The 55,604-nt window shown below is 40.9% G+C and carries 71 protein-coding genes and 1 pseudogene (2 of these 72 only partly in view); 9 read left to right on the plus strand and 63 right to left on the minus strand.

Features of this window, described 5'->3' with window-relative positions; translation table 11 throughout:
- The 5 genes and pseudogenes from M1J35_RS19255 to M1J35_RS19275 form a co-directional block, all read right to left on the minus strand.
- Positions 1–6,115, minus strand: the 5' portion of a protein-coding gene (locus M1J35_RS19255) for a carboxypeptidase regulatory-like domain-containing protein (RefSeq protein WP_254651984.1). It extends 1,433 nt beyond the left edge of the window; the window shows 6,115 of its 7,548 coding nt (coding positions 1–6,115); the start codon lies at positions 6,113–6,115; its stop codon lies off the left edge, out of view.
- A 139-nt stretch (positions 6,116–6,254) separates the two neighbouring features.
- The gene (locus M1J35_RS19260) at positions 6,255–6,866 is read right to left on the minus strand and encodes a histidine phosphatase family protein (RefSeq protein ID WP_254651985.1); all 612 of its coding nucleotides are present in this window, start codon (positions 6,864–6,866) and stop codon (positions 6,255–6,257) included.
- Positions 6,867–7,019: 153 nt separating this feature from the next.
- Positions 7,020–7,247, minus strand: a pseudogene (locus tag M1J35_RS22860) (cyclase).
- A gap of 30 nt (positions 7,248–7,277) precedes the next feature.
- Positions 7,278–8,120, minus strand: a complete 843-nt coding sequence (locus M1J35_RS19270) for an alpha/beta fold hydrolase (RefSeq protein WP_224519296.1) — start codon at positions 8,118–8,120, stop codon at positions 7,278–7,280.
- A 293-nt stretch (positions 8,121–8,413) separates the two neighbouring features.
- The gene (locus M1J35_RS19275) at positions 8,414–8,806 is read right to left on the minus strand and encodes a DUF1259 domain-containing protein (RefSeq protein ID WP_224519295.1); all 393 of its coding nucleotides are present in this window, start codon (positions 8,804–8,806) and stop codon (positions 8,414–8,416) included.
- 140 nt (positions 8,807–8,946) lie between these two features.
- Between M1J35_RS19275 and M1J35_RS19280 the strand changes: the two genes are divergently transcribed.
- Both M1J35_RS19280 and M1J35_RS19285 read left to right on the plus strand, forming a co-directional pair.
- Positions 8,947–9,792, plus strand: coding sequence for a helix-turn-helix domain-containing protein (locus M1J35_RS19280; protein ID WP_254651987.1), 846 nt, complete (start codon positions 8,947–8,949; stop codon positions 9,790–9,792).
- Positions 9,793–9,814: 22 nt separating this feature from the next.
- Positions 9,815–10,171 (plus strand): VOC family protein, encoded by a 357-nt coding sequence (locus M1J35_RS19285; RefSeq protein ID WP_224519293.1) that lies wholly within the window; start codon positions 9,815–9,817, stop codon positions 10,169–10,171.
- A gap of 25 nt (positions 10,172–10,196) precedes the next feature.
- Here M1J35_RS19285 and M1J35_RS19290 read toward each other — a convergent pair whose 3' ends face one another.
- Positions 10,197–11,093 (minus strand): LysR family transcriptional regulator, encoded by an 897-nt coding sequence (locus M1J35_RS19290; RefSeq protein ID WP_254651988.1) that lies wholly within the window; start codon positions 11,091–11,093, stop codon positions 10,197–10,199.
- A gap of 115 nt (positions 11,094–11,208) precedes the next feature.
- On the opposite strand from M1J35_RS19290, the gene M1J35_RS19295 reads away from it, so the two are divergent.
- Complete coding sequence (locus tag M1J35_RS19295; protein WP_254651989.1) at positions 11,209–11,844, plus strand: class I SAM-dependent methyltransferase; 636 nt, start codon at positions 11,209–11,211, stop codon at positions 11,842–11,844.
- A gap of 109 nt (positions 11,845–11,953) precedes the next feature.
- On the opposite strand, the gene M1J35_RS19300 is transcribed toward M1J35_RS19295, so the two are convergent.
- The 18 genes from M1J35_RS19300 to M1J35_RS19380 form a co-directional block, all read right to left on the minus strand.
- Positions 11,954–13,864, minus strand: coding sequence for an alpha/beta hydrolase family protein (locus M1J35_RS19300; RefSeq protein WP_254651990.1), 1,911 nt, complete (start codon positions 13,862–13,864; stop codon positions 11,954–11,956).
- A 26-nt stretch (positions 13,865–13,890) separates the two neighbouring features.
- Positions 13,891–15,111, minus strand: coding sequence for a GNAT family N-acetyltransferase (gene eis, locus M1J35_RS19305; RefSeq protein WP_254651991.1), 1,221 nt, complete (start codon positions 15,109–15,111; stop codon positions 13,891–13,893).
- A gap of 40 nt (positions 15,112–15,151) precedes the next feature.
- On the minus strand, positions 15,152–15,622 hold the full coding sequence (locus tag M1J35_RS19310) for a GNAT family N-acetyltransferase (protein WP_254651992.1): 471 nt from the start codon (positions 15,620–15,622) through the stop codon (positions 15,152–15,154).
- Positions 15,623–15,714: 92 nt separating this feature from the next.
- Positions 15,715–15,981: a hypothetical protein gene (locus M1J35_RS19315; protein ID WP_254651993.1), complete on the minus strand. Its 267-nt coding sequence runs from the start codon at positions 15,979–15,981 to the stop codon at positions 15,715–15,717.
- 23 nt (positions 15,982–16,004) lie between these two features.
- Positions 16,005–16,553 carry a hypothetical protein gene (locus M1J35_RS19320; protein ID WP_254651994.1) on the minus strand — a complete coding sequence of 183 codons (549 nt, stop codon included), beginning with the start codon at positions 16,551–16,553 and terminating at the stop codon, positions 16,005–16,007.
- A 51-nt stretch (positions 16,554–16,604) separates the two neighbouring features.
- Positions 16,605–16,904, minus strand: coding sequence for a TIGR04104 family putative zinc finger protein (locus M1J35_RS22865; protein WP_371928687.1), 300 nt, complete (start codon positions 16,902–16,904; stop codon positions 16,605–16,607).
- Positions 16,905–16,988: 84 nt separating this feature from the next.
- Positions 16,989–17,333: a helix-turn-helix domain-containing protein gene (locus M1J35_RS19325; protein WP_254651995.1), complete on the minus strand. Its 345-nt coding sequence runs from the start codon at positions 17,331–17,333 to the stop codon at positions 16,989–16,991.
- Between the two features lie 102 nt (positions 17,334–17,435).
- The gene (locus M1J35_RS19330; RefSeq protein ID WP_254651996.1) at positions 17,436–18,116 is read right to left on the minus strand and encodes a phosphopantothenoylcysteine decarboxylase domain-containing protein; all 681 of its coding nucleotides are present in this window, start codon (positions 18,114–18,116) and stop codon (positions 17,436–17,438) included.
- A gap of 50 nt (positions 18,117–18,166) precedes the next feature.
- Positions 18,167–18,652, minus strand: a complete 486-nt coding sequence (locus M1J35_RS19335; protein WP_371928688.1) for a GNAT family N-acetyltransferase — start codon at positions 18,650–18,652, stop codon at positions 18,167–18,169.
- A gap of 68 nt (positions 18,653–18,720) precedes the next feature.
- Complete coding sequence (locus M1J35_RS19340; protein WP_254651998.1) at positions 18,721–18,996, minus strand: hypothetical protein; 276 nt, start codon at positions 18,994–18,996, stop codon at positions 18,721–18,723.
- Between the two features lie 422 nt (positions 18,997–19,418).
- On the minus strand, positions 19,419–20,249 hold the full coding sequence (locus M1J35_RS19345) for a GNAT family N-acetyltransferase (protein ID WP_254651999.1): 831 nt from the start codon (positions 20,247–20,249) through the stop codon (positions 19,419–19,421).
- 15 nt (positions 20,250–20,264) lie between these two features.
- Positions 20,265–20,807 carry a DinB family protein gene (locus tag M1J35_RS19350; protein WP_224519278.1) on the minus strand — a complete coding sequence of 181 codons (543 nt, stop codon included), beginning with the start codon at positions 20,805–20,807 and terminating at the stop codon, positions 20,265–20,267.
- Positions 20,808–20,824: 17 nt separating this feature from the next.
- Positions 20,825–21,724, minus strand: coding sequence for a GNAT family N-acetyltransferase (locus M1J35_RS19355; RefSeq protein WP_254652000.1), 900 nt, complete (start codon positions 21,722–21,724; stop codon positions 20,825–20,827).
- A 34-nt stretch (positions 21,725–21,758) separates the two neighbouring features.
- The gene (locus tag M1J35_RS19360; protein ID WP_224519276.1) at positions 21,759–22,046 is read right to left on the minus strand and encodes a ribosome small subunit-dependent GTPase A; all 288 of its coding nucleotides are present in this window, start codon (positions 22,044–22,046) and stop codon (positions 21,759–21,761) included.
- Between the two features lie 12 nt (positions 22,047–22,058).
- Positions 22,059–22,913, minus strand: coding sequence for a DUF2785 domain-containing protein (locus M1J35_RS19365; protein ID WP_224519275.1), 855 nt, complete (start codon positions 22,911–22,913; stop codon positions 22,059–22,061).
- Positions 22,914–23,299: 386 nt separating this feature from the next.
- A complete protein-coding gene (locus tag M1J35_RS19370) occupies positions 23,300–23,722 on the minus strand; it encodes an NUDIX hydrolase (protein ID WP_254652001.1) in 423 nt (140 codons plus the stop codon).
- Between the two features lie 116 nt (positions 23,723–23,838).
- On the minus strand, positions 23,839–25,146 hold the full coding sequence (locus M1J35_RS19375; RefSeq protein ID WP_254652002.1) for a hypothetical protein: 1,308 nt from the start codon (positions 25,144–25,146) through the stop codon (positions 23,839–23,841).
- A gap of 115 nt (positions 25,147–25,261) precedes the next feature.
- Positions 25,262–25,873, minus strand: coding sequence for a CGNR zinc finger domain-containing protein (locus M1J35_RS19380; RefSeq protein WP_254652003.1), 612 nt, complete (start codon positions 25,871–25,873; stop codon positions 25,262–25,264).
- Positions 25,874–25,990: 117 nt separating this feature from the next.
- Here M1J35_RS19380 and M1J35_RS19385 point away from each other — a divergent pair, with 117 nt between their 5' ends.
- Together M1J35_RS19385 and M1J35_RS19390 are read left to right on the plus strand one after the other, a co-directional pair.
- Entirely contained in the window at positions 25,991–26,467 is a 477-nt protein-coding gene (locus tag M1J35_RS19385) for a hypothetical protein (protein WP_254652004.1), read from the plus strand.
- 337 nt (positions 26,468–26,804) lie between these two features.
- On the plus strand, positions 26,805–27,227 hold the full coding sequence (locus M1J35_RS19390) for a VOC family protein (RefSeq protein ID WP_224519270.1): 423 nt from the start codon (positions 26,805–26,807) through the stop codon (positions 27,225–27,227).
- 50 nt (positions 27,228–27,277) lie between these two features.
- Here the strand turns inward: M1J35_RS19390 and M1J35_RS19395 are convergent, their stop codons facing one another.
- The 6 genes from M1J35_RS19395 to M1J35_RS19420 form a co-directional block, all read right to left on the minus strand.
- On the minus strand, positions 27,278–27,853 hold the full coding sequence (locus M1J35_RS19395; protein ID WP_254652005.1) for a histidine phosphatase family protein: 576 nt from the start codon (positions 27,851–27,853) through the stop codon (positions 27,278–27,280).
- Positions 27,854–27,874: 21 nt separating this feature from the next.
- On the minus strand, positions 27,875–28,285 hold the full coding sequence (locus M1J35_RS19400) for a MazG nucleotide pyrophosphohydrolase domain-containing protein (protein ID WP_254652006.1): 411 nt from the start codon (positions 28,283–28,285) through the stop codon (positions 27,875–27,877).
- Positions 28,282–28,614 (minus strand): hypothetical protein, encoded by a 333-nt coding sequence (locus M1J35_RS19405; RefSeq protein WP_254652007.1) that lies wholly within the window; start codon positions 28,612–28,614, stop codon positions 28,282–28,284. The genes M1J35_RS19400 and M1J35_RS19405 overlap by 4 nt, the downstream gene beginning before the upstream one ends.
- A gap of 120 nt (positions 28,615–28,734) precedes the next feature.
- On the minus strand, positions 28,735–29,274 hold the full coding sequence (locus M1J35_RS19410) for a GNAT family N-acetyltransferase (protein ID WP_254652008.1): 540 nt from the start codon (positions 29,272–29,274) through the stop codon (positions 28,735–28,737).
- A 35-nt stretch (positions 29,275–29,309) separates the two neighbouring features.
- On the minus strand, positions 29,310–30,041 hold the full coding sequence (locus tag M1J35_RS19415) for a GNAT family N-acetyltransferase (RefSeq protein WP_254652009.1): 732 nt from the start codon (positions 30,039–30,041) through the stop codon (positions 29,310–29,312).
- 240 nt (positions 30,042–30,281) lie between these two features.
- A complete protein-coding gene (locus tag M1J35_RS19420; protein ID WP_254652010.1) occupies positions 30,282–30,878 on the minus strand; it encodes a class I SAM-dependent methyltransferase in 597 nt (198 codons plus the stop codon).
- Between the two features lie 113 nt (positions 30,879–30,991).
- On the opposite strand from M1J35_RS19420, the gene M1J35_RS19425 reads away from it, so the two are divergent.
- Positions 30,992–31,354 carry a hypothetical protein gene (locus tag M1J35_RS19425; protein WP_254652011.1) on the plus strand — a complete coding sequence of 121 codons (363 nt, stop codon included), beginning with the start codon at positions 30,992–30,994 and terminating at the stop codon, positions 31,352–31,354.
- 35 nt (positions 31,355–31,389) lie between these two features.
- On the opposite strand, the gene M1J35_RS19430 is transcribed toward M1J35_RS19425, so the two are convergent.
- From M1J35_RS19430 to M1J35_RS19490, 13 genes are all read right to left on the minus strand, one after another.
- On the minus strand, positions 31,390–32,442 hold the full coding sequence (locus M1J35_RS19430) for a serine hydrolase domain-containing protein (RefSeq protein ID WP_254652012.1): 1,053 nt from the start codon (positions 32,440–32,442) through the stop codon (positions 31,390–31,392).
- A gap of 4 nt (positions 32,443–32,446) precedes the next feature.
- Entirely contained in the window at positions 32,447–32,875 is a 429-nt protein-coding gene (fosM, locus tag M1J35_RS19435) for a FosM family fosfomycin resistance protein (protein WP_254652013.1), read from the minus strand.
- An 80-nt stretch (positions 32,876–32,955) separates the two neighbouring features.
- Positions 32,956–33,687, minus strand: coding sequence for a class I SAM-dependent methyltransferase (locus tag M1J35_RS19440; protein ID WP_254652014.1), 732 nt, complete (start codon positions 33,685–33,687; stop codon positions 32,956–32,958).
- 185 nt (positions 33,688–33,872) lie between these two features.
- Entirely contained in the window at positions 33,873–34,607 is a 735-nt protein-coding gene (locus tag M1J35_RS19445; protein ID WP_254652015.1) for an alpha/beta fold hydrolase, read from the minus strand.
- Between the two features lie 44 nt (positions 34,608–34,651).
- Positions 34,652–35,470, minus strand: coding sequence for an SDR family NAD(P)-dependent oxidoreductase (locus tag M1J35_RS19450; RefSeq protein WP_254652016.1), 819 nt, complete (start codon positions 35,468–35,470; stop codon positions 34,652–34,654).
- Between the two features lie 71 nt (positions 35,471–35,541).
- Complete coding sequence (locus M1J35_RS19455; RefSeq protein WP_254652017.1) at positions 35,542–36,027, minus strand: NUDIX hydrolase; 486 nt, start codon at positions 36,025–36,027, stop codon at positions 35,542–35,544.
- 208 nt (positions 36,028–36,235) lie between these two features.
- Positions 36,236–36,802: a DUF2812 domain-containing protein gene (locus M1J35_RS19460; RefSeq protein ID WP_254652018.1), complete on the minus strand. Its 567-nt coding sequence runs from the start codon at positions 36,800–36,802 to the stop codon at positions 36,236–36,238.
- On the minus strand, positions 36,789–37,106 hold the full coding sequence (locus tag M1J35_RS19465) for a PadR family transcriptional regulator (RefSeq protein ID WP_254652019.1): 318 nt from the start codon (positions 37,104–37,106) through the stop codon (positions 36,789–36,791). The genes M1J35_RS19460 and M1J35_RS19465 overlap by 14 nt, the downstream gene beginning before the upstream one ends.
- A 139-nt stretch (positions 37,107–37,245) precedes the next feature.
- Entirely contained in the window at positions 37,246–37,617 is a 372-nt protein-coding gene (locus M1J35_RS19470; protein ID WP_254653807.1) for a VOC family protein, read from the minus strand.
- Positions 37,618–37,699: 82 nt separating this feature from the next.
- A complete protein-coding gene (locus tag M1J35_RS19475) occupies positions 37,700–37,912 on the minus strand; it encodes a hypothetical protein (RefSeq protein ID WP_254652020.1) in 213 nt (70 codons plus the stop codon).
- A gap of 14 nt (positions 37,913–37,926) precedes the next feature.
- On the minus strand, positions 37,927–38,271 hold the full coding sequence (locus M1J35_RS19480; protein WP_061809436.1) for a hypothetical protein: 345 nt from the start codon (positions 38,269–38,271) through the stop codon (positions 37,927–37,929).
- Positions 38,272–38,324: 53 nt separating this feature from the next.
- Positions 38,325–38,525: a hypothetical protein gene (locus M1J35_RS19485; protein WP_254652021.1), complete on the minus strand. Its 201-nt coding sequence runs from the start codon at positions 38,523–38,525 to the stop codon at positions 38,325–38,327.
- Between the two features lie 13 nt (positions 38,526–38,538).
- Positions 38,539–39,429 (minus strand): hypothetical protein, encoded by an 891-nt coding sequence (locus M1J35_RS19490; RefSeq protein ID WP_254652022.1) that lies wholly within the window; start codon positions 39,427–39,429, stop codon positions 38,539–38,541.
- A 295-nt stretch (positions 39,430–39,724) separates the two neighbouring features.
- On the opposite strand from M1J35_RS19490, the gene M1J35_RS19495 reads away from it, so the two are divergent.
- The gene (locus tag M1J35_RS19495; protein ID WP_254652023.1) at positions 39,725–40,363 is read left to right on the plus strand and encodes a stage II sporulation protein M; all 639 of its coding nucleotides are present in this window, start codon (positions 39,725–39,727) and stop codon (positions 40,361–40,363) included.
- A 102-nt stretch (positions 40,364–40,465) separates the two neighbouring features.
- On the opposite strand, the gene M1J35_RS19500 is transcribed toward M1J35_RS19495, so the two are convergent.
- From M1J35_RS19500 to M1J35_RS19520, 5 genes are all read right to left on the minus strand, one after another.
- Positions 40,466–41,095 (minus strand): DUF3108 domain-containing protein, encoded by a 630-nt coding sequence (locus M1J35_RS19500; protein WP_254652024.1) that lies wholly within the window; start codon positions 41,093–41,095, stop codon positions 40,466–40,468.
- A 39-nt stretch (positions 41,096–41,134) separates the two neighbouring features.
- A complete protein-coding gene (locus tag M1J35_RS19505; RefSeq protein ID WP_254653808.1) occupies positions 41,135–41,572 on the minus strand; it encodes a VOC family protein in 438 nt (145 codons plus the stop codon).
- A gap of 47 nt (positions 41,573–41,619) precedes the next feature.
- Positions 41,620–42,036, minus strand: coding sequence for an NUDIX domain-containing protein (locus tag M1J35_RS19510; RefSeq protein WP_254652025.1), 417 nt, complete (start codon positions 42,034–42,036; stop codon positions 41,620–41,622).
- A gap of 187 nt (positions 42,037–42,223) precedes the next feature.
- Positions 42,224–42,718, minus strand: a complete 495-nt coding sequence (locus M1J35_RS19515; protein ID WP_254652026.1) for an AAA family ATPase — start codon at positions 42,716–42,718, stop codon at positions 42,224–42,226.
- A gap of 62 nt (positions 42,719–42,780) precedes the next feature.
- Positions 42,781–43,158 carry a hypothetical protein gene (locus M1J35_RS19520; protein ID WP_254652027.1) on the minus strand — a complete coding sequence of 126 codons (378 nt, stop codon included), beginning with the start codon at positions 43,156–43,158 and terminating at the stop codon, positions 42,781–42,783.
- 215 nt (positions 43,159–43,373) lie between these two features.
- Here M1J35_RS19520 and M1J35_RS19525 point away from each other — a divergent pair, with 215 nt between their 5' ends.
- Entirely contained in the window at positions 43,374–43,946 is a 573-nt protein-coding gene (locus tag M1J35_RS19525) for a dienelactone hydrolase family protein (RefSeq protein WP_254652028.1), read from the plus strand.
- 102 nt (positions 43,947–44,048) lie between these two features.
- On the opposite strand, the gene M1J35_RS19530 is transcribed toward M1J35_RS19525, so the two are convergent.
- The 13 genes from M1J35_RS19530 to M1J35_RS19590 all read right to left on the minus strand — a co-directional run bounded on the left by M1J35_RS19530 (position 44,049) and on the right by M1J35_RS19590 (position 53,347).
- Positions 44,049–44,333, minus strand: coding sequence for a hypothetical protein (locus M1J35_RS19530; protein ID WP_254652029.1), 285 nt, complete (start codon positions 44,331–44,333; stop codon positions 44,049–44,051).
- A gap of 127 nt (positions 44,334–44,460) precedes the next feature.
- The gene (locus tag M1J35_RS19535; RefSeq protein WP_254652030.1) at positions 44,461–44,928 is read right to left on the minus strand and encodes a GNAT family N-acetyltransferase; all 468 of its coding nucleotides are present in this window, start codon (positions 44,926–44,928) and stop codon (positions 44,461–44,463) included.
- Positions 44,929–45,072: 144 nt separating this feature from the next.
- Positions 45,073–45,867 (minus strand): aminoglycoside adenylyltransferase domain-containing protein, encoded by a 795-nt coding sequence (locus M1J35_RS19540; protein ID WP_254652031.1) that lies wholly within the window; start codon positions 45,865–45,867, stop codon positions 45,073–45,075.
- Positions 45,868–45,912: 45 nt separating this feature from the next.
- The gene (locus M1J35_RS19545; RefSeq protein ID WP_371928765.1) at positions 45,913–46,650 is read right to left on the minus strand and encodes a GNAT family N-acetyltransferase; all 738 of its coding nucleotides are present in this window, start codon (positions 46,648–46,650) and stop codon (positions 45,913–45,915) included.
- Between the two features lie 258 nt (positions 46,651–46,908).
- Positions 46,909–47,676, minus strand: a complete 768-nt coding sequence (locus M1J35_RS19550; protein ID WP_254652033.1) for a hypothetical protein — start codon at positions 47,674–47,676, stop codon at positions 46,909–46,911.
- A complete protein-coding gene (locus M1J35_RS19555) occupies positions 47,666–48,199 on the minus strand; it encodes a sigma-70 family RNA polymerase sigma factor (protein WP_254652034.1) in 534 nt (177 codons plus the stop codon). The genes M1J35_RS19550 and M1J35_RS19555 overlap by 11 nt, the downstream gene beginning before the upstream one ends.
- 214 nt (positions 48,200–48,413) lie before the next feature.
- Entirely contained in the window at positions 48,414–48,935 is a 522-nt protein-coding gene (locus M1J35_RS19560) for a P-loop nucleotide/nucleoside kinase family protein (RefSeq protein WP_254652035.1), read from the minus strand.
- A gap of 164 nt (positions 48,936–49,099) precedes the next feature.
- On the minus strand, positions 49,100–50,089 hold the full coding sequence (locus tag M1J35_RS19565) for a S66 family peptidase (RefSeq protein WP_254652036.1): 990 nt from the start codon (positions 50,087–50,089) through the stop codon (positions 49,100–49,102).
- Between the two features lie 47 nt (positions 50,090–50,136).
- Positions 50,137–50,661, minus strand: a complete 525-nt coding sequence (locus M1J35_RS19570; RefSeq protein WP_254653809.1) for a cysteine hydrolase family protein — start codon at positions 50,659–50,661, stop codon at positions 50,137–50,139.
- 136 nt (positions 50,662–50,797) lie between these two features.
- The gene (locus M1J35_RS19575) at positions 50,798–51,226 is read right to left on the minus strand and encodes a hypothetical protein (RefSeq protein ID WP_254652037.1); all 429 of its coding nucleotides are present in this window, start codon (positions 51,224–51,226) and stop codon (positions 50,798–50,800) included.
- Positions 51,227–51,266: 40 nt separating this feature from the next.
- Positions 51,267–52,025 (minus strand): serine hydrolase, encoded by a 759-nt coding sequence (locus M1J35_RS19580; RefSeq protein WP_254652038.1) that lies wholly within the window; start codon positions 52,023–52,025, stop codon positions 51,267–51,269.
- A gap of 75 nt (positions 52,026–52,100) precedes the next feature.
- Positions 52,101–52,298 carry a DUF3951 domain-containing protein gene (locus tag M1J35_RS19585; protein ID WP_254652039.1) on the minus strand — a complete coding sequence of 66 codons (198 nt, stop codon included), beginning with the start codon at positions 52,296–52,298 and terminating at the stop codon, positions 52,101–52,103.
- A 98-nt stretch (positions 52,299–52,396) separates the two neighbouring features.
- A complete protein-coding gene (locus tag M1J35_RS19590) occupies positions 52,397–53,347 on the minus strand; it encodes an alpha/beta hydrolase (protein WP_254652040.1) in 951 nt (316 codons plus the stop codon).
- A 187-nt stretch (positions 53,348–53,534) separates the two neighbouring features.
- On the opposite strand from M1J35_RS19590, the gene M1J35_RS19595 reads away from it, so the two are divergent.
- Positions 53,535–53,963: a hypothetical protein gene (locus tag M1J35_RS19595; RefSeq protein ID WP_254652041.1), complete on the plus strand. Its 429-nt coding sequence runs from the start codon at positions 53,535–53,537 to the stop codon at positions 53,961–53,963.
- Between the two features lie 227 nt (positions 53,964–54,190).
- On the opposite strand, the gene M1J35_RS19600 is transcribed toward M1J35_RS19595, so the two are convergent.
- The gene (locus M1J35_RS19600; protein ID WP_254652042.1) at positions 54,191–55,135 is read right to left on the minus strand and encodes a beta-propeller fold lactonase family protein; all 945 of its coding nucleotides are present in this window, start codon (positions 55,133–55,135) and stop codon (positions 54,191–54,193) included.
- 217 nt (positions 55,136–55,352) lie between these two features.
- Positions 55,353–55,604, minus strand: the 3' portion of a protein-coding gene (locus tag M1J35_RS19605; RefSeq protein ID WP_254652043.1) for a nucleoside 2-deoxyribosyltransferase. 210 nt of this gene lie beyond the right edge of the window; only the last 252 of its 462 coding nucleotides appear in the window; its start codon lies beyond the right edge, outside the window — the gene reads right to left on this strand; the stop codon is at positions 55,353–55,355.

Consider the following 55,604-nt stretch of genomic DNA (forward strand, 5'->3'; position numbering starts at 1 on the left):
CCCGGTACTCACGGGGATCTAGTCCGGTGATCAGGTACTCCCCTGAGCTATCGGTGAGAACAGAAGCTACCGGCAGTGTGGTCCCTACCCTGAATACTTGAACAAGTGCTGCTTGTATAGGCTGATTGTTTGCTCTGTCCCGAACTGTTCCCCTAAGAACCGCTTGTAGGTTCGAAAGACTGAAGTTAACAATTTCCGTTTCACCTGGTGACAATGTCACAACCGCTATTTGGTCTCCAAACCCATCTGCGCTTGCTACGGCCGTATATTGACCTTCTGCTAACCCGGTAATCACATAGGCTCCATTTTCATCCGTCAGGGTGCTGGTAATAAACACACCGTCTGAGTTAAAGATCCTTACAAGTGCCCCTTGAATTCCAGTCGCAGTTTGTGCATTGAAGACAGTACCTGTCATTCCAGCAGGATTTGGTTCTAAGGCTGCATTGACCGTTTCTGTCCCATTTGGGATAAGGATGACGGGGGTGATTACTGTTCCATAGCCGTCGGCAGAAATGACTACACTGTAGCTGCCGGTTGGCAAGTTACCGATGAAATACGTTCCATCGCTCGATGTCAGGGCGCTTGCAACAACAATATCTGTATTTGGTATCACCACTTTGACAAGTGCTCCGCTGATCGGATTCATAGTAACGGCATCTAGTATCGTCCCTTGAATCGTTGCAGGAAACGGCGTAAGGGCAATATCAAGTACCTCAGCTTGACCAGGTGCTAAGAAGACATTATTTACATTGATGGCGTATCCTTCAAGTTGGGCAATGACATCAAACGCTCCCTGAGGCAAACCTTCTATCAAATAATTACCGTTTTCATCCGTAAGGACCCTCCTCACTAATACACCTGTACCACTTGCATAAACTTCAATGATGACTCCAGTCAAAGGAGAACCTGTAACCGCATCCACTACATTTCCACTGAGGATGGCAGGGTTAGCCAGGAGATTAAAGTCCAGTACGGTGGTGGTGTTGGGTTGGATATTGACCTGCTGGAGCAATGCCTGATAACCCGTATTGATCGCCGCAACGGTATAGCTTCCTTCTGCCAGACCAGGAATGACATACTCCCCGTTCACATCCGTGTGTACGGTGGCGATAACGGTACCCTGACTGTCAATGACCCTGACCAGGGTATCCGATAAAGGTTGTAGGGTTTGCGCATCTCTGACCGTCCCTGTTAATGAACCCGGATTCGGTGTGAGAAGAATTTCAACATTGGTGACTCCTCCACTCATGACTTCGGCCGAAACAGCAGAAGCCCCGTAACTCGGACTGCTTCCCACCAGTACATACACCAAAGGAGAAAGAGTGGTCGTCTGGAAGAATCCATTTGAATCGGTGATGGTGGTGAAAATGATCGGACCGGTACCGGAAAGTTCACGGACGACTACCGTTGCACCGGCTATTGGAGCAAGCGTAACCGAGTCCCTTACGAAACCTTGAACGATTCCCGGGTTTGGACGTAAGGCAAAGCTCAAGAAGCTGGTTTGATCAGATGTGACGATTGCTCCCGCTGTCTCCGGACCAAATTCGGCTGCATTGGCCACGACAGTATATACTCCAGGGGTGACTCCAGCAAACGTGTACTCCCCATTTTGATTGGATAATGTAGTTTGGACGAGTATATTCGTGACATCATAAAGTTGGATGACGGCGTTGGGGATAGGGTTTCCGTTTGCAAGATTGGTAATGAAACCTTGAATCTGTCCAGGATTCGGAGAAAGACTGAGTTCAGCAAAGAGAATGTCTCCAGGTCCCCCGATAACAGACTTCGTATCTGTCCCAAATGTGGCTGCATCCGCTGTAATATTCAGTGTACCTGCCGGCAATGAGGTGAAGATGACATTTCCGTTCGCATCCGTAATACCGGTGGCAATCGTGATGTTGTTGGAATGCCGAATGGTGACGGTCGATCCTTCTATAGGAGTAGAGGTATTCTGAATCAATACCTGCACTGAAAGGGTCACAGGATTTGCGGCTAACACGTTGGTAATGGTGGTGGTTTGATTGGATTGAATGATCGCCGATACGGTGGACGACGAGTAATTCGGGGCTGTAGCTGTAACGAAATACGTCCCTGGTGCAAGTGAAGGCACTGAATATGTCCCATCAGAGTTCGCAAAGAAGCTGACAACGAGCACATTATTTTCGTTAAACACAGAGATTTGAATGTTATTGCCTGTAATTGGATTTCCGTTTGTATCTTCCACATTTCCTGTAAGCGTACCAGGATTCTCATTTAAAGCCAGATTCGCTATCGTCGATGAGTCACTTTGGACGATGGCTCCAATTTGCTCTGTCGTAAAATCCACTTTCGAGGCCGAGACGATATAGGATCCGGGAGCCAGCCCACTGACAGAATAGTTTCCGAAAACGGATGTCGTTGTCGTTGCTACAGGGATTTGGGAGATCCCGTCGATAATGACTACCGTTGCACCGGGAATGGCATCGCCAGTCGTCAGATTGGTGATCTGGCCATTGATACTTCCGGGATTCGGAATCAATGAAATATTGACGCCGGTTAAATCTTCCCCCACTCCCAGACTGATTCCGGTGATCACCTGACCAAACCCAGGTGCATCCGCCACCACAGTGAAAGACCCGCTCGGAAGATTTCCTATGACATAGTGACCAGATGCGTCAGTAAAACCAGTACCAATCAGGATATTATTTTGATCAAACACTTGAACGACAGCATTCCCGATTGGAGTTCCTACATTATCTGTCACGAGTCCGGATATAGAACCAGGATTTGGTGTGAGTGCTAAAGCGACGGTAGATGTTTGGTTTGCCAAAACCGATACCCCTGCCTGAGCTATGGAGTAGTTTGGCGCTGATGCTGACACTGTGTATGTGCCTGGTGTCAAGTTATTGAACGAGAACGTCCCATCTTGATTAACGACGACAGAATCGATCAGGACGTTGTTTACATCTCTTAATTGAATAACGGTATCTGGTACGAGAGGAGTAACCGTTCCGGTAATGGAACCCGGGTTTGGAAGCAACGACACAGAAACAGGGGTAGTTTGACCTGAAGAAACGAGTGCGCCGACTGTACCGTTCTGATAATTGGCAGCAAATACGTTCACTGTATAGTTATCCGGTGCGAGCCCTTCTACCATGAAAACCCCATTTGAATCTGTCAGTACGGTCGTAATCAAATTTCCAGAGCTGTTGATAATATTCACGCTTGCTCCTGCAATAGGGTTGCCTCCCGGACTGTCCACAACGGTTCCTGTAATCCTTCCGGGATCAGGCTCCAGGGCAACACTACCATCAGCGGTTTGGTTGGACGATACCTGCACAGATGCAGCGTTGGTCTGGAAGTTCATTGCGGATACAACCACTGTATATATTCCAGGTGCCAGCCCATTCACCACATATTGACCGTTATTGTCGGTTAGGACCGTTGCGATAATCGCCCCACTGGAATCCACCACCCGCACCTGTACGTTGGCACCGATGATCGGTGTTCCGGTTTGGGCATTGGTTACATTCCCTGCAATAGAACCGGGGTCGGATGCTAGATTAAAGTTGACAATGCTAGTGGCATTGGATGAAATCGTGACGCCCTGAGCGGCTGTTTGATAATTGGTTGCTGCCGCTACTACTGTATAATTCCCAGGGGCAAGGTTCGGAACCGTATAAGAGCCATCAGGTGCGGTCACAGTGGTGGCAACGATGATGCCTGTTCCTGTACTGATCTCCACAGTGACACTTCCACCTGCAATCGGATTATTATTGGAATCTCTTACAAATCCGGTCAATGTACCGGGATCTACATTTAAGGTAACATTCACTGTAGTGGTCTGACCATTTTCAATCATCGCCGCAACCGTTTCCGTCGTATAATTCGGTGCACTTACGACAAGGGTGTAACTTCCAGGAGGGAGTCCGGACACCATATACTGCCCATTTGCATCTGTTACCACCGAACTTATCGGGATATTGTTCTGGAAGACTGTTACTGTTGCCCCGGGAATTGCTACAGCATTAGGATCCTGAACGGTACCAGTTAACGCACCAGCGAGCCTTGATAATGCAGCATCTACAATGGTGACAGTGCTTGATATGACGACAGCACCGAGTGTTTGAGTCGCATAGCCACTTGCTATAAATAAGAGAGAATACGAACCGGGAGTGAGACTCGTGAAGGAATATTGCCCACTTCCATTCGTTGTGGTACTCGCTACAACCACATTTTGACTATTGATAGCCTGAACGGATGCGCCAGAAATAGCCGTCATGGTGTCAGCGTCAATGACCGTCCCTTGTATGGATCCTGGATTGGGGTCGAGGAAGAGGTTCGTAATGGTGGTATTTCCGGCGGTTACAATCGAAGAGACCGTCGTGGAACTATAGTTAGCAGCAAAGGACCTGACCTGATACGTTCCAGGTGCTAAATTATTGAAGGTATATTGACCACTTCCGTCAGCCGTGGTGGAAGCAATGAGCACCCCATTGGAGTCCAGGAGCTCTAAATTGGCAAATGGGATTGCATTAGTAGTGGAGGCATCACGGACTGTACCGGATATTGCACCGGGATTCGCAACAAGCGTGAAATTGACTACAGACGCCTGATTCGGTTCTGTCATCACCGCTTTTGTCTGAGATTGAAACCCTGCGGCCACAACAGAAACGTTATAGAGTCCAGGTGTCACATTAGTGAAGGAATAATTACCGGCTATGTTGGTGGTCGTGGTATCCACCACCGTACCGGAATTATTCAGAAGCTGAACGGTCGCATTATTAATGGCACCACCATTCGAAACGTTTCCTGTTATGGTACTTGGCTGAGGTACGAGGGCAATATTGCCCGTTGTCGAAGCCCCTGCCGCTGCCGTCACATTCACGCTTCCCGTCACGTAATTCGTTAATGAAGCCTGAACCGTATAGTTTCCAGGCACGACATTTGTAAACGAATAAAAACCGCTTGTATTCGTTTGTGTGGTGGCAATGACGCTCATTCCCTGCAGAAGGGAAACGGTAGCGTTCGGAAGTACCAACCCGGTTGTTTGATCCGTGATGGTCCCATTAACCGTAGCACTTTGTTGTACGGTGATCGTCACCACGGAAGTGTTGGATTGAATGGGTTTACCCGTCGATGAATCCACACCTGATGCCTGTACCCTATCTAAGTTTCTCGATCCGCTGGTTGTATAGGCACCGCTCAGAGAGAATGTTAGAGTAGCGGTGGCACCTGGATTCAGGTTTCCGACGTTCCAGGTCAGTAATTTAGTAGCTGAGTTATACGTAGTGAGCCCTTGTGATGTGGAATTCACGACAAATCCGGTAACCTGATCCGGACCGATGATGTCATCGAGAAAGATCGTGGTGGCCTGTGAAAGGCCCGTATTCGTCACAGTTACGGTACCTGTCCATGTTGCCTGCTGACCAAGGAGAACTGACTGTGGTCCGGAATTCCTTACCTTGTTGGTCGAAAGCCTCGCCCTGATGTCGGCCTGACTTGGCGTGACGGGGTCACTTAAGGCATTCGCAAACGAAAATTCTTCGTCTTCCCGTAGTGAATCCTTGTTATAATTATTTGCATTGGCAGAAGTGAAGTAAATGGCTCGCAAAGGAGATGCTTCATTTATACCTAGAAAAGAAAAAACAGTGTTTGCCGGCAAGAACCAATCAAGGAAATAATCCTGATTGCCTCCAATACTCGAATCTGCCAGCGTAACCCTTGCATAGTCAAAGTTGGTGATTGCTTGGGAAAAGTTTGGGTTCCCTCCGCCCGTCCCCTCAGCAGGGTCATTCCACGAATTGACCAGTTTCACCGTGTTTTGAATCAGACTCACTCGGTTATTCAATCCATCCACGTTAAAAAGCCAATCGTATGTCCCGGCGACACCGGTTGTATTAATCAAAACCCCCCATGCGAAATTCCTGAAACCTGTTAATTGATTATTCCGGGGATCCCCGTTCAGTCTTAATCGGAAATATACATTCGTTCCGTCGTACGCAAAGAAACCTGCAGGAAAAGTTGAATTCCCCACAATGTCTGTTGAAACCGGACTTTCATCTCCTAAGACATCAAATACGGGCGTCCCTCCCACTAAAACAGGGGTATACTGTGAATTACTGGGAAATGCCACAGAAAAAACCTCCTTTAAATGATATGATCTTTATCATCATATTAAGAAGGGGGAGAAGTTGTCTGTTCAAACGTCTACTAAAGTAAATTTAATAGTCCTTTTAACCTAAAAATGAACCTTTCTCCATTGACAATCCTGTTCACTTCATGTGGATCGTATCCCCTAACATCACCTTCTCAAAATGGTTACCGTCAAAGCGAACGATGGACAGACTTGTACCGTGAATAATGGGCGGATCCCACATTTTCTCAGGAGGGATATTCCAGAAGAATGCCATGAGCGCACGGATGACAACACCATGTGTCACAATCAGTATACGTCCTTCTGGATTTTCTGAAAGAATTCGTCCCATGGCGACTGCTACCCGTTGTTTAAAAGCCGCCAATGACTCTCCGTTGTGGTGCAGATGATTATATTTGTGTGGCCGGTTCCAGAAGTTATCGTATTCCTCCTTTCCTTTCAACTCTATTTCTTCCCTGGTTTTTCCTTCCCAGTCTCCAAATGATATTTCATTCAAATCGTCTATAATCGTGAATGAGGATTCATCGGATACTATCAATTTTGTTGTCTCTAACGCCCGCTTACTTGGGCTTACGTATATTCCGGTGAATTCAATGTCTGACAGACGCCTTCCCAAAGCGGCCGCGCTTCTGACTCCCCTTTCAGTTAAGTCGGAATTAAGAGAGCCCTGCAGACGATTTTCTACATTCCATTCCGTTGCACCGTGACGGGTTAAATAAATTTCCAGCATACAATTCCCCTCTTTCACAGAGATGATAAACAATCTTTCCTTGCTTATACAGATATATCATTCTAAGTTAATGACATTCTACTTAAATACCATGTTACCCTTTATTTAAAATAGGAAAGGTGCATTTCCGGTAAGAAATGCACCTCTTCTAATTTATCCCATTCTCTTTTTAACCATCCGTTTATGCCTCTCTTGGATGATCTTCTTATTTAGTATTCTTACTTCTCCCAATATCAGTTATCTCATATCTTCCCCGATGTACTTGGCCAGTTCTTGATCAGAGATGTCATCCCCGTCAATATCAAGACGGAACTCCTGTCCTTGAATACCACCGCCATTGGTAAAATCGATTTCAAAGTCAAATTGAACCCGCTTATCCATTTGAAACCTCTTGTGTGCTCATATGGAGAACTACACCAAACAGCTGAAATCCTTCACCATGTCATTGAATTTCTCTTGTTCCTCGACATGAGGAGAATGATTGCTATTTTCGAAAATATAAAAGGTTGAATTTGGTACTAAATGAAAGATTTCTTCAGAAAACACAAACGGGCATTGCGCATCGTGCCTCCCGCAGAATATGATTGTCGGAGTGGTAATTTCCGAAATGGTTTCTCGAATATCATACTCAGGAAGTTCCGTCTTAGAATAATAGTCCAGGCGTTTTTTAACCACTTTTCCACTGCTTGGCTTGCCGAAGTATTCATCGTATCTTTCCGGATCATACAAGGACATTTCCGTCCACGCCTTTCCTGCCTGCCGGCGCTCTTCTTTCGTTGCCTCTTCAGAATAAAAGACGGAAACGATTTCCTTCAAACGGTCATTTTCCGGATTCTTGTCGCAGTATATACTGTCCTGATGCTCCATATATTCATTTGTTGCGGAAGCTCCACCTACAACCAATCGTTTGACAGACTCCGGATGATGAGCGGCATAGTGCAGCCCGAGCATCCCACCGGTTGAATGTCCGGCAAAGTTCCAGTGTTCATATCCGAGAACTTGGCGGATCGCTTCTAAATCTTTGCTTGTCTCACTCATGCTCAGCTCGTCTTCATGTGTCACTTCAGTGGAATTCCCTGTTTCTTTCAGATTCACCAAGTACACTTTAAAGTCCTCGACAAATCGATCAGCGAAATGATACCCGCTCTCGTTAAATTCACTATAAAGGTGCGTCACGCATAACGGTTCCCCGTTACCTGCTTCAAAGATTTCAAAAATCCCCCGGTTTGTTTGGATCAGCTTTTGTTCCCACATTCCTATTTCCCCCAGTCTGATTTGTCTGTATCGTTAATTTGGGTATTTTATCTTATACACTATTCATTAGACGGATGCCGAATCAGAATAGTTTCAATTATTCTGTTAACTTTCCTTTTATTTTCATAGAATCCATTTATGGCAGATCGTCATCTACTCCAGACCCTATGCCACACCGTTGTGAGCCGGCTCATCAAACGGTTGTTCTAGTCATTTATACGTCTTAAGAACAAAAAAAGTTTCGAAATATTAGGAGTAAATTGGAATGGAAGAGAAATGGCGGGGAGAACGCTTCAATTTTCCAGAACGGAAAGTGCCTCGGCCGCTTTATGGGCAAACTGTAGAGGAGGCTCAACGGATTGAAAATGGATGTACATAATATCAGGATGGGTGAAGAGCCAATGATTATGTAGAGCGCTGACGAGCAATCCTCTTTTGATCAGCACTTTCGAGAATGACTGAATCTCTTCTTCCAACAGGACAACCTCCCCAAGATTTAATGCACGGCCTTCTTGATCCAGTGACTCGAATGAGAACCCCGCCTTTAGCTCCCCTCTGCTTAGCCGTCCTTGAATCGTCACATACAGATTTCTATCGATGGATACGGAACATACACCATTCTTCAGCTTTGCTTTCCCATTCAGAATCTTACCGAATTCCGTGCACAACTCGTGAACATTGTTCATAAACCAGACCACCCTTTTTGTTTCCACTTTATTCTTAACGGGGTGGAAAGATGCCATGATGTGTGAAAGATATGGCAGGAGAATGGAGCGTTTACTTGAATGTACTCTAGTAGACGAATGGAAAGGAAGAAGGGAAAGCGATGACACGTTTTGATTTTTTTCGGCCAACGATTATGCCGAGCCCCTATACGAAATATAAGGAATTCCAACCGGCACCGTTTCTCCGCCCCTACATTTGCTGCTACTGGCTAGCTTCCCCCTATAAGATGCAGGTCCCCCGGTATTCGTACGACATCATTCCAGATGGCTGTACCGATATCCTATTTGAATACGATCGTCTGAGCCAAACCAGTTCGGTAACGTACTACGGAATGTTTGATGAATATTTTCACGCGACTGAACAACATCATCCTCATAAAATCACTTTTGGCATCCGTTTTTATCCGGGGAGCTCTGCTTACTTTATAAGGGAGAAGGCGAAGGATACCGCTCGTTCGATGACTGATTTGAATCACTTAAACCAATCTTTGATGGGGAAACTTAAAGACCAATTGCTACAGACAAATCATGTAACCGAGATGATTGCATGTTGTGATGTCATATTCTCTGAAGCGTTGAAAGATTCTTTGTCATTCAGACAGGATGCCTCGCTTCCTGCTATTCTTTCTACTATTGTATCAGGATGTGGGACATTGACCGTCGAGGAAATCGCACGAAAAGAAGTGATCAGTACCAGAACGATGAATCGCCTGTTTGAAGAACGCATCGGGTTGAGCCCCAAGAAGTTCAGTCAAATCATTCGATTTCAATCCATCTTGAAAGAGTGGGTGCGCCATCCTAACAGCACGAATCTTGCTGATGGATACTTTGATCAATCCCATTCCATAAAGGATTTCAAGAAGCGGACAGGAAAAAGTCCTTCTCAGCTTCAAGTGTCCGATTTTTACAATACGGTCTTTCATCACTCCGATACCATTAAGATGTAATCACAAAAAAGGAGGAAAAAGAATGAAGAACTATACAGGAGTCACCTTTCAAGTTCGAGTTACAGATTACGAAGAAGGGCTTGGTTGGTACAAAACACTTTTCAACCGCGACCCTGACTTTATCCCACATGAAAATTTTGCCGAGTGGGAAATCGTGAAAGATACCTGGCTGCAAGTGGCAAAAGGAGAGCCTACAGTGGGGAATGGTCCATTACGATTAGGCGTTCAAGACATCCATTCTGAACGTAAGAGATTGATAGAATCATTGAATACGACAATAGAGGAAGTCCAAACCCGGGAAGGCGTTCCCGCTGCCTGGTGTTCGTTTAGCGATCCGTATGGTAATTCGGTTGGGTTGTTTGAAGAATTAGATACATAACGGCAGAGCGGGGATGGCACCCGCTCTATACCTGTCCCCATGAACCGGACCTTACTGTTTCTAAAAAGCGCCGGGCAGCAGGAGGCAGGGACTGTTCGCTACCCAGGCTCACTAAAGCGACTTCCCTGTAGAGAGCAGGCATATCATTTGGTTCCAGCTTCACCAATGTTCCTTTTTCTATAGGCTCGGATACCATGGACTCTGTAAGGAGCGCTGTTCCACTGTAGTTCTGGACAAACTCCAGTGCTGTAGCAGGAGGCAATTCGATGGTGTCACTCCCGAATGACATATGGGTTCGTTGCCAGTGCTTGCTCTCCTCGCTCCAATCCGTCAAGATGTATGGTTTGCTTGTTTCAAAAATGTCTTCTACCCTATAACTCCCAACCTCCATCCCGCTTAATGGCTGATCACAGCGGGCAACGAAGATCAGAGGTTCTTTAATACTATAAAGCTTTTTCAGATCTTTATTAAAAAATGGAGAAGTGATCATCCCCATTCTAATGGTTCCATCATAAAGCATGTCGATGATTTGTTGGTTATGGCCGGTGTGGATGGCGATCTGGATATCGGGAAATGCAGTGTACATTTCCTTGATGATCGACGTGAAATGTCCCGATGTAAATGTCGGAAGGGTTCCGATCGTGATTTCCCCTCTTTTCCCTTCCTTTATCGACAGGGCCCTTTCTTTCCCTTTATGTAACACTTCGAGAGCCTGCCTCGCATAGGGAAGGAACCCTTTACCCAAATCCGTCAACTCCATCTGTTTCCCTGCCCTTACAAACAGATATCCCCCAACATCTTTCTCTAACTCTTTGACCCGTAAACTGACAGTAGGCTGTGATACATCCAGGTATCTCGAAGCTTTACTATATGAACCTAGCCTTGCCACAAGCTCAAACGCAATCAGCTGATTGATTTCCAATATAACCACTCCCATTATAAAAATATATTATAGTAACTATAAGTAATATAGGATTGTTTAATAGTGATAAGAAAATTATAGTGGAAATACACAATAAATAAAAGGAGGGCGTTTTATGAATGTGAAAGCAAAATTACAGAACCTTATGGACACCCAGTATAGCCGGCCTGCCGGGGTTCTCGGATGGTTCATCGGGGAGAAGATGATTCGCCAGCATAAGCCTGAAACGCTGTGGACCATTGGAAACCTCCAGCTTCAGGAAAACGAACGGATTCTTGAGATTGGATGCGGGGCAGGATTTGCGATGAAACAGATCGCTTCGTTGAATGGCGGCCACAATGTCACCGGATTGGATGTGTCAGAAACCCTTCTCCAATCAGCGGCTGTGCGTAATAAAAAAGCCATCAGACAAAACCAGATGGCACTAGTTCACGGAAGCGTTGAAGAAATGCCCATCCCTAATGAAGAATTCACATTCGTGTTCAGCATCCATTCTGTTTACTTCTGGGAGGACCTGTCCAAATCATTGAAGGAAATCGAAAGGGTGCTGTCTCCTGGAGGTACCGTCTTGATTACGCTTTGCGATGGAAAGGACGGAGAAGACTGGGGTGCCATCAAGAAAATGATCCAAAGTGAATTGCTCCCGATCATGGAACAATTCAAGTTTGAGGATCTTCGCGTACTAGAAGGACCCGTATCGCGGGGGTATCATACGGTGGCTGTATGTGGAGTTAAATCATCAACTCTATGAACCGATTTCCAGAAAAAGATGGCCATGGGGCGGGTACGTTGGTTCACAACGTACCCGCCCCATGGCTTTTTTAAGTGAAAAAGTTAATTGGGAACCGTCCCTAGTTAACCTAATTAACCAACCATTTTAAAAACCAAACTAAATTCTGCTCCATAATAGCCCGGTGTATTCCCGGCTTGTCAGAGCTGTATCCCATTCCTTCAAATACGACTAATTCTGTCTCGACTCCCATATCCTTAAGTCCTTTATGGAGCTCGAATGCATTAGGAAGCGGGACTCTTGCATCCTTCTCACCATGTTGGATCAGGGTTGGCGTAGAGGCTGATTGAATATAGGTCGTGGGTGAGGCTTTGGCATAGATCTCCGGGTCATTCCAAGGTGTCTCTCCTACATGCATCCTGATAAAGGAAGGCAGATCTGTATTCACATAATTCGTGACCCAGTTACTGATTCCGCCCCCAACTGAGGCAGCCTTGAATCGGTCGCTGTAGGTAGAGCAGAATGCTGAGATGAATCCGCCCTGGCTCCAGCCCATCACCCCGACTCGATCTTGATCTACTATTCCCCGGTCCACGAGTGCATCGACACCGGATATCACATCCTCGTAGTCACCGATGCCAAGGTTTCGATAGTTTGCCTTCAAAAAATCATTTCCATATCCTGAGCTACCTCTGTAGTTTGGTTCCAAAACGATGAAGCCCTTCTCAATAAACGGCTCAACTGGATATTTTTCATTGAAGCAGCTTGAATGGATGGGGAAAGAAGCCCAGGCCGGACCGCCATGGATGAAGACCAGTAAAGGGTGTTTTTTATTCCAATCCATGTCTTTCGGGGTTGTTAATACCCCTTCAATTTCAAGACCATCACGGCTATTCCATGAGATGATTTCCCTGTTACTTGTAAGTCTACCCCGGAGCAGACCATTCTCATTGGTGATTTTTTCATTATCAGCATAGACTTCGAATGTTTCATTCGGTGCAGCCTTACGATAGGCCAGATGTTTTCCATCTTCTGTTGTTGAAGCTTCCATAATGCAGCCATCCGATTTTCCGCTTATCATGTCCAACTTCCCATCTCCAGACAATAACCCGATCCGATAATTCGTTTTGTCCTGCCACATCAGTAGAATCCCTTTAGCTGTCCAGCGTATGGGAACAACCGCATGGTCAAAATCTAACAATGGTTGAATTCGCTGACCACTCGTAAGATCATAGATTTCGAGTGTACTGTCCATGATATGAGTCTTATAGTAACCCTTCTCACGTAAGCTCGCTGTGTAACACACTTTCGTAGTTTGAGGAGAAAAGCATACGTTACCTCCGACTACCTTATCTCCCTCCAGCTCCCGCAAATCTCCAGATGGGCGATCAAGCAGGTGAATTTCTCCGTTCTGACCACCCTCCCCATCCGGGCTTGGCGTAGCCATGAACACCACCTTTTCCCCATCGGCTGAAACTTCGAATTCTTGGATGTGAAAATCTCTGCCATCCGTCAGTTGATAGGGAACATTTTTATCAGGTTTAGTAAAATCCTTTACTTCCACGTACCATAAACAATGGTTCCGGTAATCCTTGCCTACATGGTGAAAGTCCCCATACTTCTCCCTGCGTTTCTTGATTTCCTCAGATTCCGGTGACGGTGTAACATAGTAAATCCCCTTGCCAGAAGGATCCCACTTGAATTGAATGACCCCTTCTTTTTCATTCGTAATTCGAACTCTGCCATCACCATTAATTGACTCCGCAAAGATTTGATTCTTCATACCTCCCTCACCAGCTGAAAGATAGCCTAAACGTGTGGAATCCGGCGACCATAGTGGGGATGTCCCCTCTGTGAATGGGGTGCATTCCCCCTTGTCTTTTTCATATATCACGATGGAATTCCTATATATATTCTCTTCCCAGTCAGCCGTGTTTTTGACAAATGCTACGCGTTGTCCGTCCTCACTCATGTGTAAGTCTGTTATGGCAGGTATGGAAAGAAGCTCTTCAATACTTAAATATGTATCACTCTTATTCATTCAGATACCCCTTCATCTTGAATACCTTAAAATGCTTTCGTACATACCGGCCTTTCATGCGTGTGGAAAAGGTCATGGATTTGATTCACATATGCTGGGTTCGATAATTCTGCTTTGCCCCATTTATATAACGAGCGAAAAGTCACGGCCCCCATGATCATCGAAGAAAACTCGGAGATATCCATTCGCACGATAGTGTCGACTGTCTGTTCATGAAAATATTGAATCTCCCCGTGTGAAAACGTCACGTTGAAGTTCTTTGACTCGTCACCTTGCAGATCGTCCTGTATCTCAAAACCTATCGTTAATGAAGCACGGCCAAATCGGTGCTTCTTCTCGTACAGCTCCATCAATAACCCTTTACAATCAAGGGCCCTGTACATCACACCAACCCCAAGGTTCACCATATGCTTATTGTCAACAGAAGGCGCTGTATCAAGCATGGTGTCCATCCCACTTTCAGGTGAACTAAGAAAGTGAATGAGGTCACCACGGTTAGCATTTATGATGATTCGTTTAAATTGATCAGCCTGTTGATGTAAAAAAGTAGATAATTCTTCAATCGCTTCCCTTGTTTCAAAGAATAGCTCATGTATGTAAAGATCCTTCCCCTTACCTTCATACAATACGTAACCAAGTACTTGACCATCCCGTTTAAAACCAACCACTTTTCCAAAATTAAAAGGTCGATTCAATTCCCGCTCTGTCGGAAATCGTTTCGTCATCCCATGCGTTCTTTGAAAAACACGGTTGTAACAATCCAGAATGAGTTCTCTGTCTTCATCGTTTAAGTGTTCAAGATGCTCTTTACAGGAACCATTCTGAAAAGAGGATGGGCTGACATAATATTGATAAACCTGTGTCCCCATTCCAAATCCCATTCTCTTATAAAAGGAAACGTTGAACGGATATAACATCACAAGATGATGACCTTTGGCTTTATTAATCTCATAAAAATACTTGATTAGTTGATGCGCATTTCCCTCTTTCTTATGTAACAAATCAACGGCAAGCATCCCGACTCCGCCAACAGGGATGGTGGTTTGGTTCAGGTTCATTTCAAACAGAAAGGTCCTCATGCCGGCCACTAAATCATTCCCCTTGAACAACCCATATAAGCTTTCGCTCGGTGTCTCTTCGATATGCCCCTGCAGCCACTGATCGGCATGTAAACCAGGGAATGCCCCATTGGCAAGTGAACAAAATGATGCGTATGCAGAATGATTGATTTCTCTTATTTCCTTCAATTTGAAGTCCCTCCCCTAATTCTGAAAGCTTGAGAGAATCTTATAAACGGATTTCCATCATCCTTGATTTAGTCTTTAAATTCATGGATTCATAGAATTTAATCGCATTTTCGTTAAACTCCCATACACCTAACTCCAGTGAATCTGCACCAATCGTCTTGGCGTACTCCACTACTTCCCCAAAGAATCTTTTTCCCAATCCCCTTCCTCTGAACGTCTGATCCACACCAAAGTCATCCATATAAACCACTTTCTTAGGAATGAGGATCGGCCGTTCTGCTGCATTCTTGATTGTAAGAATGGTATAGGCGATGGGCTGGACTTCTTCTAATAGAAATACCTTCGTGTTTTCTCCATCTACTAAGTTGTTAAAATAGTCCTGGTCTAACGTGGTATCTGCCATCTTGTAATGGTCTGGTCTTTCCTTTGTATGCATTTCGTGCACTTGTCTTTGGATTCGATGAACTGCATCGTAATCGTTTTTAGTGGCTTCTCGGATATGTGTTTGCATCGTATTTCCTCCAGGATGTTCTTTGTAGGTTACTTACTTTAGTGAACTTGTCTTTAAATTGCCCCATGGCTAACTATAATCGAACCTCTTGCTTATGTCAGAAATGTAATAAGAACATTCAAAATGAAAAACAATGCCGGTAGTGCACTGATGACTAAGCCGAATACTGCTGATTTTCTAATAAATAAGAGCACAGAACCGATAAGCCATACTCCTATAATGGAAAGGAAGCCAGGGTAAACAAATGTGTGCCCTGTATAATTCTCCCCAAATCCTCCACTTGCTAAAAAAAGTGTAATAGGTATCGTGATGATACCGGTTATGATGAGATGAATGATCCGATATATTCTAAGATTCATAGAATGCCTCCTCTACCAATCTTTCACCTATTATGAAACTGCTCAGACGATTCCTCTAGCTCTTTATCATCTAATTCCTCAATAACTTCTTGCGTTCCGTCTTCCTTAACGACCTTCATTTCTGCATCCTTAGTATCACTGACTGCATACCAAAACCGTTTATCGCCTTCCACCTCGATGATATTGGCTTTCTCTCTCCCTGCAAACACTTGCTTTATGGAAGAATCACTGATTGCACCGGAATAGATATACGGTTCCTGATGCATTGCCGACCACTTTACAGGCGTATCCCATTCCGCTCCCCTTGTTTGCTTCCATTCCCACTGACCGTCTTCTTGTTTGAAATAGGCGATAAAGACTTGTTCTCCCCGGGGATTATGTTCTGTAAATACGGCGATTGCATCGTTTGGTTCGATGACCTCTTCCTCTTTGTGAATGAGGGAATAGGAATAATTCACTTCCTTATCATATTCCTTTGCATTTTCCTTCATTTCTTTATGAAAGAATTCTTCAAATGTGGGTTGATTAGAACATGCGGCCAATATAGTGATGAGGGTGAATACAGTTAACAAAATAGCTTTTTTAATGGTAAACATCCTTTCATTTAGATTTCCACGTCAAATTTATGATTGGTTGGTTTGCTCAAGTTTGAACCTCACTATGAATGGACTCAGCAGTGAGCCGATAAGTATGAATAGCATCCCAATTCCAAGATTCAATACTATGCTTTGGAAAGGAGTAAGGAATAGGAGAAAGAGTGTCGTCGGTAAATACAACAGACTAAGCATGACCCTTCCCTTCATCGTTATTAGGTGCTCATGTTGGCATGCATGACATCTGAACGGTTTTATAATTGGGCCCCATAAATACCGGTAGACCTTCTTCCATTGGAATTGGGTATGACAGTTCTTGCAGTGTTGCAAAATCTCATCCCCCTTTAAAAAATGTAAAAAGCTGAAGGTCTTTGATATAGTCTTCAGCTGTTTAATTAGTCTAGTGTTTACCTATCACTGAAAAGATTTACCTTCCGTCTCCTCTAACCATCGATCGATCGCTTTAACAGGAAAGTAGTATTCATATCCCATTTTTATATATGGAATTTCACTAATAACAACGTCATCTTCTTTTCTGGGGTATATCAATTCTAATTGCTCGTCGCTTATACCTAAGTAATCTTTTAATTCTGTGGAACTTAATAATTGAGGTCCTTCTGTTGAATTCATATTTACTGTAACTTGATCATCTACATTTTGAGAGTCACTGTTTTGGATGGCATTCGAAATCATCCATGCACCAGCTAAAATACATAGCGCTAAAATGATAAGTGAAATATTGGTTGATCGTTGTTTCATCGTATCCGCCTTTCAGTAAAAAATCACCTGCCACAAATACCCATTATTTCAAACCGTTTCACTTCTGGCAATATTCATTTTCTTTTGAACATAACTTTTTATTTAGTTTACATGACCTGCAAGTAACTCCATTAACCCCTCTGCTGTATCTTTCTTACTTATGTACGTTTGGGGAGGTTGACCTTTTGAAACAATATAATGCTCCGCACTTTCACCATAGAGAGACGCCGTTTTATTCGCAACCATAAATTCTGCCCCGGAAGAATCCATTCGAATGTTCGCTCTTTCGAACAAGTACTCTTGATCATCTGTATGCTCTAACTTGAATCCGACAAGCAAGACGTTTGGATTCCATTTTTTTATTTCTGATAATACTTTTGGAGCTTTTTTAAAATGAATGATCGGGGGTTCATCACTCGTCATTTTTCCTGTCTCCAAAATCGGATTCCCTCGTTGGTCCAACATTTTATCGACTACCCAATCCGATCCGGCTGCTGCCATGATCACGACATCAATAGGTTCAGATTGTACAATCGATTTGATTTTCTCACCCAGATCTTCTATCCCCTCAAATTGTATCAAGCGCATGCTTCCATGGCTTTCAGGAAGCTTTGCAAAATAGCCGTGTAGGTAAATGACCTCTGCTTCATGGCTCAACGCTTCTTCCGCTAGATAACACCCCATCGTCCCTTTTGCTAAATTAGTGTGTCCTCTAACTGTATCCCATTTCTCAAGTGTACCTCCGCTTGTTATGAGAATCCTTTTTCCTTTTAATAAACTCATACATTCACCTACAATTTTCTTTTCGCATTCCTATGTATTTCATTGATAAACTAGCCATTTGAAATGGTAAAAACGGATTGCTCATTTCCAAAGCGTTGAATCTTATTCTCCAACCTCATCCCTACGGATAATAATAGTTTGCAAGACGCCTTATTTTGTGACTGTGTTTCGGCCATGACCCTGTCTAATTGCATAGTATGAATCCCATAATGCAATACCTTATTAATGACTTCTCTGGCGATGCCTCTCCCCCAAAATTCCGGTAAAAATTGATAGCCGATTTCAGTGTGAATTCCGTCATGATAGGTGTCTAGGAATACCATCCCGACAAATTCCTGGGAACTTTTATTGAAAATAGTCCAATGATATTCCTTATTGGGTGAATGAATCATGTCATGAAATCTCTGTTTAAATGATTCTTCATTGACGGTGCCACCTAAATATTTTCGTACCTGCTCGTTGTCGTATAATTTTTTTATATGGTGAGAATCACTTTCCTTTAATCTATGTAACTCGCATCTTTCTGTGGACAACAATGGTTTCACCCCTTTTTATCATGAGGGCTGATGCTTGTTAAGCGATTCAGCTATACCTCATATTGTCATTAGTATCTAATCTTCCTATAGACCCCCACTCCCAGGTAATATAAGAGACCAATCCCCATAATGATGAAACCATAGACCATAAATCCTAATCCTTCAAATCCTCGGATAAAGACGATACCTATTACAAAGGATATGTAGCCTATAGTGGATATGGTTAATGGAATGATGAATCCTCTTTTACTTTTCACGCTGAAGAAATGAATCGAACTCAGAAGCAATATTGCTGACAGCCCTGATACTGCAATCACTGCATCGCCATAGTACTGCCACCACATGGACAGCTCCTCCTTTCGAGTTAAGCTTATCTAGCTAATCTTTACCGCTTCTACTACTTCTATAGATACTTTTTATACCTTTTCTCATTTACTATCCAGGAAAGAATCGATATTACTAAGCCGATTATAATAGATTGATAAATCAATACGCCTATTGGTGATGCGGTATTAAAGACCACCTTAAACAACATGAAAGTCAGAAAACAAGCGCCGCCTGTCATCAATGACTGAAATAGGATATATTTAAGCTTTCCTCCTTTCCTCGTTTTCTCCCATTTTTGCATATATTCATTCATAATATTCCCCCTTCATTTCTTTCTCCTCCCGGTTACCCACTCTGAAAAAATCGAAGTGTAAATACTACTGTTTTCTAAGGAATTGAACATAAACAGCAAATAGGAAAGGATCCTCCATAAAGGAAATCATTCAAACGGGACACTATACCACATATAATTATGCTTATTCCGAAACCCTATCTTTTCTGCAACTGATACAGAGGGTTCATTGATCTCCATACAATCCCAATACGGTGTAATTCCATTCTCTAAACATTCTTGAACAAAAGCATGAGCGACTTTCTGTGCAAGCTTTTTCCCTTGATGATGTGGTAACGTCTCAATGTCAATGCCTTGCACATATCCCGCTACAACTCCTGAGAAACAAATGCTTACAATTTCATTTTTATAAACCACCATATACCCGACACCCTGACGGAAGAACCTTTCAAATGACGGCCAAAACTGTAATACTTTCGATTGTAAAAATTCAATGTTTCCATATATTTCGGAACCGTTGTTTTCCACAACACTTTTTGTGATTTTAACAGTTTCATATCCTGGTTCTAAAGGAGGTTCATGTTCCTTGATATAATGATCCTTTTGTAATTCAAATACTTTTTGATTGTACCCTTTCAGATTTTCACCAAATACGTTTTTGATCGTCTTATTCCACTTTGGATGATCACCTATCGCTTCAAAACTTGTTAAACCCATTCTGTTGGCGTCTGGTTTGATGACTGTATTGAAGTGATGGTTTAGATGGCTATTAAATCCTGCGTTTTCTTCGTTTCCAATAAAGATAAAACCATTATTACTTCCCAGCCATATAAATCCAGAGGCAGGAGACATAGGGTCATCCACAAATATGCGGTCGGTTTGCGTACCTTCAATGGCAGCTTTAGATTCCAAGGGTCCATCGTGCTCTAATAATTTCTTGCATTTATAAAATCCAGTCGGATCAAGCTCTGAAATCATCCGGCTTCATCCTTTCTACTGACTATTATTATTTGTCACAGTGTCATTCAAGTACCGCTCCTTGATCAACCTTCGATGGTGAATTTCATGCCCTGCAATAATGTAGGCAATCGCACGTGCCGTCACTTCGGAGCCGTTTGCGTTCCCACGCTGGCGCAACGCTTCTTCATCCATGCTGCTTAGAAGAAGAAGGGTGTGTTGGCGGACGATGGCTTGATGATGGAGAAGGTCGGATAGTGAGAACCGATTGAAATTCCCTCTCCTCACATACTCATCATCATGATATCCAGGCAGCATTCCCTTTTCTCCCCTGGCAATACTGAGAAGGCGGTAGCACATGATTCGCTCCGTGTCGGTTATGTGGCCGATGACTTCCTTGATGGTCCATTTTCCTGGAGCATACTGGTATTCTGCCTTTTCCTCACTTAAGTCCATCAACAGTTTCTTGGTCTCCTTTTGTTGATCTTCGAGTATCTGGAGCAGTTCTCCATCTCGTACATTGTTTACATACTCTTTATAATATGGGGGATATTCGTTTGTTTCTGGCTTCTTCATCATAGCTTCTACTCCCTTTTTCATGCTAAATACATATCACTGATCGTTTTACTTCTAAGAAATCCAAGGTCTTCATAAAGCTTTATCGCTGCATTATCCTCAATCACAGATAAGCGTGTGGCCGGGTATCCTGCACTCGACCGATTAATTGAGTGGGTTAACAAGTAACGTCCTAGTCCCCTCTTCTGATGATCAGGATCCACGACTAAACTCATGATAAGTGGATATTCTTCAAATTCCATGTGCAGACAGACACCCACAATGTTGTTCGAGTGAGCATCGATCACAACTCTTGAACACTCATCCATAATCTTATTGCGTTTGTGTACATCGTTAAATTCATTTACGTGAAGGAGATAATCTTCTTTCGTGCCGATTTGCTTATACGCCGGATTGGTACTATAGGATTTCATAAGTAAACATGCGATATCCTCCGCATCTTCACTTGTTACAGCCCTCGAACTATACCCTTCAGGAAGAGTGGTCTTCATTGGCTCCGTCGGACGAATCATCCATACATTCACTTCCTGAATCGTGCATCCAAGTTGTTCATACGTTGCCACATGTTCTTCTACCACTTCTCTTACAATAATGTTTTCTTCAATCGCAGATATCTTTTTTACATAGTTTAATAGCTTGCTGGCCAACCCTTCGTAGTCCTTATAGGGCGGTACTACAAATAAATCCGAGATGAAATGAGGTTTCAGAAGTACACCACCAATGATCGTTTCGCCTTCCATGATGAAATATCCGCAGTCAAAAATGGTTGCCACTTCCACTAACGTATCTGAGGACCTTCTAAAATAGGAATCTGCATATTTCTGTCCATGGTAAATGGAATAATAGTGGGTGTACTCCTTCGGTTCTTGATAAACCAACCTTAATCCGCCTTCTATTTCGATAGGTTCATGCTTATTCATATTTTTGACCCCTTTATTTTAAGGCAACTTCGATTTAAGATCTTTTAAATAGATCCCTTTGCTTCATATACTCGATGGCCTTGGTTTTATTCTTTTGTTTGGAAACATATTCTGCTTCGTTTTTATCTTTATAAAAGGCGTTAAATCTTTCTTCTGAAAGAGTGCCTTCATGGATGGCTTTTTGAACCGCGCAGTCTTCCTCGGTTATATGTGTGCAGTTCGAATACTTACACACCCGTGATAGTTCTAGAATGTCTTCATATCCCTCTTCTACTTTGTGTTCGGGGTCAACGAATGCTCGGACTATTTTATTCTTTTTCATCCCTTTCCTCCTCTATAATTCAGATAAACACAACTCAATATCCCGACGAAGAGAAATCAACTCTTCACGGGAACTTATCTTTACATAAAAGCTTTTTAAAAATGTTTTACAGTTCGCTTCTAAAAACCAATAATTTTCTTCCTTTACATGTTCTTTCCGACGTTTCAGTTCGGCTGGTATTCCTTTTAGTAAGTGTTCTATTTCCACTATGTCCAATCCCTTTTCTAACATGGCAAGGATCGGTGTGATCATTCTTTCGTCTTCAGAATGAACATAGACACTTTCAGATACAAGGATCTTCTCCCAAAGTGGAGGTAACATGTCAAAAAGATCTTTCTGCTCCATTTTTTTATTGAGTATCAATTCGTCAAACGCGTCTGCCACGTGGGCTATACTATGTGCCCAGCCTTTCACGGGGACAAAGCCCCTCAGGTCCTTTTCAGAGTTGATGTAGTTGATTAAGTGATCTTTTGTTTTATAGACAGCGTCCCTGGAGAGAAAATCATCCTTATTATCCTTGTATAAAATAACGGCGATGACAAGTGAACTAAACGCCCTTCTAAACACGGTATCCGTACCGTTTTCGCCAATCCTTTTGAATAACATGTCATCACTTAAACTGTAATCCAGCAGATCACTCAATAAATCATGCTCCAACTGGTTGTCTATGGCTAAGTGAAAAAAGGTGCTGTAAATCAATTTGTCCCTAAGCTCACTATCCGTAGATCCGATGAAATTCATCATGGACTTTACAAGACCAACATGATTCTTTACGTCCCACGGCTTTTGTCCATTCTTATATTCTTGTAAGTACTTTTTCAGTTCATGTTCTTCCATTACAAACTCGGTTGATCGAAAATCCACCATCTATTTTTCCTCCTCATGAATCAATTGCTCTCTTCTGATAAAAAAAAGAGACTATCAACAAACGATAGTCCCCACATACTAATAAGATTAAGAAATCTCAGGATTAACTAACTATATGCGATAAGAAGGTTTGGACATCGTACATGTAATGGTTCTGGTATGAAGTTCATTGAGTGCACGATTTACAACCTCCTTCACAAATCAAATTCCATTCATATTCAATTATAACAAACTGGTTTTTTTTAGCAATTACGGATTTGAATTTTCAGAAAAAAGAACCTCAATTCCTCATACCTCTTCCCTAATAACCCCTTTTTTTCTAAAATATAAAAAAGGACTTACCCTGTTTTGGATAAGCCCTCTGCAATAATATGATTCTCTTCTTATTAATCAAAAACCAGCTTCAAATAGTCAGAGTGACCTCTTATTAGTTCAAATTCTTCTTCGGATGAGATCCAAAAAAATTGAAAGGTAAGTCCTTCTTCTTCTCCTCCACCTGTTGGGTTGTACTCCCACTCGTCAGCCATTTCATGACAAACGATCTTATAAAAATACCTATTATGCATAGCACCGTCATCATTTTCCCAATAGTCGGCTGCTATCAATTTTTGCACTTCGAATTTTTGTATTCCAGTTTCCTCTCTAACTTCTCTTATTACTGCGTTATACGTGTCTTCCTCTTCTTTTACTGTCCCTTTTGGTATCTGGATACCTGCCTCAGGAATATCCTTGTGTTGAAATACCAATACTTGCAGCCTTCTATCTCTTACTCTAGTGACGTAGGCGTATGCTTTTTTTATTGGGGGCATCGGTTCACGCTCCAGTGATATTTCCCTTTACTAATAATGCGAAACAATTCTCATCATAGGTATAATTGAATACTTTTGTAAATTTAACCTGTCTGGTAATTTAAAATGGAAAGAAACTACTTGATAACCACATTGTCAACCAACGCCGTCCCGCCTTGCCCCATCTTATATCTGTCCCGGGGAATGCGTGCAGTTACCATGACATCAAGGTACTTTTCCTGGCTGAGTTTCTCATAGATATGGCGATATTTCTGCCGGTCAAGATAGAGCGACCACCCTTCCAGCGCACGGGGATAATCGACATACTGTTCGCCGTAAGGATCTTCGACGATATCTATCCGAAAATGGGTGTCCTGCAGATCTTCATACTCTCCGCTGGCAGTGGCATAAGGGTCCATCTCGGCCGTTCCTTCTACAAAGAAAGGTACCTCGATATAGGAAATCGGATCATACAATACTTCCCTTCCGATGACTGATAATCCGTTTTCCTCCATATAGACCTGCCCCTCCATCGACGTATCAGCATAGCGTTCCAACGGTTCAAACTCCACATCCTGACCCATAGCATTTGTTCCAGAATATTCGGTAAAGCGATCATCCTCCACCATCGCGGTGACATTGACATGGACCATCCCACCAAGTGCCTGTTCATATAATTCCTTGTACTTCACCCGGTCGAAGACTATCCTCCAAAGCTGCTCCTCACTGTTTACGGTGTCCCGCACACTTAATACGAAATGGGTCGGCTCCAAGTCCTTGTATGCGCTGGCATAGCGATAGGTCACGAGCTGTGCGTTCCCACTGAGGGCGAATGGATGATCTGACATTCCCTTTAAATCGTACAGGATATCCCTGGCTGTAAGCTCCACGGAATTCTTCTTCATATAGTCAGCCAGCTCGTCATCAAGTGGGGCTTCTTCTATATCGCTTTGTTTAAACAATATTTCCTCAACGATTGAAAGGTGACCCTGCCCTGTTTCGAAATATTCTTTCGGGATGGAAACGGTCGCGTACACATCCACCGGTCCTTTCTTTAACGCCTTAAACAGATCCGGGTACTCTTCCCTTGGTAAATAAACATACCAATCCAACTCATCTTTTTTTGTCACCTTGATGACAAAGTGACTGCCTTCTAGCTCATTGAAGCCATAATTATAATACCTGCTGAGCTGTGCCTTCCCTTCAAGAGCAATTGATTGATTCGTGAATGTTTCTTCCACCCTGTAAGGAATGTCCGTCCCCTTCAACGAGACCTCATGATCTTCCATGAACTCTTCGAAAGTGTAGCCCTCTTTGAGATTTCCAATTGTCTTTGTTTCTGTTGAAGGAGGTTTTTCTACTTCTTTAGAAGATTTCTCTCCTTGTTCAGCGGTATTACACCCTGCCAAGAGAAGGATGACCATTATGATCCATAGTCGTTTCAATTGCATTCATCCCTTCGATTTTTGAACTTCCTATTGAAAAAAGTACGTCAATCTTTCTGACATACTTATCCTATTAGGTTGATGACTAGATAATGATGAAAGTGACCGAGTATCGTCACTTCCCTTTCTCATAAAACCTCCGCACCTTCGCACGATTCCCACAATCCGCCATGGAACACCATCGGCGACTTTTATTCCGACTTGTATCAAAGAATAACCATCCGCAAGGGTCTCCCTCACACTGTTTGACCCTCTCCAACTCATTTTTTGAAGTGAGTAAATCCACAGCTGATTGTAGAATGGGTGGCAGCATGGTGTCCAGGGGATTATCTGTTTGTTTGAACTTCAAAGTATATTCGCCGTTCTCGTGTATGACTTGCAATGAACGATAGAAGGGGCTCATGGATTCATTGAAGCATGCCAGATCCTGCTCGGCGGGCGGGGTTTTCTTTGAAATGCTTTTGAACATTCGATACATGACTTCACGCAGTTCGATCGCCTGCTTCAGGACATCTTCTGCTTTTGAGGGGTTTTCCTCTGCTTCACTAAGAAGATCTTGTGCCTGTTGAATTGTCAACACTTCAGCATGTAGGGACCAGTCGACCAATTCGGTGTAACTCTTAAACCAGTCCCGCCTTTTCTCCGTACTTTCCCGCCAGCTGACGGTATTGATGAAATCCATACATAGTCGTTCTCCGACCATCATATAAGGGTTTGTTTCTGACATAATCATGACTCCTTTACTCTAACCATCATAATACATATTGACAGTTAGAAACAACCGGAGTAAACTTATAACCAGCTAAATTGTTTTAGATGGTTAAATACAATTTCAGGAGGTACTATGATGGAGAATTTAATGTTGGCAGCTGTTAAGACCTTGTTGAAGGAAACATTTGAAGGGCCTGAAGGAAACGGAAGCTGGTACACAGAATCGAAGCCTGGAAGTGGTTTATTTGGGACGCTAGAAGGATTATCGGCAGAAGACGTTTCGATACCGGTCAACGGCACGACCATCGCCGCCCAAACCGATCATACCCGCTATTATGTGTGGGTCGCTAGGTCCTATTTAAATGGAGAAGAACCCGACAAGGACTGGGAAGCATCCTGGAAAATCACGAGCGTAGACACCAACACATGGACACTATTCACCTCTGACCTTCAACAAGAATACACCTCACTCCTTACAACGATTGATTCACTTGACTCCTTAGATGAACAGAAAATTACAGGAATGCTTGGAGCGATCGCACACTCCGCCTACCATCTCGGATCCATACGACAAATGATCAAGGTAATTAAAGTTCCGAGTCAGCCGTAAAGTTGAATAGAGCTTCTGGCATCATGTAGAAAAGAAGAACCCGCGTAGTTTCATAATCTTAGGAATACTTAATAAGCGGAGATTTTCCGGTTACATTTAAAATGTAGCATGTTGTTGGGTTAAATAAGCGGAGGTTTTCCGCTTATGCATAGGAAAATCTCCTATCATTGGAACCATTGGAGTAAATAGGCGGAGTTCTTCCGTCTATTTCATTCTTTTTTAATAGAAATTTCTATTTAAGCGGAATTTTTCCGTCTATCGATCAGCTCTCAAGCTCAAACTGATCTCCAAACCGACATAAGACTATAATAAGTCATCAACAAAGGAGGAACGATTAATGAAACCAAGAATCACCGTACTGACTCTCGGAGTAGATGACCTGGAAAGATCACTGGAATTTTATCAAAACGGTCTGCACCTCCCAACTGAAGGGATCATAGGGCAGGAATTTGAGAATGGTGCCGTTGCTTTCTTCGATTTGAAAAATGGATTGAAGCTAGCCATCTGGGAACGAAAAAGCCTAGCGAAAGAAGCGAATGTCCCCCTCTCCCCCAGAAGCCCCTCTGAATTCACAATCGGTCACAATGTTAGCAGTAAAGCGGAAGTGGATAAGGTGATGTTGGAAGCAGAAACAGCCGGGGCAAAAATCACCGATCCGGCCAAAGATACATTCTGGGGAGGATATTCTGGTCACTTCCTCGATTTAGACGGTCATCTATGGGAAGTTGTATGGAATCCAGAGTGGGAAATAGAGGACTAACAATGATATGGGAAACCAGCACATTCTAAATGGGCTGGTTTTTCTATAGATTAGTAACTTTGCCTCATCCATCCAGCATCTGTTAAAAAGTCTTCTCTCGTCAGTTTTCCTCCTCCCATAAACTCCCTATACGAATTGATTGTCCCATCGTGTGAAACTATGTATATATGTTCAACACCTTGGCTTTTGCACCATGTTAGAAACGTTTCTGCTACTATACTAAATTCTTGTTCCGGCATTGTATTGATTCCCGAAGTCCATAGTTCTTCTGGAAATACCTCATCAATCGTAAAGCTTGGAAACTCTTTTTTTATTATTTCCTTATCTAACATCCGATCACAGGGAAGGGTTTTCCACTCACGCTTTTGCGGAAACATTCTTGGAGATACGGAAGGGCTCACGATCTTTCTGCAGCTTATGTCATTCGTTAAAATCTTTGCCGTTTCTAACGTTCTTCTGACTGGACTGATGACTACAAGATCTCTTTCCGTTAGTGTGAACCGGGATTGAAGTGTTTCAGCTTGATTCACTCCCTCTTGGGTTAAAGAAGGATCTTGAATTTGCAAACTCCCTGGTAAATCCACTGTGTGTTCTCCTTGTCCATGCCTGATAATAATAATTTCCATAGGAACCCCCTTCTTTACTTCTTATTCTGCAAAACTATCTTTTATTTGATCCTCTTTATTATGTACGACTAAATATTCTTCTAAGTTTGGAGATTGATTATATTTCATAGCAGCTTGTTTATCCTTTTTCAGTATGGCCGATGTTAAATCAATCTCATTTATACTCGCAATGGCGACTGCGTAGTGTATAACATCCACTAACTCTTTTTCTAAAGAAGCATTCCCTGTATTTTCTTTTCTGCCTTCTAACTGGTTCAGTACCTCTGCAACCTCGCCAATTTCTTCTACCAGCTTCATAAACAAAGCAGACGAAGTGCGTCCTTCTTTGTATTTTAGTGCCAGGTAGCTCTGTAACTCATGGAATGTCAGTTGAGTCATATAAATCCTCACTTTTCTTATTAATATACTTTTTCCAACAAGGCGGAATTTCATTTCGAAGCATCCAATTCCTGCAATGCCTCAAACAATCGATTCTGCATATTTTCATCATCACTTATATAAAACACCAGAATATTATTCATTTCATATGCTTTATGTTCAACCACTTCTGCTTTTGCCGTTTTCTCTTCAAACCTTTGTAATCCTTTTTCTCTATCCCTTGTAGAAGAAAAAACATAAAGCGATAATGTATGACCTTTTGCATTATATACTTCAGGAGTAATACCGTTTAATTCTTGTATAAAGACGTTTTCACCTGGTAAATCAGTCTCTTTATCTAATTCAAATCCTTGCTCCGTTATGACAGTTTCAACTTTTTCCAAAGTAATGTACTTTATATCAGTCGGTTTGTCTTTTGCTTTTTGTTGGCTACAAGCCCCTATAACAAATATGAATAGGATAAGAAAGAATAGCTTTTTTATGACATATCCCCTCCTTGGCTGTCAGTGTCTCAACGCACGATAAATCGAATAATCCACTTCGCCTGAGATATTCTCGAGCCCCTTTTCACTCAATTCCATGGCCATTAAATTCTCTTCAGAAGGTGGGAGGTTTTTCTCCGACGCGTAGATTCCGAATGCAGTCGATGTCCTAAATCCAAAACGGTGATAGTACCGGGGATCTCCTTCAACCACGATTCCTTTAAACCCCATTTCAGCCGCTATTCTGATTCCTTCTTCTAACATAAACGTGCCAACGCCCTGTTGTTGTTGATTCAATGCGACTGTAACAGGGGATAACATCAAGATTTCATGTTCATGCTTATGACTAATGGGTAGTTTTGAGAGGATAAAGTGACCGATGATCCTTCCTTCTTTCTCAACCACCAGATCAAGCTGCGGAATATAATACGTTTTTTCACGGATCTCTCTTACCAATGCTTTTTCAATGACTCCATCTGAAAAAGTGGTGTTCCTGAATATCTCATAGACAAAGTCTTCAATGAAACGATATTCTTCTTTTTTTACAGGTCTGATCTTCATCCATACTCCTCCAAATGTAAGTTCTACATATCAAATCATTCACTCAACCTAATGGCAATCGTCCTTCCTAACCGCTTATATCCCAACGCCTTAGCAATGGCAATGGAGGGTGTATTGGACTCAAGTGTCTGATAGTGCATAGTTGCACCACTTATTAACCCTCGTTGTGTGAGGGCATTTACAACTTTTTTCGCATAACCTTTACCTCTATGAGCAGGATGGGTAATAATCCCGACACTCAGAAATCCTGACTCTCCCCTTCTCCATGAACCTGCTGCCACTACTTTCCCATTGAGGATTTGCAATAGGATCGGGCTTTTCTGTTCATCAATTGAACTGTGTTGCCACTCTATTTCTGAGCATGATTCACGCAATTCCTCCATTAACGTTCTGTGGTGCTCACTCTTATATTCAATTACTGATAAAGAACCTGCTTGAAGGAGTGAATCACCCTCTACATACCCTTGAAACGCCGGGCCGATGATTTTAGTACGTTTGCCATTTAGTAATTGACCAAGCCATTCAGTATCAAATACTGCGTCTGACCTGAGGTTCATCACCGCTTTCCCCAGCACTGATACGTATTTTGGTGGAGTGGAAATGATGCAGGAGATCTCATTGGAGAATGCGTAAATTCCGTTATATCCATCTAAACTCTTGGAATGCTGCAATACCTTCACATTAGGAACGAGTAGTTCTGAATAATCACATCCAAGAAACTCGGCCCAATTGGCATACACTCGATATGTCATATTTTTCTGAACCATCTATTTTCCCCTCTCTAGCCTTCTTCACTAAACTTCGTGGAAGATAAACAAATACCAAAACTTCATTCATACTCCTAATACTCACTTCAAAATTCTCTGAGCACATCCGCTTCCTTAACAACCATTATCCATTAATTTCAAATATTCGCAATAACCAAGCTGAATGACCCTTAATCCAAGCAAAACAAAAAACCAAGCCTGAAAATGCCAGACTCAGTTCCCTGAATGATTGCTGTTCTCTTACTTTATACTGCTCGCAATAAACATCGAAGCATCCTTCTTCATGAACACGCGCTTTCCATGATGAAATGTCTTAATTTCAGTAGATTTAAATCCTACTTCAGAGAGTATGTCGTTCAACTCTTCATGTACAAATCCGTTATGTACCTTTGGATGGCTGATTTCTTCGTTTTTGTCAAAGTCGACGATGATAAGTTTGCCGCCGTCATGGAGGATCGAGAACATTTCTTGTAAAATCTTTTGGGTATCTGGGATGTGGAGAAGAACGAGCGACATGAGGACAATGTCCGCTTTCACGTCAGGCGTACCCTGTGTAAAGTCGGAATGAAGGACATCAGCGTTGGTAATTTCTCTCTGAGTGATCTTTGCTTTTGCCACTTCCAGCATTTGCTCCGATGAATCGATTAACAATGTCGAAGCGACCAGATCTGTCAGTTCTAAACTAACGAGCCCTGTACCGCTCCCATAATCAATCAAGGATTTAGTTTGACTGTCCTGCAGTTCTTTTTTCACTTTCTCCACGACAATCTGAGCAAGTTCCTTTCGCTCTTCTGTATCGTATCGCTTGGCCATTTCTTCAAAGACGTTCTGTTCCATCGGTCACCATCCTATTTAAGCTTCTTAGTTGTCATTATATCAAAAGTCAGTGCAGGGGATTGTTTTTTGGTAAACTACATATAGTTCAAAATTAGAGAAATGAGGTGACTGTCATGGAACAAGTCACACCAGAAGAACAGCAGCAATTGATTGAAGCGTTTCGTTCGATCATTCGTAAATCGGAAATTGCTCTTGCTCGTATGAAACCAGGCACACCGCAGACGAACTTGCTTGAGAAACGATTGAAAGCAGCAAGGATTGGCGAAGATGTTCTCCATGCACGATGGGAAGACAAGGAGTTGGTTGTTAGCAAAGATGAGTTATTAATGGCAAAAGAGGTGCTGAAGGGATTGCTGTTGATGCTTCCTTCCTTTCTTGAGAAAACAAAGCCAGGGAGTGGGCAGCGGACTTATATTGAGAGAAGGATAAAGGCATTTCAGACTGCTGTTTCCTATTTGGATAATGAGAGTAATTAATAGAGCTGGCTCGCCAACTCTTTATTTTCTCTCTCTTATTTTTTCACTTCGGATTCATTCTTCACACACGCTATAACCGTATCCCCAAACGACCTTACGTCGGATAAGTAATCATAGCCATCTGGAGACCCAAAGCTATTAAACATCCGAACTGCCACAATATCCTCTTCAGGAATTACTAATAGAGTTACATTGGTAAACCCAAGTATTTGGTAGGACCCTTTAGGGACTTGATCACCAATCTCTGTCTTTGTGGCGGGTAAATCTTTGACAAACCACAAGAAGCCATTTTGAGGTAAGTCTTTATGAAGGGTGGATGGACTTTGGAGAGAAGTAGCTACCTCTATTATTTCTCTCGGAACCATTTGCTTTCCATTCACTTTTCCTTTCTTCAAATGGAAATACCCCCAGTAAGCTAGCTCCCTGGTCGATACATACATGTTCATTTTGTCCCCTTCAGTGCTTTCACTCGTCTTCCAATCTTCATCCCCTTCATAACGCAGCACGACATCGACCAGCTTTTCGTGTTTCTGTGAATACCAATCCGATTCGGTAAAGCCTAAGGGAGTAAAGACACTCTCATGAAGGATATCTGCAACTGACTTACCTGTTGTCCGTTTGATAATCTGAGTCAGTGCCTCGATCCCAATTTGTTTATAAGACCAGCTTGATCCTGAAGTAAACTCCCGAATGTCTTTACTTGCTTCTTGAGTTAATCCATGTGTATGAGTAAGTAAATGTCTTATCGTTGTACCTTTCCAGGTGTTCTCTTCAAGTTCAGGCAAATAGGATAAAACCGGATCATCTATGCTGTTAATGTATCCGTAGTACAAAGCATACGAAACTGCAAAACCGATGTAGCTTTTTCTAACTGAAGCAACATGAAATTGAGTATCAGCCTGAACGGTTCTAGCGTCTTCTTTCCTTGCCTGCTTCCCTATGTATTCTTCTAACACAATAGAATCTTTATGAATGATAAGAGTAGAAGCCCCTGAGCAGATGACTTTGTTAAATGTAGCTTTAACGTGGTCCAACACCGGTGAGAAATCTTTGTGATTAAGGATCAAATTGTGTTCAACCAGCGGCATACCTTCACTCCTCCTCATAAAATTCCATATAAGGTTTATCTTCCCTATAGTAATCTATTCGATCCTGTAAAGTTCCACTATGAAACTCAAATGTATGACCATCAGGATCGGTAAAATAAATTGATTTCTTATCACGACTGTCTCGCTTTCGACCTGGCAGAATGTTTACCTTCAAATCCGTTAACTCTTTATACGCCTGCTCAAAATCTTCTTCTTCAATCGAAAAGGCTATGTGAGTATAAGATTGTGAGATTTCATTCCTAGGGATATGCTTTTCCTCATTCAAGGCAAGCCAATAGCCATGAAGATCAAAGTAGGCTGTTGTTTTCCCTTTTACGAGTAACTTTGCATTGAACACTTGCTGGTAAAAACGGATGGAGCGTTCCAGGTCTGAAACAGAGAAGAGAAAATGATTAATTCCTTTAATATTCATGAGATTCACCTCTGCTATTTAAAAAGCTTACCCTATTCTGGATAAGCCAACTTATACTAAAAATGATCTTTAAAATTCACTTACTTCACACAAGAAAAAGCCAGTACGACTGGAATCCGTTGCCTTCTAACAAATTCTTCTTCGCTACTAAAATGTTCACGTTCAGGTGTACCTTCACGCAAATCCAACACTGTAAAATCAGCTTGTCGAAGTGCCAGAAAATATTGTTCAATGGTCCGGTGATACTTAACCACTACTTGATCAATCCAGGGCTCTTTTCTTTCACCAGCATGGAAATAATCATCGACAATCCAATTACCACGTTTATCTCCGGATTGCTTACTTGCAAATGACGAAGTGGTAAGGGGATGCTGGATACTAAAAACAAATCTGCCGTCTTCTTTAAGCGTTTTGCTAACATTTTGGAACAGGGGGTTAATGTCAGAAACGTAATGGATAGCAAATCGAGATGTTACTAGATCAAATGTCTCTTTCGGATAATCATACGATTCCATTGTTTCGTTGTATATTGTTCCGTTTTGTTCAAGTAAGTTAGAGCGAGCCGCTTCTACCATTTGTTTTGAACCTTCTACTCCTGTATAGTGTTTTGCCCCTTTATGTATGAGTTCTTTTCCGAACGAGGCATCACCACACCCTAAATCTAAGATACTATTATTTTGAATGCTTCCCATTAATTCATACATAATAGGACCTTCAATGGCATTGTTTGGACTGTCTTGTCTATTTCTTCTTTTCATATAATTCGAAAAAAAATCCGTTTGATCATAAACACTAGATCCTCTGAATTCCATCGAAACATCTCCCAATCAACTATTTTTTTATTTATTTCTAGTGAAAATCCTACTATGTATGGTCGTGCAATTCATCTCACGATACACAAATTAATGTATTTTAACACGAAATTCCATGTATAAACAATAGTTGATTTCCTAATTTTCAAAAAACACACCCAATGCACAGTCATCTAAAAGACATATCAGCTCTTAATTTGTCCTACATTTAAAAATTCTAACAGTACTTCAGTATACATATCGGGCTTTTCGACATGAACTAAATGCGAAGCAAATGGAATGACGCACACATGTATGTGACTATGTATGTTCCGGTATTTGGCGGCAGTTTCGACTTCTGCTGGATTCCCTTCACCCACCATAAAGAGAACCGGAACACTTATGTTATCTAAGTCAGACGTATATTCAAAAGGGTACCAGTCTTCGTCCCTGGCCATATAAATAAGCTGTCTCCAGTCAGATTGGTGCTGCAGATCCAATTGCTTGGTGAATTCGCTATTTTCCAGTAATTCTCTTTGGAATTGAACATCTTGCGCATGCATGACTGCCCAATTATCAGGCTTATCGGAAGTAATACCAGACAACGTTAAGCTTCGTAATCGATCAGGGTATTTCTTGGCAAACCGCAACCCCACTAGTCCTCCCAGTGAGCACCCCACTAAATGCAGTCTATCAATTTGCAAATGATTAAGCGTTTCCTTCAAATCATCTGCAGCATCTTCAAAATAATTGCTGAAATCATCACTGACAGACTTCCCATGTCCTCTTAAATCCGGCACTATGACTTTCATGCTTTCTTGAAGCACCTCTCTTTGTTTTTCAAAATCAGTCGTTCCCGTTTGTAACCCCGTATGGAGAAAAACAATCGGTCCCCTTCTCCATATACTTCTGTATGTAAAATCATTTAGTCGTCCTCCCATTCATGCGAAACTTAAGCACTAATCTTTAAATAGCTAGTTGCTATTTATCCTCCAAACGGCAATGGTTGAGTTCCATCCAGATCTGTAAAACCATATATTTTTGCAAGATCAGCGACCATCAAGGCGTCGCCTGAAAACCTTGATACCGTTGGGTCTGTGGCTAATGCCACTACAGCACGCCCTACATATGCTGTTGTTTCCGTTGCTCCATCTTCCGGTCCAAAACCGGAATCAATCACTCTTTCAGTCCTCATCCAACCTGGACAAACCGCAACGGCTGAAACATTGAAGTCCTTTAATTCCTTTGCCATTCCCATTGTCATTCGATTGATGGCATTCATAGCTAAATCATAATATAAATTACCTGATATCTTGTTTCTGATAAAAAATGTCGTATTTACAATCAACCCTCTTTGGTTTTGCTGCATCAAAGGCACAGCGTAGCGACTGGTCAGTAAATAAGCCTGCGGGCCAGCAACCATCATCGCGTCCCAATGCTCCTGTGGACGTTCCCAAAAATGTCTTCCTTCTCCTGAAGGCAGAGAACTTTCAGAGCCGCCAAATACACTATTGACTAAAATATCAATCCGGCCATGGTCCCTGTCAATTCGCTCAAACAGGTTTCTCACATCATTGTCATTTGTATGATCACATCGTACGGCAATACCCTTCCCCCCACGTGAAGTGACACCATCGGCCGTTTCCTCAATCGTTTCGGGTCGATCATCGGTGGTAGCTCCCCTTACACTGCGACCCGTCACATACACCGTCGCTCCGGCACTGCCTAGCTCGAAGGCAATCCCACGACCCGCACCACGGGATGCACCTGTGACAACAGCAATTTTTCCTTGTAGTGGTTTCATAGTTTGTTAGCTCCCTTATCTACCTCGGTTTTGGTTACAGAAAAATAGTAGTTCATTCCTTGATATTCCAGTCATTTCAAAACTTCCCACTCTTCATAAACCTCTGCGTTCAGCCCCAACTCATTGGTTTTTAACCACTCAAAAGCTTTCATCACTAAAGGAGAAGCATTTTCCTGAGACACCTCATGTTCAGATACCCACACAGCTCCCAATGAGTCTTGCCCTTCAAACTGTTCCGGTGTGCTTATTTCCCCACCGATTTTTCTTACAGAATAATAGACGGCAATATGATGAACATTAGTAAAGTCTCTCCAAACTGAGGGAAATTTGAAATCACTAACCCCGATTTGTTCCTCGATTTCAATCTCTATACCTGTTTCTTCTAGAAACTCTCTCCTCATCGCTTCTGCTAAACTCTCACCTTCTTCCAAACTACCTCCAGGTAAGTCAAAACGGTTTATATAAGGGCCACCAGATTTATGTATTACTAAGAGTTTTCCATCTTCTATATAGATACCGTAAACTCCAAAAGCTCTATGATACTTTTTATCTGACATACTTATTTGTCCTCCCCAATCTGACATGTTCCTTAATATCCCTGCCACTTACCTCAGATACCCATTAAGAACGAAAAGGTACAATGAGTGACAGAAAAGTTAAGATGAAATTATGTAACTTACTACCAATTATTTCAAAATCGAGAAACTTACTCAAGGAAAACTTCAATAAAAAGGGCTTATCCTCCCCGGATAAGCCCTGTTCCATCTATTGTTCTTTTAACACTGTATACTTCCGATAAGCCTTATAATAACTCCCTGCCAATAAAACCACCATAAAAGCAGGAAACAGTTTCAACAGGGCAAATGGCGTTTCAAAGAGAAACGCTTTCCAAAACAAATCATTTTCCATATTCCAAAGACCTTCATGATATATTTCCGGATCCCTGTAGTAGCCAAAAGAATAGATGAGAAATATCATGCCAAACCAAAAAGAATAGCCCATGATCCGTTTATAATAATGTCTCCTGGACTCCCGGTCAGAAAAGATTTCATCCTGGTCATCGCTTTCTTTCTGCCAATACCGTATTCCACTCAGCCAGTACCCCTTCAGGTAGCTCCAACCGAAATCTTCATAGATCCCTCTGTATTCCTCCAACTTTTTCTTGGATAGATAATCCTGATAGTCCAGGCGCATCACATAGCTCTTATCGGTTTTTTCAAAGGTGTAGACTCCCAGTCCACTGATGTTCGTGCACCGATAGCCTTTTTGCAATTGTTCATTCAGCCAACGTTCTTCTTTTTCAATACTGATGAACCATTTAAACTTCTTCATTCGCTTCACTTCCTTCATACAAGGATAAAATATGCACAAGCCTTTCTTGCTCCATTTTCAAAATGGCGCTTCCTTCTGAAGTTATACTGTAAATCTTTCTCCTGCCTGAATGTCCAACAGGTTCAATCCAACCGTGTTTATTCAGGTTCTCAATCGCACCGTATAATGTACCGGCCGCTAACACAACGGTCCCATTACTCATTTCTTCGATCTTCTGCATAGCCGCATATCCGTGAAGTGGCTCACGGAGAGCTAATAAAATATAATGCATCGTTTCAGACAATGGCAATAATTTATGTTTCATGTTCTCACCCTTTTATTCAGTTCAACTATATAGTTCAGCTTACTAACAAGATAATACAGTTCAACTGAATAGTCAACCATATTTTTGAAATTCCATTAAAAAAAGCCAATTTCCGGTACATTCGGAAATCGGCTTAATCTTACCAGTGGGCTTGCAGCTTATTGCCATTTGGATCGTAAAAATGGAAAAAGGCATGACCACTATCTTCTTTTATCTCATCGACCTTCACCCCGTGATCCGTTAAGTGTTGATGAAATTCACCCAGCCTCGGGCTTGTAAAACCAATGCTGAATTCCTGTTCCTGGTTCACCGTAAAATGGGCAAAGGTTTCATCCTCCGTCGGAATGAGGATCAGTAAGAAAGGACCTTCATTTACCTTGATGGCGGCCAGTTCCTCGTTAACGTTTAATAGCTCTAGACCCAACATATCTCTGTACCAATGTGCTGACTGTTCGACATTCTTGACGGGGATTCTAATATAATGCACTTGTTCAATGAATGATTTATTCAAATCCTTCTCTCCCTTATACTGGTCTATCAAGTAGTTCGCTTTCTGTATTCCCTTCTCCTTTAATTTTCTATAAAATTCCATATCATTCATTTCTTAGTCCATTCTTTGCGCCATCATTCTCTTCCTCAGGATCTCTCACTTTCCCGTCCAGGATATCGTCCAGGGGAGTGTATTGATTGTTGGGCAGTTTCTTTTTTCGGATGGCTCTAATGATAATAAACGCCGGTATAGCAAGATAAACAACAAATGCAAGTCCCATTGATACAATTTCTTGAATGCGATGAATGAATTCCATCTACCCTTCCCCCCTTAAAGAATGAGAACATGAACCGCTCCCACCATATGCATATACAATCCTGTGAGAGATAGAACGGTCCCCAGAAGAAATGTCCACGGGTTGTCCTCTGTTTCTTTATCAAAGGTCCAGATTGTAAAGAAGGCTACCGTCAAAGTGATGATTGGGAAAATGACATATTGGGGACCGAATGCGAAGGAGATCCCGCCAAAAATCAGGACAAATATGCCATAGGGATTGGCATTCTTGATACGATCAATGTATTCTTTTTCAGCAGTCGAGAAACCTTCATCATCATAGGAGTAAAATACTTGCTTCAATCGATTAAGGAGATTGACGATCTTTTTAAATACTTCCATTTTCCCCTTCACTTCCTTCCTAACCGTTGGAATCCAAGAAGATTTATATAAATTTAATTATGGACTTTCTTTCTACCATCAAGCTTTCTTGAACTGTAAAAACACAGCAGACCAGCAGCTACAAAAAGAAGGAACGGAATGATGACATATTCAGGCATTATGACCGTCCAATAAAGGAGATACGCACTTATGGCAAACAGAAACCAGCTAATGATCAGTAAAAAACTTGAGGCCAGTTCTTTGAATGTATTCATGGTACGCTCCTCCCTATGAATGTTTCCGGAAGCTCTTCATATGATAGTGACCCCAATCTTCTGTAAGATCATCAACATGCACAATACTCCAAGCATTAAAAAAGGTCTGTCCACGTTTGTTAAAAAAGAAGTGATCGTCTATGCAGTATGAGGCATGCTGAATGATTCCGTCTGCATTTTCCCAAGTAAGCACATCACCTGCCCTAATATCTTCAGGAGGGGACGAGTGATAAATCTCATTTTTTAAACTTTGAAGAAATGTTTGAGGATGGACCCATTCATGTATCATCCATTCTTGTCCGGTAATGGCGAAGAGTGTAGCCGATAAACAATTACTTCCTGCTGTGGATGGGAAGGTGTTCGCAAACTTAATTAAGTGCGAAGGGGTTTTGGTCGGAACATCATAGCAAGTCCACTCCTCCCATTGCTGGGCAATCTCTGTTATGAGTTCTTCTTTATAACCATAAGAGAGTTCTTCCCACATCGCTTTATGAAGGACTAGATACTTCTCTCCATTCACTTCAACAACATTGTTACCAATGGATAATGTGTCTACAGAGAAGTCAGAGATCGGATGAATCAATCCCCTGTTCACTTCCACTTGAATCTGAAAAAGCTCGGTTTTCTTCTCAGCTGGTAAATCATTCACCCAGCCTGGAGGTGTCACCAGTACATAGGCCACGTCCTTTGATAGATTCCAATACTCATAGCTGTTTGCAAGTTGAACTTGTTTATAAGTGGAATGGTTTTTGAACTCCTCGTGGGGAACCACTAGGACATTATTTAGATATTCTTTAAAACTGGCAAGGTTGTTCTCTGGGAGGAAAAAGAGGTCTTTATCTGTTACGTAAGCCTTTATCCATTCTTTTATAGCATCTGGTGTTGGTTGGAACTTTCTTTTCATTAACACTCACCCCTGTAGAAACTCTTGTTGTTCCAAAATACTTATTAGATTAGTTGGAGGACTTAGAATTCGATGTCTCAAGTACATTTTAACATAATTACCCAATTTCAGGTTAGGAGTTAACTAATTGAATGTCGTACTAAGCAATTAATTGGCTCTATTAGAAAATAATTTTTCTTCTATAGTAAAATGAACAATTTACTTTTTATGGTATTATTGAAAATGAAGATCATTTAACAAGTAAATTCACAATAAGAAAATTTGATAGTAGTCTAATTGGAGGAATGTTTCAGAAATGAGTGTGAGTATCATTAGAGAAAAATTTAATATAGAGTGGCAGGTATATAAAGATTATTACAGAAAAACAATATTTACTGTTCTGATTACAGGGATAATAACAGCCTTGCTTCTCTTTTTCACATCATTATATTTTGAAGGTTTCATTATTGAACAATCTAGAAATATTGCTGAACAGACGGTAGATGGAAACAACAGAGAAGCGTTGACGAATGTACATAAGTTCTTATCAATACTAGTAAATAATTTGTTCGTAGGGGGAATAATCATTATACTAGGATTTATTCCTGTTTATGGACTTCCATTTATTATTGGTTTACTTTCCTTTGCTGCCGTAGGAATACTCGCTGGTTACGGTCTCATTATGGAGCATAACGTCGTAAAAACGTTGATTATCGCATTTGTACCTCACGCAATTATTGAAATTATCCCCATTCTTTATAGCGTAGCAATAGGAATGTATGTGAATAAAAATATCGTTAAAAAGGTATTTCTCAGGAAGCGGAAAACTTACAAAATCAAAGAAATAATAACAAATGGTTTCAAGAGTTACATATTGATTATCCTTCCTTTATTTTTTCTTGCTGCATTGGTTGAAGCATTTATTACTTCCTACCTTATTAAAATTTATTTATAGCTATTTATTAAATCATCTTCTTGGAGGTAAGTGATGGAGAAATGATGAAGATAGACCCATCGCTCTTCCTTTCATTTGAAAATTAAACTTCTCTATAAAAGGTCATCCTCTACGAAATTCCAGGACAAGCCCATCTCCAATTTCAGAAGACTGTTTCAGCAGCTCCTTGCTGGCTGAATCAATCCAATAGTATTGTAGGGTTTCTCCAAAGTACGTTTTCACCTTCCAAGCATCAACAAAGTCATCTAACCCTCTTTTGACAAGCTCTGACTCGACTACTTGAATGTGAATATCAACTTCGGACTCAAGAGTTGCATTGAAACCATTCATTTGCAGGCACAAACCAGGCTTCAAAGGAAGCACACGTAATATAAGCTCCACAGAAAAAGTGTCAACGTAGCATCCATTTAGTTTGATGTTTTTTTCACTATCTTTAAGCGCGATATGTACGCCTTCATCACTATATTCAGCTTTCACATGTTGACTACCATTTACGTAATCAGTGAATGAAATGGGGCTAAATGTTGTCTTTTCAATTATAGTGGTGCCTTGTCTGTTGCCTAAAACATCTGAATTCAATGTTTGCACTCTCTCAATCGCTTCCCGGCCGTTGATACGAACAAACCTTATCTTCTCTGTCGTGGAACCAACCTTCGTTTCTTTTCCGTTTTCAATAAGATAAATGTCCTTTACATCTTCAGTCTCAACTAGTGCCTCTGCACTTATTTTCATCGATTGTGCTATACTCTTTTCCATATCTACATCCCTCTATTATTTGATTTCCTCCGCCAGCTCTAAAATAATCCCCTCCGGACCACGTACGTAGCACAGTCTATAACGTTCTTCATATTGCTGGATCTCACTAAAGGTTTCCGTACCCTTTCTTTTCAGATGGGCAACCATGGTTTCAAGATCCTCAACAGCAAAGCAAATATGCCGGATACCTAATGTGTTGGGGAAGGTTTGCTGAATACCTTTTTCATCTGACGGTGTAAGATACTTGACGAGCTCTAACCATGTCTGATCGTCCGGTAATCCCATTCCTACGCATGACGTTTTCACACCTTTCATGCCAACGACCTTGTCCAGCAGTTCTCCATCCATCTCCCATTCGCCTTTGACCTCAAGTCCTAAATCAATAAAGAACTCTTTAGCCTTTAAAAGGTCGTTTACGTTGATACTGATATGATCCATTCTAGTGATTTTCATCATAGACCTCCTATGTTACTTTGCAATCATTTAACATACAATTGATTTCATAGCATCTTGTCCGCCAGTTTGATATTTTCCTTTAGATATACAGGTAGTTCCGTATGGTTAAGAATCTCTAAGGTAGTCATCCAAAGTATATCATCCACTTCTTCAGTGCTTTTAGCGAAAGGTTCCCCAGTTTTGTGATGGCACAGAAAAACGATATCAATCACATTGATTCCTGAATCAGTAACAAAGGAAGAACTATTTACGTATTTAAGGTCTGTAACCTTGCTACCTACTTCTTCAAAGATCTCTCGTTTTAAAGTCCTTTCCAGAATATCAGATGAAACTCCTTCAATTTCACACTTTCCTCCTACGAGTGAAAGAGTGCCCCCAGCGTGTTCCTCCTTTTCACTTCTCAGGATTAATAGCCATTTACCCTCACGATGAATAGCACCTTCTACATTTACTACAAACATAAAGTCCACCCCTAAACCATATTCGATATTTCTTTTTAAAAATATATAGCTGACTCATCATATCCAATTCATTTATAAGACTTATCCGCTTTTTTTATAGTATCTCTATTTAACTATTAACATCATGATTTAAGTTCGTTCTTTGCTGAAATAGATAGTATGGATTGAGCAAAACTTTGTCACTCAGCTATCTTCCTTCAATTTGACGAACGATCTTATCAACTACACGCTCAATCGGTGCAGTTGCGTCAATGATCATCCCAGTTCTTGGAATGTCTTCTTTCGTCTCATGCAAACGAACTATGAGCGCCCGTTCAGATTTCTTCCCTCCAAATTCATCTTCCGGACGCTCGTCCAGTCGTCGGTTCAATGTTTCAATATCAATCTCCAGAACAAACACTTCATCAAATAGATCGATGAATTTCGAGAAGTTACGAGAACCACCGCAGAAAAATGTTACTGGCTCACTCTTGTTATCGACCAAAGCTTTTACTTTATCTACATCCCAAATATGGTTTTCATGGGAGGCAGTATCGGTCTTTTCACCCGTTTCAGGATCGCCCTGATAAGCCAATTCCCGGTCACCATGAAAGGCTTGATAGCCACGGCGCTGCAACTCATTACAGACGGTAGTTTTACCGGTGCAGGAAACCCCTTCTATTAGATAATTCTTAACTCCCATTGGTAAAGCCTCCTTTCACAAATATATTCTCCAGATTTGGTAGGCGCCTTCAATAGAATATCTTATGTAGTTGTTAACCCTAATAAATGATCTGAAAACAAAATAAACTCTTCCAGATAAATAGGTGAATTCGGTGATGCTAAAGGTGTCAGCTTCACATCCGTTAAGTAAATACAAGCAGTAGAATTTACGATTGTTTTGTCTGTAATGTCTATTTCTGGACTAAGCTCGTATTCTTGCAGAGCACGTCCCAGAATAGGCTCCTCTTCTACATTTTCTGCTAGTTGCATTTGGAAATCAGCCTCGATGGTTGCAGATTGAGTAAGAAAGATCATCTTCTTTTCTGGGTATTTATCTTTTAGTTCCTCGAATTTCATTTGTAATTCTACAATGGTCAGTTTTTTAAAGTCTACTGCCTCTACTAATTCTTGACCTTTCATATTGGAGCCTCCCTATTTTCAGTAAAAGATAAGCATTACTTTCTTAAAAGTTGTAACTCTCAATTCCAATTATTTCAAATACCACTTATAAAATGCAAGAAAATTTAAACAATCCCTTTCAAAACTAGACCTTGGGGTAGAAGTTAAGGTTCTGGCAGGTCAAACAGTTTTTTTGTCGAAATTTATACATAAGACGTATTTAAATGGGGGAGTAAATGATGGCAGAAGTTTTGTTGTATCACCATGTTTTAGGGAAAACGAAGGGGATTGAAGCATTCGCAGATCAACTGAGAGATGCAGGGCATACTGTACATGTACCGGATTTATTTGATGGCCGCACGTTTTCCTCACTGGAGGAGGGCTTAGGGTTTGTGAAGGAAATCGGATTTGGAGAAGTGACTGCGCGTGGCATTCGGGCAGCTGGCGACCTTTCTCAAGATGTCGTCTATGCTGGGTTTTCACTAGGTGTCCCGGCAGCACAGCAGCTCGCTCAAACACGCGAAGGCGCAAAAGGAGCACTGTTTTTCCATGCATGCCTCCCGACCTCCGAGTTTGAATCTCCATGGCCAGCTGACTTGCCGGTGCAAATACATGCCATGAATGAAGATCCTTTCTTCGTTGAAGACGGCGACATCGATGCAGCACGTGAACTTGTGAAATCTGCAAATCACGCTGAGCTTTTTCTGTATGAGGGCAAGGAACACCTCTTTACTGACAGCAGTATACCTACATATGATGCCGATGCGACGAAGTTAGTGATCAAGAGGGTTCTTGAGTTTCTCGCATAGTCATCAGGAAGCACGGGGGAAGCATGGGGACGGTTCCTGTGCTTCCTTTTGATTATAAGGAAGCAGCAAGCCATTCCAAGGTGGAATGTTCAACTAATCATTTCAAGATGATGACTTGATCAGCGATATTAACTTATTTCTTTTTCCCTCATCATTATTTATTTTTACAACAATATTTTCCTGAAGTAAGTATTCTCGTACTGCTTCATTATGAAATATCCGTTCATAATACATACCATTATCGCTAAGCTCCTTGAACCACCCCTCTTTTTTTAACTTCCGTATATTCTTTTGAAATCTTATATCGTCTAAGTCTAATCCCCCCATAAATAGTAAGCCTAAGATTACACTTCCAATAGTCCCTAAAATAATCTTAACTATTCTCATTTTAATCGCCTCTTAATCATTATTATTTAAAACTTTTATTCATCCACCTTCACTGTTAGCTGGAAGCATAAAAAGGAAGAAACAAAAAGTCATCTTCAGCCCTCTCCCCTGTTACATTAAGAAGTGTTTAATGACATGTATATTCCATCTTCAGAAACTCAAATGTGCTACCATTTGTTTCTTGCATAAAAGTCTCTACATCCTTAAATCCAACTTTTCTGTACAGTTTTATCGCCCTCTGATTAAAGGTTGCTACTGACAATGTGATTTTTTCAGATTTAAATTCTGATTGTACATAGTTCATACCTGCCCTTAAAAACTCGATCCCATTGCCTTTTCCAGTTAAATCGGGTCTCATCCCTAATCCAATATCAAAAATTCCTTCAGCTATTCTTCTGACACTGAAGAAGGCAACCAGTTCCTTATCTTTGGTAACAGCAAACGTTGTATCCCCTCGTTCTTCCGGATTTAAAAATTCATCTAAGTCTTCTGCATCCGCTTCCATATCGTAAAATGAATAATCACCATCGTAATGCCAATTAAATGCAATATTTTCTGCTTGTTCTTGTGTCATAACATTAAATTGATAAGTCATAAAGCCTCCTGTTAAATAAGAAAATTATTGTTCTATATGCTTTCAGAATCGGTATCTCAATTCCAACTTGTTGTATTCTTATATAACTAACGTCCCTGATTGTTGAATAAGGTGAGTAAAGTGACAATTAGCTAATCTTAAGGCTTATCTTAAAATGATCTGCACATTAGTAGCAACATAATCTCTAAACCTTAATAGTTCATCATTCTCAAATTGACAATCATCTATTTCACTTGAGTAACAACTAATTATCTTATTGACGGTGCTGCTTAATTCTTTCGGCAAGTTCGCTAACCCCCAACGTCCAGCTTCTTCCTTTGAAGAGATGACTCCCTCTTTTACATACCAGAACACTCTAATCATATTTAGCGTGCAATAAACGGGGTCTTCTTGAATGCGATCTAGACATTCTTGAAAATCTCCGACTATTGACGATAGATAATCTGAACGCGGAACTACGGGGAAGACTTCAGCAATAGGTTTGCCTGTCACACAAATCCCCCTTTTATGTAAAATAGTAATATGGGCTGCTAAATCCGGATCAGTGCTACTACTTCCAGTTAAAAATTTGTGTGTATTCCTTCCCAAATCATGTTCATACCGCTCTCTCCAGAACTCACTATAATGGAAATCAAATGGACAAGGGTGCTGCCAATCTTTTAATTGTTCCTTATTAATAAAACTGATTTCGACTGGATATGGGGAATTGGAGCAATTCAAAAAGAATTTAGCCAACTTCCTTTTCGTTTCAACTGTAATCGTTTTTTTCGTGACGACCAATAAATCTATATCGCTTTTGTCTGGATTAAATCCACCCATTGCCAAGGAACCGTGAATATACAAACCAGCAAGGTCATCGTTTAATATAGTAGTAAGTTCTTCTTGTATACTTATAATAATATTTTCAACTTCAGTTGAGAACGACTGCCTTAAGCTCATCTTATGTATTACCCCCCCGCTACTTTAAGGAATACCCACTATATTTTAATTCTTCCTTTTGAACACTTTATTTCGTTCTATCACCGTACAACCATTATTCTGGAATGTCTTAAGCATCGGGAGGTTGTTGTGACCAGTAGAGCCAATGTAGTAAGAAGCCTTAAAGTCTTTTTTTAAGATTTCTAGCGATTGTTGGTGGAGAAGCTTGCTTTTCCCTTTCCCTCTTTCACTTGGAAGGATTCCGAAATAAAAAATCCTTCCCTCTTCTAACGTTCCGGGTTCTATATGAGGCATCGTGACTCCGATTGGGGCTTCATTTTCATAAGCAATCATACAAGACTTCTTATAGTTGGGGCCCAGTTCCACTTCTACGCTTCGCATCTGTTCATCGATATTTAATGAAGATGGTGAATTAAGTGATCCTTCCATCGATGCTTCCCAGACCTTTTTAAACTCAGCTGTTGAAAGGTCGTGTAAATCCTTTAATTTGAAGCCGCCTTGCATGTTGGATGATTCATTAAGTGCTTTGTGAACAGTAACGTTTTCGTCATGTAACATAAAATCATTGTCTTTCAAAAGAGAGACTACCTCTTTGCTACATTGACTATCCACAAGGATATTTACATTTTTGCAAGTTTTAATAGATGACTTCCTCATTAAATATGGGATGAGTTGGATTAGTTCTTGGTTTGTCAGATTTTTTGTATTTTCAACCGTTACAAAGTTTTCTCCTTGAATCATTTTTATTCTTGCCATTAAATCTGAACTGAAAGCCTTTTTCATCACCTTCGTGTCACCCACTTCCCATTAACATGCACTTTCATCTTTATACCAATTATTTCAAAATGAAGAGGCATTCTCAAGAAAAAATTGAAACTAGAAAGAGGCTTACCCCTATACCGGATAAGCCTCTTCTATTAGTGGAACTAAATCAAGCCAGTACCCTTCTGTTTTATCAGTCGGTGCCATTCATATTTCCAATTCATTAAAATCTATTATTTTAGTTCCATTATGAGCATTAGGGGCAGGTATATTTTAAAATCAGTGAACCATCTGGTTCGCAAGGTCCGTTAATACGTCACGTGTATTATAATCCTTTTGAGGATCATAAAAGTAGATTTTAATATTTACCCCATTTTTATTTTCGAAAGAGATTTCCCCTCCATTACTGTCTAATTTCAAGTCACCTTTTCTCCCTTGTTTAAGTTCTACTTCCTCACGGGATACTTCAGACCCACTATCCCCTTCAATGAATTTCTGTTCAAAGTCAACGGCATCAATCATGATAGACTGTTGACCATTAGAAGCGTTAAATGTCGCTGAGATGTCTTTTCCGTCTGTATTGGATGGAAAATGCCAGTCCTTGATTCCCTCTACCACAAATTCCGCATCAAAAGGGAGTTTTTCAGGCAAGGTCAATGAGAATGGCAATGCCTTAAGAGCGTTCTCCACCGTGTCGGCATAATAGTCTTTAGGTTGCCTGCTTAGAAATTCTTCCCTTTGCTTCTCTGACATATTTTCAAGACCATGGACTTCACTTTCTTTCAATAGAGAAGTATCCAACCTTTCAGGCTGTCCCCCGCCTAAAAATGATAAGATCCCTGTCTGGCTTCCAATAATCCCTACGACTAAGAGAACTGCTAAACCTATAAAGCTCAAGCTTAATAATTCTGGAAACCACCTTCGCTTGGGCGGATGAATGTGATTGCTCTCTAGTTTGGTGAGTAATGCAGCTTCCTCCTCTTTAGAAAATGTCCTTCCTTCCCCTAAATGATGATGAATAGCATCATGAATTCGTTTATGATTCATCTAGATCGCCTCCAAGCTTTTGATTTAAGAGGTCACGTGCTCTGGCCAATCTGGTTCGGATGGTCGAGGAATTGACTCCAAGAATAGTTGAGATTTCTTCAATCTTCAGCTCTTGATAATAAAAGAAAATGATGACCTCTCTGTATTTCACCGGAAGAGCAAAAATGGCTTCACTTAATGCCGTTTTCTGTTGTTGTTGTATCAATAAATCTTCGGGACCCTCTTTATTGGTTTTAATGGAAAATGTATTCGTGAATAATAACTTCCTATAATGCCAACTTCGCAAATAATCCTTCGACTTATTAGCGGCAATGGAAAATATCCATGCTTTCACTGAAGCTTTCTTCTCCAAGGTGTCTATCTTTTGGTAGACTGTGATGAAAACTTCCTGTACTAAGTCCTCAGCCACACTCCAACTTTTCACATAGGAGTAAATTAGCCTCTTCATATCCTCCCCATATCGGGTAACCAGGGATCTAATCGATTGTTCTTCATGCCCACTCTGTTCTGCACTGTTTGTCATTTCACACCACCATGAACTGTATTTTTCACTTAACAGACGATTGCCGGATCATAAAAGTCCCATTATTCCCCAAACCCCACAAAAAGAATTAAACAAGGACCCTATGACGGGTCCTGATTTTGAAATTCCTGGAATATTCGTATGTTAAATTGCTTATCAAAAACCTCAGTCGGTTAACGGATCTTTAGTTATTTAATTGCAGTAAGAAAACTCCTCACTCCTTCACATACTCCAAAACATCCTCAACATAGCTTTCTAGAGGTCTACTTGTATCTACTAACAAGCATTTGATATGGGTTGGTTTTTTACTGTTATTGATTGTATATCTAAATGCTTCTTCTGAAGTGATTTCTTTTATTTGACTAGTCATCCTTTCTCGATTTTTCAATCGAAAATTAACTTCCTTTACATCATCAATATAACATTCAACATATTTGTACGTAGCATTATATTTAGCAGCTAAGTTCGTGCCCTTACGAACTAATTCATCATATAAGCAAGGACTATCAAAAATGACATTGTGACCTTGGGATAAATGAAACTCAATTAATGACCAATCAATATTGTAAGAAATTTTCCCAGCTAAGCTGTTATCGATTTCGGCTTCAATGGATTCTAATAAAGCTGATTTAACAATATCGTGATCAATGAGTACAGCTCCTGTGTGCTTGGCAATTTGTCTAGAAAGTGTAGACTTTCCTGAGCCTGGAAAACCGGACATCTGAATGAAAAACATATTTGAATCCCTCACTATAGTTGTAATCTAATTTGAAATCAACAATATATTTTAATGGAAATACCAAATTTTTTTAAAAATGAGCTTATCCCTATTCTGGATAAGCTCTCCTTTGATAACTTGAATTCAAGATAACCAATCGCAATTAGTGAATCAAGATAAACCTAGATCCACTCCTCAATACACTGGACTGACTTTGCCTTTGTATCTACTTTCACTTTCCTTCCTATAGCCAAAGGGTGCATGGGATGAGTATGGCACGTATCAAACTCAGCTAAAACAGGAATCTCTTTGTCGTCTAGTTGTTCCATAAGAATATCGATTGGCTTCTTACCCGTTCCTAAATCACCATATCCCTCATGTTTCCCCAAAATGATTCCTGACACCTTTTCAAAGATTCCGTGCATTTTTAACATTGCAAAATTCTTTTCCACTATCGACGCATCTTTCGCACAATCCTCTATCAGCAAGACATCCCCCTTTTTTATAGGAGGGAAAAAGTCCGTACCAATAAAACCATACATCGCATTAACATTTCCACCTATTAATCTGCCTTCCGCGACACCGGTGTTTCTTGTTATCCATTCATTTCGGAATAGAGTTTTTTCTTTTGTTTTGTCTAACCAATTTACAGGTTCATCAGACCAATATGTAGGCATGGGAACTTCATAAGGAAGACTGCTTTCTGTCATAAAGTAGTTAACAAAGTATTGGTACGTATCATTCACTAATGGTTCAAATTCACCAAAGGAAGGAATGAGTGCGGGACCATAATAAGTAGTGATATTTGTCTTATGATAAAGAGCAAGAAGGATAGCCGTTGCATCTGAGTAACCTACTACGATCTTCGGATTTCTTATGAACGCTTCGTAATCTATGTAAGGTAAAAGGCTATTAGAGTTGGTACCGCCTATCGTGGACATCACCATTTTTATTTCTGGATCTCGCAATAACTCATTTAATTCATTTGCGCGCTCTTTAGGGGTACCTGAGCGATATCCTTCAGTCTTCCCTGTCAAATTCCCTTCGACTATACATAAACCTTTACTCTCCAGGAAAGATTTTGCCCGTTCATATCGTTTTCTTGCTGTAACTGTTGCCGGTGATGATGGAGTGAAGATCCCCACTTTGTCACCTGGATTTAATTTATTCATGGAAGCCACCGTCCTTTATTGTTCAAACAACCTGTATAGTTGTATACTCAACTATCAAATGTAATTTCATTACTTGGGTATACATCTGCAAACCAACGTAACACTCCATTATGATGGTTTATAATTTGTTGGGCCGTGATATCTTGCGAATCCCAAGTGCTGTGTGCATCTGAAACTAAAGTGACCTTGTAATCCAAACTAAAGGCTCTTCTACACGTTGTATCCACACATGCTTCTGTTTGAATTCCCGCAATGATCAAATGTTCAATCCCTTGTTTTTTCAGTTCATCATCTAAAAAAGTATTATAAAATGAATCTGGAGTCGTTTTTTGAATAATTATATCTTGAGGGTTTGGAGTGATTTCAGGATGGATCTCCCATCCCCTTGTACCATGCTCTAATGGTTTTCCAGCAGGTGCATTATGTTGTATAAAGAAAATGGATGTCTCGGTAGAGCGTGCTTTTCCAATTAGATCTTTTACAGTTTGGAGTAATCTTTCTCCTATGTATACAACATTACCTTCCTGAAACATCCCATTTTGAACGTCTATAATCAATAGTGCATTCTTCATCATTTTCCTCCTTGAATAAGCGTACGTTGTTGATAATCCAATCAGCAAAAGTAACAAAATACATTAGGAATAATCCAAATGATTCTTAACTTTGTGTTTTCAAAATGTCCCCCAAAAGCAAGTACTAAGTTTCTACTTATTCACACTGATTACGTTCAAAATGCTTCCCTTCCTTTGGCAAACTTCCCCCTGGAGGTGTCCAAGCGGTTTGGCAAATAGTCTTTTCATCTACCACTGAGTATGTGTAAATCCAGCCTTTTTCGTTTTCAAACTCAACCCTTAAATGGTAAGGGTTGTATTGCCTCCTTGTTTGATGACCAATTTCCCACTCTTGATTGGGGTATTTTTTCTCAAGAAAATGGTCCAGTTGTTCTGTCTTATGTGATACTTGATAATCAATCCAAAAGGGTCTAATCACGAAGAATGAAAGGACTATTAGAGTTATTGAGGACGCGATAATGAAACTCCATTTTCTGCTCTTTTTAGGTAATAAAAATGTGATTGCAAAGAGGATCAGGATAAATACAGCACACATTGTTATTTCTAATAGCGTTATTGGATGCACGAACATTCCCCCATCATTCCCGATAACTAAATAAGGCTGCTTACTGTTTTACATATTCACCATAAAGCAACTCCATCGCTTCCATAATCTTATGGTCAGAATTCTGATGGTTTAGACGATTAGGTAAGTTAACCGCTCCTAATGCAAAGAGATAAGGGTTCTCATTGAAGTCACCCATTATACCGATATCAACAGCTACATTTTCAAGACCACCTGTCATATGGTTTAAATGGTGCACTGGTATTTGTCCTATATTCCCCTTTTGTCTAACCAATCCATTCATGATCGGTGTCCACAAGAGAGGCTGCGTTTTGTACCCTTGATAGATACGAATCATCAAATCTAGCATTTCGTTTAGCTGAGCTTTATTATCAACATCCCTTGGGTTTTCAGTAACATGTATGGAAGGATAATAAGACTGGAGCGACCTATTTACTTTTTCCCAACCACCACAAAATTCAACAATGCTTCTGGCAATATAACTATCATGGCAGGCAATCATTACTTCAACCGCTTCCCTCAACGGAAGGGTTTGTCTATTTTGTAGATGAGGATAAAGTTCTTTGCTATCTTCTTCTGAATTAAATGACACTTTTTCAACAATGTCATCCCATTCAACCACATCAACCTCTACCCTTTTCTCTACACAAAAAGCTATTGCCACTTTTGCTGCCGAAGCAAGGGGGATTGTGAGTTCGCGATTTAAAGATATACATTCTTTATTTTCTTTAGTGGAATAGATCGTTATCCCTACTTCTCCCACATCAATTTCTTTCAGTTTTTCTATTACGTTATTCACTTTTTCACCTGCCTGGTTTTCTTGCAAAGATATAAAATCTAGTCATAATCTTAATAGAAGAGTCAGCAAGAAAGATTATGGGGTTATATATTTACTTTTATCTTTATCATCAGCACTATCATTTCCTTCTTCTTGTTCATCTTCTATATTTTCTTCCTGAAAACCGCTTACTGACTGCCCTGTTATATGGTCAAACGGGGTATAGTAATTACTAGGATTTTTCTTTTTAATTAATACTCGATAAGCTACTAATAGAATTAATAATACAAACACCAATACAATGGTTGAGGTTAAATAGAACAAAATATTAATTTAGAACCCCTCCAAATATAAAGAATGCGTATTCAGTTAACCTGTCTACATTGATGAAGCTACTTTTGTAGTGATGGCACACAATCCACCCGTCTTACCATTTTATGTACACACTCAATAATCAAATCTGGTCGATCGAGAAACACAGAGTGTCCTGAATCACTCGCAAACACTAATTCACCCTGTAAAGACAATTTACTCTGATGGGTGATAAGCTCTTCCCACTTCTCTTCAAAAACCCTCAACTCCCATTCAGGTATGCCATTGTCCAATTCAGATTGAATCGAATATTCCTTATCCCGTCCTATTACGATTAATGGAACATCAGGAAAATCTCCTAGACTCCTAATAACTTCTGCATCTTTCGTCCATTCCTTTATCTCTGAAGCCATCGCTTTAAAGAGTAATGGGTTCACCTGAAAATCCAATAGTTTTTGCTGAATAGTCTTTGGAAATTGACAATGTTTTTCATTAATTGAAGGCTTAAGTATTTCCAATAGTTCTTGTTCACTTCTGGTTGAATACTCTAAGCTTTTTTCAATCCACATTTCATCTGTGTCTTGATTTAAAACAGGCAGATCAAGCTTTTCTAATTCTTTTAAGTCAACAGAGGTCGAATCTACTAATATCACTCCGGCCACCATTTCAGGATGAACTTTAGCGAAGTGTTGAACACATAAGCCGCCATACGAGTGTCCCATTAAATAAAATGGCTCGTCGATTTGAAGGTGATGGAGTATTTCAGCTAAATCACGAACGGTGGATGCTGTATTTTGAATACCACTCCCGATCTCACTTTGCCCCAGTCCCTGCCGGTGAAACGTTAGGACTCTATACGTTTTACTTAACGTTTGCGTTACCTTATACCACTCCTCAAATGAGCAGCCCATCCCTGTAAGGATAATAACCAGCGGACCTTTATTCCCTTTAAGAAGAACTTCCATTTTGTGGTCGTTGATTTTGATCAGTTGATTAATAGCTCTCAATCCTTTCGCAACTCCTAATGCCAATTATTTCAAATTTTGTGATTCTGAGCAATACTTCACTTTCATTGTAAGAAGTGTTTTCTTGTCAGTTTCATATCTTGATGGGGAAGGTTATTTCTCAAAATGAATTTACTGAAGGATAATACAACAACCCTATATACATAATGTAACTTTTAGTGTAAAATTACACTAAAAGAACGGTGGTTTCTTTATGAAAATGATTAAGCCCTTTATTATTATTATTGTTATTTCTATTACCGTTAATTTCGTAGGTTTTTCGGAGTTTTTGAAAAGTTTTCCTCCAACTCATTTTAAGACATTATTATCCATCTTATTATTAGCGCTTTGGGGTTTTCTAGGTGTATTTATGGGGTTTAAAAAAGAAAAGCAATTTCTCCCCTTCATTAGCGGTTATTTTGGAATAGGGTTAGCTGCCTGTGTAATAGGCTATTTACTTGAGCTCCTGTTCCCAACCATATTATTCTTTATTATCTATATAGGACCGCTATATGGCATAACATATTATATTACGGACGCTCCTTCGTTATTGTCCATCGTATTGAGTATATTACTTGTCTATGGGGTTAGTTTATTAGGTTTTGTCTTACCCAGCCTTATCAATAACTTAAAAAAGGTATAGTGCAAAATAAAAAAGCGTCACGTGGCCGGACCAAGGGACGCTTTTTGAAAGTTTTTCCTATAAAAATTCTTATTCAATACATTTGAAAAGATATATATAGAAAATTCATGCGAGAATGACGATAATCATGCCAAGGTGTCGAATTTTCTTTATACGTAAGTGGCAAAAGCACAACATGGACAGGCATCTCTTCTCCTTTAAAGAGCCAATGGACCTGTCCCCATGGCTCAGAAAGGATAACATGAAGGACCAATAGCACAATCGCTTGTTTGCTTTCCTGTCGTAATCGTAGTCATGACTATATCATTTTTAATACAAATAACCGAAACTGTCCCTGCATTATAGTTAGTGACATAAGCCTTTTTCCTATCGGGGGTAATACAAACATCCGTTGGACCATCTCCAACAGGTATCGTTGTAATAATGGAATCATCCCATACATTCACGACTGTTACATCGTCACTACTAATATTCGTGATATAAACCTTCTTCCCATCTGGAGTAACGGCTACACCATTCGGTCTAATCCCTACATTGACCGCATTCGTTACGACATTTTCCTTTAGATCAATAACAGAAACTGTGCTGGGCTCACCTCTCCCACGATTGGCCACGTATAGCTTTTTTCCATCTGGAGTTACCGCAAGATCTCGTGGGAATTCTCCATTTGTAATAGGGATCCTATCGATCACTGATTCTTTTTTTGTATCGATGACGGCAATGAAGTTACTTATAGTTACAGCAACATATGCCTTTCTTCCATCTGGACTAAAGGCCACATCAAATGGGTTATCTCCTACTTCTATATGTTTCACAGTTTCCTTACAGACATCAATGATGGAGACGGTTGTACCACCGAAATTCGCTACATACACTTTTCTTTCATCAGGTGTCGCAGCTAGGCCAACCGGCCCCTCACCTACGGGGATTTCATTGACCACTTTATGTCTGGAAAGATCTATAACGGAAACAGAGTTATTCTCAGTATTGGACACATATGCATGTTTAACTAGAGGGGAAATCGTAATCCCATCTGGTTGACTTCCAGCAGGAATCGTACTCGTCACTTTATCGTTTTTGGTATCTATCATCGAAATTGTATCTTCCCCAAAGTTCGTTACGTAAGCAAAAAGCTTTTTATGATGGACGTGCTTCTTCCTATTCTTTCTCATCGTACTCCTCCTTAAAATACCACCACTACTAACTAGTATATGAGTAGAGAAAAAGTTTGTGATTTTAAGAGGAGGGATTATTCTTTGCGGGTAAACCTTCTATTAAAAACGGGTCCTATAACGGAATACCCAACAAAATAGTAAATCGCCTCCTTTCAAAAATGAAAGAAGGCGATATCTTTTGTTTTCTTCTGTCCGGCAACTTGCCATCCAGCCATCATATCACCGGCCCCTCATACTGAGCTTTCGGCATCCGGTGAAAATCGTACGTCGCCAGTTCTTCCACTTTCGTGAAGTAGGCGTGCAAGCTTTCAGCCATCATGAGATTCATGACTGAATTTTTCTCATTGATTAACAGAATGGGCTTCCGCATGGAGTTTGCGTACCCGATTTCAAATGCGGTTCCGCTGTCCACATACTTGCCTTCATAATCACGTATGCCCACCAGCACATCGGAACGTCTTAAGTT

The organism is Rossellomorea sp. KS-H15a, from assembly GCF_024195245.1.
Classification (GTDB): Bacteria; Bacillota; Bacilli; order Bacillales; family Bacillaceae_B; genus Rossellomorea; species Rossellomorea vietnamensis.

What these genes read in the sequence shown, in the direction of transcription:
- M1J35_RS19260 (WP_254651985.1), bottom strand. Translation starts at nt 6,866, where the DNA reads ATGCTGGAAATTTATTTAACCCGTCACGGTGCAACGGAATGGAATGTA.
- M1J35_RS19270 (WP_224519296.1), bottom strand. Translation starts at nt 8,120, where the DNA reads ATGTGGGAACAAAAGCTGATCCAAACAAACCGGGGGATTTTTGAAATC.
- M1J35_RS19275 (WP_224519295.1), bottom strand. Translation starts at nt 8,806, where the DNA reads ATGAACAATGTTCACGAGTTGTGCACGGAATTCGGTAAGATTCTGAAT.
- M1J35_RS19280 (WP_254651987.1), top strand. Translation starts at nt 8,947, where the DNA reads ATGACACGTTTTGATTTTTTTCGGCCAACGATTATGCCGAGCCCCTAT.
- M1J35_RS19285 (WP_224519293.1), top strand. Translation starts at nt 9,815, where the DNA reads ATGAAGAACTATACAGGAGTCACCTTTCAAGTTCGAGTTACAGATTAC.
- M1J35_RS19295 (WP_254651989.1), top strand. Translation starts at nt 11,209, where the DNA reads ATGAATGTGAAAGCAAAATTACAGAACCTTATGGACACCCAGTATAGC.
- M1J35_RS19300 (WP_254651990.1), bottom strand. Translation starts at nt 13,864, where the DNA reads ATGAATAAGAGTGATACATATTTAAGTATTGAAGAGCTTCTTTCCATA.
- M1J35_RS19310 (WP_254651992.1), bottom strand. Translation starts at nt 15,622, where the DNA reads ATGCAAACACATATCCGAGAAGCCACTAAAAACGATTACGATGCAGTT.
- M1J35_RS19315 (WP_254651993.1), bottom strand. Translation starts at nt 15,981, where the DNA reads ATGAATCTTAGAATATATCGGATCATTCATCTCATCATAACCGGTATC.
- M1J35_RS19325 (WP_254651995.1), bottom strand. Translation starts at nt 17,333, where the DNA reads ATGAAACAACGATCAACCAATATTTCACTTATCATTTTAGCGCTATGT.
- M1J35_RS19330 (WP_254651996.1), bottom strand. Translation starts at nt 18,116, where the DNA reads ATGAGTTTATTAAAAGGAAAAAGGATTCTCATAACAAGCGGAGGTACA.
- M1J35_RS19340 (WP_254651998.1), bottom strand. Translation starts at nt 18,996, where the DNA reads ATGTGGTGGCAGTACTATGGCGATGCAGTGATTGCAGTATCAGGGCTG.
- M1J35_RS19345 (WP_254651999.1), bottom strand. Translation starts at nt 20,249, where the DNA reads ATGATTTCAGAGCTTGATCCGACTGGATTTTATAAATGCAAGAAATTA.
- M1J35_RS19350 (WP_224519278.1), bottom strand. Translation starts at nt 20,807, where the DNA reads ATGATGAAGAAGCCAGAAACAAACGAATATCCCCCATATTATAAAGAG.
- M1J35_RS19355 (WP_254652000.1), bottom strand. Translation starts at nt 21,724, where the DNA reads ATGAATAAGCATGAACCTATCGAAATAGAAGGCGGATTAAGGTTGGTT.
- M1J35_RS19360 (WP_224519276.1), bottom strand. Translation starts at nt 22,046, where the DNA reads ATGAAAAAGAATAAAATAGTCCGAGCATTCGTTGACCCCGAACACAAA.
- M1J35_RS19365 (WP_224519275.1), bottom strand. Translation starts at nt 22,913, where the DNA reads ATGGTGGATTTTCGATCAACCGAGTTTGTAATGGAAGAACATGAACTG.
- M1J35_RS19370 (WP_254652001.1), bottom strand. Translation starts at nt 23,722, where the DNA reads ATGCCCCCAATAAAAAAAGCATACGCCTACGTCACTAGAGTAAGAGAT.
- M1J35_RS19380 (WP_254652003.1), bottom strand. Translation starts at nt 25,873, where the DNA reads ATGTCAGAAACAAACCCTTATATGATGGTCGGAGAACGACTATGTATG.
- M1J35_RS19385 (WP_254652004.1), top strand. Translation starts at nt 25,991, where the DNA reads ATGATGGAGAATTTAATGTTGGCAGCTGTTAAGACCTTGTTGAAGGAA.
- M1J35_RS19390 (WP_224519270.1), top strand. Translation starts at nt 26,805, where the DNA reads ATGAAACCAAGAATCACCGTACTGACTCTCGGAGTAGATGACCTGGAA.
- M1J35_RS19395 (WP_254652005.1), bottom strand. Translation starts at nt 27,853, where the DNA reads ATGGAAATTATTATTATCAGGCATGGACAAGGAGAACACACAGTGGAT.
- M1J35_RS19400 (WP_254652006.1), bottom strand. Translation starts at nt 28,285, where the DNA reads ATGAAATTCCGCCTTGTTGGAAAAAGTATATTAATAAGAAAAGTGAGG.
- M1J35_RS19410 (WP_254652008.1), bottom strand. Translation starts at nt 29,274, where the DNA reads ATGAAGATCAGACCTGTAAAAAAAGAAGAATATCGTTTCATTGAAGAC.
- M1J35_RS19415 (WP_254652009.1), bottom strand. Translation starts at nt 30,041, where the DNA reads ATGGTTCAGAAAAATATGACATATCGAGTGTATGCCAATTGGGCCGAG.
- M1J35_RS19420 (WP_254652010.1), bottom strand. Translation starts at nt 30,878, where the DNA reads ATGGAACAGAACGTCTTTGAAGAAATGGCCAAGCGATACGATACAGAA.
- M1J35_RS19425 (WP_254652011.1), top strand. Translation starts at nt 30,992, where the DNA reads ATGGAACAAGTCACACCAGAAGAACAGCAGCAATTGATTGAAGCGTTT.
- M1J35_RS19430 (WP_254652012.1), bottom strand. Translation starts at nt 32,442, where the DNA reads ATGCCGCTGGTTGAACACAATTTGATCCTTAATCACAAAGATTTCTCA.
- fosM (WP_254652013.1), bottom strand. Translation starts at nt 32,875, where the DNA reads ATGAATATTAAAGGAATTAATCATTTTCTCTTCTCTGTTTCAGACCTG.
- M1J35_RS19440 (WP_254652014.1), bottom strand. Translation starts at nt 33,687, where the DNA reads ATGGAATTCAGAGGATCTAGTGTTTATGATCAAACGGATTTTTTTTCG.
- M1J35_RS19445 (WP_254652015.1), bottom strand. Translation starts at nt 34,607, where the DNA reads ATGGGAGGACGACTAAATGATTTTACATACAGAAGTATATGGAGAAGG.
- M1J35_RS19450 (WP_254652016.1), bottom strand. Translation starts at nt 35,470, where the DNA reads ATGAAACCACTACAAGGAAAAATTGCTGTTGTCACAGGTGCATCCCGT.
- M1J35_RS19455 (WP_254652017.1), bottom strand. Translation starts at nt 36,027, where the DNA reads ATGTCAGATAAAAAGTATCATAGAGCTTTTGGAGTTTACGGTATCTAT.
- M1J35_RS19460 (WP_254652018.1), bottom strand. Translation starts at nt 36,802, where the DNA reads ATGAAGAAGTTTAAATGGTTCATCAGTATTGAAAAAGAAGAACGTTGG.
- M1J35_RS19465 (WP_254652019.1), bottom strand. Translation starts at nt 37,106, where the DNA reads ATGAAACATAAATTATTGCCATTGTCTGAAACGATGCATTATATTTTA.
- M1J35_RS19475 (WP_254652020.1), bottom strand. Translation starts at nt 37,912, where the DNA reads ATGGAATTCATTCATCGCATTCAAGAAATTGTATCAATGGGACTTGCA.
- M1J35_RS19480 (WP_061809436.1), bottom strand. Translation starts at nt 38,271, where the DNA reads ATGGAAGTATTTAAAAAGATCGTCAATCTCCTTAATCGATTGAAGCAA.
- M1J35_RS19485 (WP_254652021.1), bottom strand. Translation starts at nt 38,525, where the DNA reads ATGAATACATTCAAAGAACTGGCCTCAAGTTTTTTACTGATCATTAGC.
- M1J35_RS19490 (WP_254652022.1), bottom strand. Translation starts at nt 39,429, where the DNA reads ATGAAAAGAAAGTTCCAACCAACACCAGATGCTATAAAAGAATGGATA.
- M1J35_RS19495 (WP_254652023.1), top strand. Translation starts at nt 39,725, where the DNA reads ATGAGTGTGAGTATCATTAGAGAAAAATTTAATATAGAGTGGCAGGTA.
- M1J35_RS19500 (WP_254652024.1), bottom strand. Translation starts at nt 41,095, where the DNA reads ATGAAAATAAGTGCAGAGGCACTAGTTGAGACTGAAGATGTAAAGGAC.
- M1J35_RS19505 (WP_254653808.1), bottom strand. Translation starts at nt 41,572, where the DNA reads ATGAAAATCACTAGAATGGATCATATCAGTATCAACGTAAACGACCTT.
- M1J35_RS19510 (WP_254652025.1), bottom strand. Translation starts at nt 42,036, where the DNA reads ATGTTTGTAGTAAATGTAGAAGGTGCTATTCATCGTGAGGGTAAATGG.
- M1J35_RS19515 (WP_254652026.1), bottom strand. Translation starts at nt 42,718, where the DNA reads ATGGGAGTTAAGAATTATCTAATAGAAGGGGTTTCCTGCACCGGTAAA.
- M1J35_RS19520 (WP_254652027.1), bottom strand. Translation starts at nt 43,158, where the DNA reads ATGAAAGGTCAAGAATTAGTAGAGGCAGTAGACTTTAAAAAACTGACC.
- M1J35_RS19525 (WP_254652028.1), top strand. Translation starts at nt 43,374, where the DNA reads ATGATGGCAGAAGTTTTGTTGTATCACCATGTTTTAGGGAAAACGAAG.
- M1J35_RS19530 (WP_254652029.1), bottom strand. Translation starts at nt 44,333, where the DNA reads ATGAGAATAGTTAAGATTATTTTAGGGACTATTGGAAGTGTAATCTTA.
- M1J35_RS19535 (WP_254652030.1), bottom strand. Translation starts at nt 44,928, where the DNA reads ATGACTTATCAATTTAATGTTATGACACAAGAACAAGCAGAAAATATT.
- M1J35_RS19540 (WP_254652031.1), bottom strand. Translation starts at nt 45,867, where the DNA reads ATGAGCTTAAGGCAGTCGTTCTCAACTGAAGTTGAAAATATTATTATA.
- M1J35_RS19545 (WP_371928765.1), bottom strand. Translation starts at nt 46,650, where the DNA reads ATGAAAAAGGCTTTCAGTTCAGATTTAATGGCAAGAATAAAAATGATT.
- M1J35_RS19550 (WP_254652033.1), bottom strand. Translation starts at nt 47,676, where the DNA reads ATGAATCATAAACGAATTCATGATGCTATTCATCATCATTTAGGGGAA.
- M1J35_RS19555 (WP_254652034.1), bottom strand. Translation starts at nt 48,199, where the DNA reads ATGACAAACAGTGCAGAACAGAGTGGGCATGAAGAACAATCGATTAGA.
- M1J35_RS19560 (WP_254652035.1), bottom strand. Translation starts at nt 48,935, where the DNA reads ATGTTTTTCATTCAGATGTCCGGTTTTCCAGGCTCAGGAAAGTCTACA.
- M1J35_RS19565 (WP_254652036.1), bottom strand. Translation starts at nt 50,089, where the DNA reads ATGAATAAATTAAATCCAGGTGACAAAGTGGGGATCTTCACTCCATCA.
- M1J35_RS19570 (WP_254653809.1), bottom strand. Translation starts at nt 50,661, where the DNA reads ATGAAGAATGCACTATTGATTATAGACGTTCAAAATGGGATGTTTCAG.
- M1J35_RS19595 (WP_254652041.1), top strand. Translation starts at nt 53,535, where the DNA reads ATGAAAATGATTAAGCCCTTTATTATTATTATTGTTATTTCTATTACC.
- M1J35_RS19600 (WP_254652042.1), bottom strand. Translation starts at nt 55,135, where the DNA reads ATGAGAAAGAATAGGAAGAAGCACGTCCATCATAAAAAGCTTTTTGCT.